This window comes from Actinophytocola sp. KF-1 (assembly GCF_054661535.1).
In genome coordinates this window covers 1-53,669 of sequence record NZ_BAAFVK010000021.1, presented here as the reverse complement: position 1 = coordinate 53,669, position 53,669 = coordinate 1, and the positions used below count along the sequence as shown (strand labels likewise).

The window sequence follows — 53,669 nt, the reverse complement described above, 5'->3', positions numbered from 1 at the left end:
AGGACGTGCTCGAGGGGACGGACGAGCCCGTCGAGCGTTGGGAACGCACCAGGTTCCACCGCAAGCGCGACGTCCTCGTCGCCGCGGTCATCGGCGTGGCGGCGCTGGTCGGCGGGCTGCTGTTGTGGCAGTCCAGCGACATCCGCGCCACCACGTCCGAGACCGCCGACAGCCCCATGTCGTCGCCCCCTCGGCCGACAACCTTCCCGCCGTCGCTCGCCGAGGTGTGGCGGGCGAAGTCACCCGCGACACCGGAGCCGGTCACGGTCGGCCCGGCCGTGGTGACCGGTAACGGCGGCGAGGTCGCGGGCCACGACCCGATGACCGGCGAGGTCCGCTGGCGCTACTCGCGGGACCTGCCGCTGTGCACGGTGTCGTCGGCGTGGCAGCTGGCGCTGGCCGTGTACGCGAAGACCGGCAACCTGCTGCCCGACGACGACCCGCGCAAGGCGGGTGGCTGCAGCGAGGTGACCGCGCTGTGGCCGGAGACCGGTCAGCGCGGCCGCCCCGCCCGCCCCGACGAGCAGCGCGACCACCCGTACCTGGGCACCCGCAACTCCGACGCCGAGCTGGGCACCCGGCTGCTGTCGGACGGCACGTACGTCACCACCACGGGGTCGAGCCTGCTGACGACGTGGCGGTCGGACCTCGTGCAGACCATGGAGTACGGCCGGGTCGGCGCCGTCCAGAACCCGGACAAGCAACCGAGGAACGGCTGCGAGTACGGCACCGTCTCGGTGGTCACCGGCAAGATCGCGGTGATCGAGCGCTGCCCGACCGACCCCGGCGACCGGCTGACCGTGTACAAGGCGACCGGCGAGGACGACTCCGAGAAGCCGGTGGTCGTGGCGAGCGTGGTCGTCGGCAGGGGCGCCAAGGTCGTCGCGATGAGCGAGCAGTGCCGTCTGGACGCCGAACACCCGGACGAGGTGCAGCAGTGCACCGCGGTGGCGCTGCCGGACCCCGACCGCCTCGTGGTGCTGAACGAGAAGGGCGAGCAGGTCGCCGACCACCCACTCGAACTGGCGGCGGACGACCTGCGTGGCGACCCGCCCGGCCACACCATGTCGGTCAACCGCGTGACCGGTGCCGTCTACTGGTACACGGGCTCCCGCACGATCGCCCTGTCGATGGACGACCTGCGCCCGCTGTGGACGGTCGAGCACGCGCTGGGCCCCGGCACGGCGTTCGCCGGCAAGATCCTGGTCCCGGTGACCGGCGCCATCGCGGTCCTGAACCCGGCGACCGGCGAACAGGTCGAGACGACCCCGGTCGAACGCGGCACCTACCGCGGCGAGATCACCATGTCCGCCCTGGGCCCGATGGTCTTCGAACAACGCGGCGACACCCTGGTCGCGCTCCGCTGAGTTGTCCACAGCCGCCCAGGTTGTCCACAGTTCCGCGCGAGCCCCTGGAATTGTCGGTGGGTACCGGTAGACTGGCATGGCGGGTGGCCCCCGGGATCGGGTGGGGGTTACCATCGCGCGCGCGAGCGGCGGGAGCCAACCCCGGGATGCCGCCCCCCCCGGCATGAGGACGCCGACCCGGCATGCCAGGCGCACAGCGCCCGAACCCCGCGAAGCGGGGCCGAAGCCCCATCACCCCGTGAGGGGTGCCTGCCATCCCGTCGACCTGGCGAAGCCCGATCACACCGGGTCAAGGGGGCCCGAAACCCAACCCAACCCCGCACCCAAGCCGCCGGGCCCCCTTGACGCGGTGTGATAGCCCGGCGGGAGGTCGACGGGATGGCAGGCACCCACGGACACCAGTCCTTGCCAACCCAGCCCCGTGCCCGACCCGCCGCCATCCCGGAGACCAGCCCGTCCGGCGAGGACCCCCCGGAGGGAAACCCACCACACGGCCACAAACCCTGCCGGGAACAGACGGCAGCCGCGCGTTTTGGCAGTGTGAGCGAAGTCCAGGTTCGGCTCCACGCGTCCGCGAGGGGTGTTGAGGCACACTCGACACGTGAACATTCCGTCGCAGTTGAGCCCGCACGGGGCGGATCGGGTGGATCTGCAGGGTCGGTACGGCCGCCTCGCCGCCTTGCGCAGGCGTGCGGTCGACGCGACGGATCCCAAGCCGACCGCCCTCCTGCTCCCCGGCTACACCGGGTCCAAAGAGGACTTCGCGCCGCTGCTCGACCCCATCGCCGCCGCGGGGTTCGAGGCCGTCGCCATCGACCTGCCCGGGCAGAACGAGTCCGCCGGGCCCGACGACGAGGACGCCTACCTGCCCGCCGCGCTCGGTGGCGTCATCGCCGAGCTGATCGGCAAGCTCGCCGCCGAGGGTGGTCCCGTCGTGCTCCTCGGTCACTCGTTCGGTGGGCTGGTCGCGCGCGCGGCCGTGCTGGCGGGCGCGCCCGTCGCCGGCCTGACGCTCATGGCCAGCGGCCCGTCCGAGCTGCCGGAGGGGCTGCGCCGCCAGACGCTGGACGTCGGCGAGCCCGCCATGCGCACGCACGGCATCGAGGCCGCCTACAAGATGCGGGAACAGCTCGACGCCATGTCCCCGCCCCAGCCCGGCCACACCCCGGCGCTGAAGGCGTTCCTGCGCGACCGGTTCCTGCGGTCCCGCCCCGCGGCCCTGCTCGGCAAGGCCCGCGCGTTGCGCACCGAGCCCGACCTCGTCAGCTCGCTGGCCCGCGTGCTCCACACGTCCGGCACGCCGTGCCTGGTGTGCTGTGGCGAGTTCGACGACGCGTGGCCGGTGTCGACGCAACGCGACATGGCCGACCGGCTCGACGCGGACTTCGCGGTGATCCCGGCGGCCCGCCACTCGCCGAACACGGAGAACCCGGAGGAGCTGCTGGCCACGCTGCTGCCGACCTGGCGTTCCTGGCTTTCCGCGTAGGACTGTCGATCCGCGCCACCGCCGTTCGTGTAGGGGACGAAAACCGATCCCCGAGGAGGACACGATGGCGGAGCTGGTTGTGTTCGAGCACGTGACGCTCGACGGTGTGATGCAAGCGCCGGGCAGGCCGGACGAGGACACCCGTGACGGGTTCACGGCGGGCGGCTGGGCCGCGCCGTACATGGACGCCGTCGCGATGGAGCAGGCCGGGAAGAGCATGGCCACCTCGGCCGCGATGCTGTTCGGCAGGCGCACCTACCAGGACTTCTACGGCTACTGGCCGAAGCAGACCGACGGCAACCCCTTCACCGCGGCGCTGAACGCGGCACCCAAGTACGTGGTGTCGAGGACGCTCACCGACCTGCCGTGGCAGAACTCGACGCTGCTGCCGTCCCTCGACGGGCTGCCCGCGCTGAAGGCACGGCTGACCGGCGACCTCGTGGTGCTGGGCAGCGGTGAGCTGGTCGCGTCACTGGGCGACCACGTCGACCGCTACGTCCTGTCGATCCACCCGCTCGCGCTCGGCCACGGCCGCAGGCTGCGGCTCCCGGCCGGCGCGTTCGAGCTGGCGGAGTCGGTCACCACCGGCACCGGCGTGTTCATCGGGACGTACGTTCGCACCACTTCTTGAGCGACGCCGCCTCGGTGTCGACGGCCTGCCGGACGAGCTTGCCCGCGAGCAGGCTCGCCAGCGGCGCCAGCGGCCCGGCCATGCGGAACGTGAGCAGCACGGTGGTGCGCCCGTGCTCCTCGGTCACCACGTGGTCGGCGGACATGCGCAACCCGCGGCCCGAGCTGGTCCAGGTGAACGAACGGCCCTCGGTCAGCTCGGTGACCGTCCACGTCCGCTCTGGCTGCTTGGGCTGGCGGACGGTGGCGCTGGCGCCGCTGCGCAGGTCGTCGCCGTCGAGGCGGATCTCCGTCATGGTCGGCGTCCACTCCGGCCACTTCTCGACGTCCTTGACGGTGCGCCAGACGAGGTCGGCGGGCGCGTCGACGGTGGTGGTCACCTCGTGTCTCATGGCCTGACTGTACCATTTGGTACATGTCGCGAGCGGACCTTCTCGACCGCGTGATCACCCACCTCGCGGACGCCGGTGTCGGCGACCGCAGCCTGCGCCGGATCGCGGCGGGCGCCGGGACGAGCCACCGCATGCTGATCTACCACTTCGGCACGCGGGACGCGCTGCTCGTCGAGGTCGTGCGCGCGGTGGAGGAGCGGACGCGGGCGGCACTCGCGTCGTTGCGGGCGCGGTCGCCGCGGGAGCAGGTGCTCGAGTTCTGGCAGCGGTTGAGCGACCCGGCGCTGGCCCCGTACGAGCGGTTGTTCTTCGAGCTGTACGGGGCGGCGCTGGCCGGTCAGGAGTCGTTCGCGCCGGTGCTGGACGGGATCGTCACGTCGTGGCTGGCGGACGAGTCGCGGTTCGCGGGCCTGTCTCTGCCGCGGGCGCGGATGGCGCTGGCGTTCACGAGGGGCGCGCTGCTGGACCTGCTGGCGACCGGCGACCGCGACGGCGTGGACGCGTCAGTGCGTGAGTTCGTCGACCTGGTGTGGCCGGACTAGGCCCACCAGAACAACCACAGCGCGGCCCCGGACACGGCGACCACACCCAGCACGGACGCGGCCGCGGCCCACCCCGTGAGCCGGTCGGCGAACCGCTGGACGAACACCGCGAGCACGGCGGCGGCGATGTGCCCGAAGACGGTCAGGGCACCGGGGCCCGGCATGTCGCGGATGAACGCGAGCACCTGGAACACGACGACGACCACGGCGAGCACGGACATGCCCACCGCGAGCGCGCCGGACAGCTCACGCCACGGCCCGCCGCGGTGCCGGGGCGCCGATGAGAACCGTGGTGCCACGGGCAGCTCCGCCGTGGTCGCGTTCGAGTAGTCCACAGGACCTCCACACGTCCGGGCGACTCTAACTCACGGCGTCAACATCGCCCAGGGTTCCGCCGCGGGGCCCGCCGCCTGCCCTTCCGGGCAGCTGCGCCGGAAGTCGCACCATGAGCACTGGCGGCCGACCCTTGCGGGGAACAAGACGTCCGGATCACCGCCCGCGTTGAGCGTATCCGTGGCGAGGTGGAACTCCTCGGCGGCCTCCTCGGCCCGGGTGCGGTGCCGGGTGAGCGACTCCTCGGTGTGTTCCCAGGCCGCGACCGTGCCGGTGGGCAGGTGGTGCAGTTCCACGCGGGTGCACGGTTTGCGCAGGGTGCGCCGCGCGGCGAGCACGTACAGGGCGAGCGCCTGCGACCCGCGCGCGTCGTCGGTGGTCAGCGCCGACCGCCCGGTCTTGTAGTCGACGATGACCACCTCGCCGTCCCGCTCGTCGATCCGGTCGACCCGCCCCTCGGCGACGATCGTGCCGACGGGCGCGGACACCCAGCGCTCCAGCCCGATCGGCTCGATCGAGACGTCGATCTCCGCCACGTAGTCGGCGACCCAGCCGGCCGCGCGGGTGCGGTACTCGGCGGCCTGGGCCGGCCCGGCGAACCCCTCGTCGCTCCAGTGCTGCCCGACGAGCGCGGCGGCGGCCTCGGGCGTCCGCTTGGCGACGGGCAGGTCGAAGAAGGCGCGCAACGCGTTGTGCACCACGGCACCCAGCGTGCTGTGGGCCCACGCGCCACCGCGCGGCGGCGTGGGCCGGTCGAGGTAGGCCATGCGGAAGCGGCGCGGGCAGTCCACCCAGGTCGCGAGCCGGGACGGGGTGACCTTGATGAGCTTGCGCGGCATGGCGTCGAACCCGAGTTGCACGGGTGTCACGGTAGAGGACCCCACCGACAGAAATGTCCGGGGAGCGATCCCCGGACCTCCGGCGGAACTACGCGCCGCTCACAAAGCCCTGCACGGCGTCGGCGACGAGCTGCACCGCGATGGCGGCGAGGAGCAGACCGGCGATCTTCGCGAGCAGCGTGATCCCGCTGTCCTTGAAGACCCGGATCAACAGCCCGGAGAACCGCAGGCACAGGAAGAGGATCAGGTGCACGGCGACGATGGCCAGCGCCAACGCGATGTAGGACCCGGCCTGCCCGTCCGCGTGCCGCACGAACACGATCGTCGCGGCGATGGCACCGGGCCCGGCGAGCAGGGGCGTGCCGAGCGGCACGAGCGCGACGTTGACGTCGTCGACTTCCTGCGGCTGCGTGGTGTCCCGGCCGGTGAGCAGGTCGAGCGCGATCAGCAGGAGGAGCAGCCCGCCCGCGCCCTGGATGGCGGGGATGCCGATGCCGAGGTAGGAGAGGATCGCCTCGCCGCCGACGGCGAAGAGGCTGATCACGCCGAGCGAGACGAGCACCGCCTGCCGCGCGGCCCGCGCACGCGCGGCCCGCGCCTTCCTGCCGACGAGGCTGAGGAAAACGGGCACGGTGCCGGGCGGGTCCATGATCACGACAAGGGTGATCGTCGCCTCGGCGAACAGACGGGCATCGAACAGCACCGTGTCAGCCTGCCATGCCACAGAGGACACTCGCCCACCGTGCCCGGTCGGCATTGACCCAGGTCACGCCTCCGGCCAGAGCCGCGAGAGCGGCGGCAGCCACGCCGCGCCCACCCTGCCGAAGGCGCCGCTCGGGCGTGTGGCGGCTTGGCCTCCGGCCCCCGGTGCCATTCTTCCAGCGGGGACCGACATTCCCGGGCGCCCGCGACGCGGGGCTGTGGACAACCTGCGCCGGGTCACGGTGGTGAAGGGGTCCTTCCTCGCGCCGAAGGCAGGACCACCCGGCGGCAAGGGCGGCGAAGCCGCCCGGCACCGCAGCACCCTTGACTCGTGCGCCACCCGCGCAATCCGCCGCCGCCACCGAACGCCACGGCATCCGCGGCCGGCAGCACCCGCAAACGCTCCCGAACCCCAGCAGCCCAGCCAAGGCCACCAAGATCAACCCCGGCCTCCGGCCCCCGAACTCCAGCGTACCGGCGACCACCGACAAGATCAGCCGCCGAGCGCCGGGTTGTCCACAGGTCCGCGGCCTCCGGCCCCCGACATCCAGCTTAGAGCCGACCACCGACAAGACCGGCCACCGAACCGGCCCCCTGTGGACAACTCACCCGCCGACGACGGGCACCCCGGTGGCGCGCCGGGCGATCTCCGCCAGCATCTCCGGCGGGGTGACCTCCTGCCCGATCCGGATCACCTTGTTCGTCCCGTGGTAGTCGCTGGACCCGGTGGTGATCAACCCCAGCTCGTCGGCAAGGGCACGCAAGCGCTTGCGGGCCTCCGGGTCGTGATCAGGGTGGTCGACCTCGACGCCGCCCAGCCCGACCCCGGCCAGCTCCTTGATCACCTCACCGGTCACCGTGGGCCCCCGGTGCGTGGCGAAGGCATGCGCGAGCACGGTCACCCCACCGGCCCGCTCGATCATCTCGATCGACTCGAAGATCGGGGTCCGGGAGCTGGGCAGGTAGTACCGCCCGCGATCGTTGAGGAACCGCGCGAACGCCTCGTCCACCGACGACACGACGCCGGCCTTCATCAACGCCATCGCGAGGTGTGGCCGGCCGGCGGTGGCCGTCTCCGGCACCGACTCGAGCAACGACTCGGCGGAAATGGGGAAACCGTCCGCCGCCATGAGGTCCGCGATGCGGGCGAGCCGCTCCCGGCGCTCGGCGCGGGCCCGCGCGTACTCGCGGACGACGGCCTCCGCCTCCGGGTCGAACAGGTACGCCAGCAGGTGCACGGTGCAGTGCCCACCGCGGCCGTCCGGCGACACGCACGACAGCTCGGCACCCCGGACGAGGCGAAGGCCGGGTGGGAGCGCGGAAACCGCCTCGTCCCACCCGGCCGTCGTGTCGTGGTCCGTGATGGCCAGTGCGGTCAACCCGGCGGCGGCCGCGTTCGCGACGAGCTGAGCCGGGGTGTCGGTGCCGTCGGACGCCGTCGAGTGGGTGTGCAGATCGATCGTCACACCCCTATTGAACGCTCTAGCCGACCATCGGCTTGCGCCTGGCCAGTCGCTGCGCCTTGATCATCGAGAACCGGGCCTTCTGCGCTTCCTTGTCACCGAAGACCAGCTCGGAGATCGCGTCGTACACCTGCTCCGCCTTCGGCAGGTACTCCAGGCGGTTCAGCGCCTGGATCTGACCGGCCGACTCGACGATCATCGTCCCGTAGCCGAGGATGCGGCCCATGAGCGGCCGTTCGTAGGTGAGGTCGGTGACCTTGCCGATCGGCATCATCAGCACCTTGGTGGTGATGATGCCGGTCGTCATCATCATGCGCTTGTCGGTCACCACGATCCGCTCCACCCACCAGGAGATCACCTTGTAGGCGAAGCGGAGCACCACGAACAACGCCGCGTACCACAGGATGTTCTGAACGAGCCACATCGACGGCGGTAGCAGGTAGGACACCATCACCGCGACCGCGAGCAACGCGACCGTCTCGAAGATGTCCCAGGCGAGGCATGCCCAGTGCAGGCGCACCCGGATGACCCGGCGTTCAGAGTCAAGCAGGTACTCGTCTGAATCCCGTGGGGCGAACATGGTTCGACGGTACTCGGATCAGGTCTGGAACACCGAGCGCACGAACGTGATCACCGCTTCGGCGGCATCCTTCAGCGTGTTCAGGATGGTCGTCACAAGTGCTGCCGACTGGACGGGTTGGGTCACGAGGAAGAACACCAACAACGCCGCGCCAGACAGAATCAGGACCTTTTTGGCTTTCACCGGGTGTTACTCCGTGTCCATGGGTGGGTGGGTTGCTGCCTTGCGTTCTTGAAAACCGTTGTACAGCACTGTGCGGCCGAACGGGAGGCTAGTACTGCTCTTGGGGCAAGGGTCGGGTAACTCGCTGTCCAACGGCTACGCTCGGTGGTCATGAACGCCTCCGACGAACCGATGATCCGGTGTGTCGGTGCGGTCGTGCACGACCCGGACGGGCGGTTGCTGCTGGTCCGGCGGGCCAACGACCCCGGCCGAGGGCAGTGGTCGCTACCCGGTGGCCGCGTGGAGCCCGGGGAGAGCGACGCGTCCGCCGTCGCCCGCGAAATCCACGAGGAGACCGGCCTCCAGGTGCGGGCCGGATCCTTGGTCGGGAGCGTATCGCGACCCGCTCCACAGGGCGTCTACGTGATCTTCGATTACGCCGCCGAGGTCGTCGGCGGCGACCTTTCCGCAGGTGACGACGCCTCCGACGTGGCATGGGTGGACCTCGTCACATTCACCGACCTCGACCGGCGCGGCCTGCTGGTCGATCAGCTGGCGGCCACGCTCACCGCCTGGCAGGTGCTGCCCCGCCGGTGACGCCGGTCACACCAGCCAGTGCATCCGCTCGCCGTGCCAGGACGTCTGGGCGAGCGGCGTCGTCCGCTCCTCCCCGTCCGCCCAGCTCGTGCACGCGAGGATCGCCTGGCCGGTGTCCAGATCCGGACGATCGGAGATCAGCCCGACGGAGTACGCCTCCAGGCTCACCCAGTAGGCCGGTCGTGCGGCGGCCAACTCAGTGACCGCAGACCGGAACGCGGTCACCCGTTCGGCCGAGAGCGGTCGCAGTGCGTCGCTGGTCAGTACGACCACCGGGAGTTCGAGCGGGATCCGGCCCGCCGCGTCCGCGAGATCGGCGACCATGTCGCCCGCGACCATCGTCGGCGGCTTCTTCCTGCGTGCCGTCGCCGCGGCCCCCAGCTGCCGCAGCCGGTCCGGCTGGTCCGGCCACACGCAGGCCTCGAGCCACGCGTACTCGTCCTCGTCCTCCAGATCGACCGGATCGGTGTCGAGACCGACCCGCGCCGACACCAGCAGGCGCTTGGGGATCGCCGGGCCCTTCTGCCCCGGCTCGGACTTGAGCGCGCAGTGCAGCCCCAGTGCCGCGCGGCCGGGGCCTGCCACGATCTGGCCTGCCTGCTCCGACTGGTACCGGTACGAGTACAGGTCCATGCCCAGCAGCAGGCCCGCGCACGCGCTCACCTCGAGCAGCCCGACCGGCCCGCCGCCCGCCAGGCGCGCCGCGTACGCGACGGCCGGGTAGAACAGCGCGGCCCTGCCGACCTCGTTGCTGCGCGGCACGCGGCTCGCGACCAGCACCCTGATCCGGTCCGCCCGGTCGAGCACGAACGTCCGGAACATCGGCCACAGGCTCGCGTCCGGCCCGTACGCGCCGCCGAGCGCCGGGTAGTAGTTCGTCAGCTCGTGGAACGGCTCGGCCTGCAGCACCCGCTGGACCGCCGCGAGCAACAGTGCCGGATCGGGTGACGTCGCGTCCGTGAGCAGACCCGCGACGTCGTCGTCATCGGCGATGTGTGCGGCCAGATGGCTGTAGAGCGGCGAAACTTCCGCCGCTTCGTCGGCGAACCGCCGCAACCGATCCTGTACAGCCTCCAGCGCGGCGCTCATGCCCCCTAGTTTGCCGCAGGCTCCGGCCGGCCGGGCTGTTCGCCTCCCCGGGCCTCGCCGTAGGAGCGCTTCGGGACCATCACCTTGCGCCGGAAGACGCACACGACGGTGCCGTCCTGCTTGTAGCCGCGGGTCTCCACGTACACCACGCCGCGGTCGTCCTTCGACTTCGACGGCGTCTTGTCGAGCACCTCGGTCTCGCCGTAGATGGTGTCGCCGTGGAAGGTCGGCTTGACGTGCCGGAGGGACTCGATCTCCAGGTTCGCTATGGCCTTGCCGGAGACGTCGGGCACGGACATGCCGAGCAGCAGCGAGTAGATGTAGTTGCCGACCACCACGTTCTTGCCGAAGTCGGTGGTGTTCTCGGCGTAGTTCGCGTCCATGTGGAGCGGGTGGTGGTTCATCGTGAGCAGGCAGAACAGGTGGTCGTCGTACTCGGTCACGGTCTTGCCGGGCCAGTGCTTGTAGACAGCGCCGACCTCGAACTCCTCGTAGTACCGACCGAACTGCACGGCGAACCTCCTTGTCATGACCGGACGCAGGCAGTCTGACAGGTGGAGTACCCTCGACAACTGGTGTGTGAGTGAGCCCGCACCGCTTCGACCCGAGGAGGTGAGGACGCGTGAGCGACCCGCATAACCATTCCGGCGTGCCGAGTGCCAGTAGCACCCGCGTCCTCGCTGGAAGGGTCACCCGCTAAGGCAGCAGGTTCCCCGCTGGATCCGGCCGGACGCTCCGGCGCCTTTCGAAGGCGCGTGCCGTCCTGTCTGCCAGCTGGAGGTCACCATGCCCGCCATTCCCTCGCTCGGGAACCTGAGGGGCCGGAACAACCGGCGCCCCCAGCACCCCGCACCCGCGAACGAGCAGGCGCACGTCGTCGACTGCGGTGTGTACGTCGACGGTGAGCGCCTCCCCGGCACGTGGTCGCCGGTCGACGCGATCACCGAGGTCCGCCGCAGGCGCGAGGGCTTCGTGTGGATCGGGCTGTACGAGCCGGGCCAGGAGGAGCTGCAGGGCATCGCCGAGGTGTTCGGGCTGCACGAGCTGGCCGTGGAGGACGCGGTCACCGCGCACCAGCGGCCCAAGCTGGACCGGTACGAAGAGACGCTGTTCATGGTGCTCAAGACGGTCCGGTACATCGAGCACGAGTCGCCGACCACCGCGAACGAGATCGTCGAGACCGGCGAGATCATGGCGTTCCTCGGCAAGCAGTTCATCGTGACCGTGCGGCACGGCAAGCACTCCGGTCTGCAGCAGCTGCGCGAGGAGCTGGAGGGCGCGCCGGAGCGGCTGAAGATCGGCCCGGCCGCGGTGCTGCACGCCATCGCCGACCGGATCGTCGACTCCTACCTCGCGGTCAGCGAGGCGTTCGAGAACGACATCGACGTCATCGAGGCCACGGTGTTCGCGCCCCGCAGCCCGATCGGCGCCGAGCAGATGTACCTGATGAAGCGGGAGATCCTCGAGCTGCGGCGCGCGGTCATGCCGCTGGCGGTGCCGCTGCGCAGGCTCGCCGAGGGCTACACGCCGCTGGTGCCCGAGCAGGTCAGGTCCTACTTCCGCGACGTCGACGACCACCTCACCACCGTGTCCGACCGGGTGGCGAGCTTCGACGAGCTGCTGACCACGCTGGTCGACGCGACCCTCGCGAAGATCTCGCTGCAGCAGAACACGGACATGCGCAAGATCACCGCGTGGGCGGCGATCATCGCGGTGCCGACCATGGGCGTCGGCGTGTACGGCATGAACTTCGACTACATGCCCGAGCTGCACTGGCGGTTCGGCTACCCGCTCGTCATGTGCGTGATCGTGGTGGCCTGTTTCGTGCTCTACCGCATCTTCAGGAAGAACCGATGGCTGTAGCTGGGTCGCACCCAGCTGTCCAGCCCACCCGTCCATGTGTGCCGAGGGAGGTTCCCCGTGTCGAAGCTGCTCACCAACCCGCGTTTCTGGATGGTCACGTTCGTGCTGACGTGGCTCGTCGTGGTCACCGTGCTGATCGCCATGGGCCCCGACGTCGCCCCGGACACCGCAGGCGCGCGCTGACCCAGCGGCCCTGAAACCCCGCGAGTCACGCTCTCACGCATACCGAGTTGCCGGTTTCGTGCACACCAAGATCTGCACGAAACCGGCAACTCGGTGTGTTCGAGAGCGTGACTCGCGGGGTTCGGGGCTCAGTCCTCGTCGGCGCCGATGACCGGGGTGCTGGTTTTCGCCGGCTTGCCGAAGATGTCCTGGGGGTTGCCGACCACGCGGTGGCGGGACTTGTGGTCGCCGTCGCCGCCCATGCCCTGGCCGCCGCCCATCGGCATCATCGGCATCATGGGCATGCCCATGCCGGTGCGGCCGGCGCCCTTCGGGGCCGCGGCCGCCGCCGCGGCGGCCGCCGGGGCGTCGCTCTTCGGGATCTGTTCGCCCGCCACCGTGTTGCCCGCGCCGAGCGGGTTCGGCGTCGAGCCGCCACCGCCCACGCCGCCACCGCCGCCGCCGATACCGCCACCACCACCGCCGGCGCCCGCGCCTGCCTTGTCCGTGCCGGTGTCCGGGAGCTCGCCCGGCGGTGGCACGGTCGGCGACTTCGGCGGGGCAGGCATCGACCAGTTGTCCTCGGGGAAGGTGTGCGCCATCGCGACGCCCTGGAAGGCATCCGACCCGTCGACGCCCTCGCAGAGCTGCACGAAACCCTCGAGCACCTGCCGCACCGCCTCGAAGAGCTCCTTCGTCGGCCTGCGCATCAGGTCCAGGTACTCGCGGGTCCGGTCGTCGCCCTGCACCGGCAGCGCCATGGCCTCCGACGCGGTCTCGGCCGTCTCCGCCATCACCGTCGCGAGCTGCACGACGATCTCGCGGATGCCGTCGGCGGTCTTGTCGAGCACGTCGGCCATCGCGACCATGGCGTCCGCGAGGTCGTTGCCCGCCAGGCCGACCTTCTGCATGTACGCGATGAACGACTGCGCGGCCTCGCCGTCCCAGGCGGCGTCCAGACCACCCAGCGGCTTGGCCAGCGCCTCCGTCACCTGCTCGGTGCCCTCACCGACGACGCGCCACCGCTCGGCCTCGGCGTGCAGGTCGCTCCACCGGCCGACGACGGGCGCGAAGTACTCCTCGACCGGGTCGGCGATGCCGAGGTGGCGCGCCAGCTTCGACAGGTAGTCCAGTTGCGCGGCGATCTGGTTCTCGACGTCCGTGCCGTCCGGCGCCGCGACGACCTCGTAACTCACCGGTCCTCCCGCCGGATCGTCACGCCGCCCTCGTCGTCGGTGTCGACGTACCCGGCGGTGACCTTCTCCAGGCCGTCGGACGCCGACGACAGCGCCTCGACGGCCCTGGCGAGCTGCTCACGCAGGAGCTGCGCGGCCTTCCCGTACGCCTCGGTGGTCTTGACGGTCCGCCCCAGCTGCCCGAACGACTCCTCGCCGAGCGGCTCGATCGCCATCGTCTTCACGCCCTCGGCGAGCGCGTCCGCGCTGTTGCCCGCGAGCTGCGCGTACCCACCGACCCACGTCGCGTCGAACTTGATCCCCGTCACAAGTCCACCCTTCGTCAGGGCTCCGACGATAGGTGACCCGGCGTGGTTCCCACGGGTGCTTGTGCAACGAGGTCCACGCCGGGCGGGAGGACTTTGCGAAGGGAATCAGCCGCCGCCCTGTGCCTCCGCCGTCTTGGACGGGTACTGCCCCGGCCCGAACGGTGTCGAGTCGTAGCTCTGTTCCACGTCCTTGACGCTCAGCGACGCGCCGTCCGGCAGCAACTGGATGATGTTGCGTGGCGCGGGCAGCTGGTTGTCGAGGCCGAGACCGGCGGCCGTCCTCGGGTCGGGCACGCCGTACTTCACGCCGCGGTCGGAGATCAGCGTGATCTGCCCCCGGGTGAAGTCCGCGGGCGAGGTGGCCTGCCGCACGACCGCGCCGCGGCCGGGCGGCATGTAGAAGTGGTCGATCCGCACGCCGTCCGCGTTGGGGCTGGAGATCGCGACGGTCTCCGGCTTGCCCTCGGAGTTCAGCTTGATGCCGGGCAGCTTCTTGCCGATGTGCACCGCGGTGAACTCCTCGGCGTTCTCGCCCTCACCGGAGTAGCTCCACGCGAGGCAGGCGACGGGGAAGTTCTCCGGGTCGAGCACCTCGGTGTCCCGCTCGGGGAAGGTCGTGTCGTCGATCTCGTCCGGCTGGTCGAGGCCCGCGATCCGGTCCGGGTTCACCGCGGTGATGCGGGCGTTGCCGAGGTTCCGGTAGTAGCGGATGAGGTTCGCGGTGGACCGCTTGACCTCCTCGATGCCGTCCTTGAGCACCACGTACGTCCGGGTCACGTCGCCCGCGCGCTCGACCTCGAACACCGAGCCGACCTTGCGCAGCTCCGGGTCGCCGAGGTCGACGTTGGAGTCGGTGTCGCGGCCCTTGATGCCGGGGCTCGCCAGCCGCGCCTTCTCCGGGATCGCGTTGAGCATGCCGGTGGTGATCACCCGCGGCTCGATCCCGGTCAGCTCGAGCGCCTCCCGCACCCGCGCGTCCTCGAGGTCGACCTCGGCGCGCACGGCGCTGGTGTTCGGCAGGTTCGCGGTGCCCGGGGTGCGGTAGACGAGGTAGGTCTTCCCGTTGGGCGCGCGCACGAGCAGCGACTCGTTCTGCTTGAGCATCGGGCCGAGCTCGTCGACCCCGGCGATCACCGTGGTCTCGACCTTGTTCTCCTTGGCCGGGTCGGGGAGGGTGCGGTCGAGCATGTACTGGTCGCACACCGTCCACCGGGACTCGATGCGCTGGTCCGCGCTCGGCAGCAGGTCCGGCCCGTCGGCGATGCCTGCCTTGCGGCCCTTGGGGATGTCCCGCAGCTCGTTGTCGTCGACCACGGTCGGCGCGACCACCTGCGGCGTCGGACCGCCGCCCTGCTGGCCCGCGCCCGGCGCCGCGGACGACTTCTCCTGCTGCGCCATGAGCAGCAGCCGCGCGGACGCCATGTTGAACACCGGGATCAGCTTCTTGTCCGGCTTGGCGAGCAGCACGTAGACCTGTCCGGACGGCTTGCCGATGACGATGCCGTCCTCGTCAGGCGCCTTCGGCTTCGGCGAGAGGATCCCCCAGATGAGGAAGCCCAGCAGGCCGAGTGCGGCGAGGCACACACCGACCACGGTCGCACGGCTGTGCGTCCGCATCGGGTCGTGCAGCATCACCGCGTCCTTGCGGACCAGCGCCGACTGCATCCTGCGCAGCACGAACCGATACGCCTGAACCTGTGACTTGGTAGTCGGTGTAGATGGCATTTCCGCCTCTGCAGCTCCCCGATCGCGGTACGGTTCCGCAGGATAGCCCTACCGGCGTCGGTTGCACGGCGGTTCCAGACCTTCGGCAGAATCGGGTCCGGCCGGGGCACACAGGTGACGAGGGGAAAGATCGAGCGGATGTCGGTGAGCACTCCTCCACGGCGCGGGAACGGCGGCACGCCTCCTCCGGCCCAGCCGCCGAGACCCGCGGGGTCCGGGGCCCCCGCCGGTCGGCACGGAGGACAGGGTGCCCCCGCGCGTCCGACGGGTCCCGGTGTGCCGCCCGCGCCAGGGCGGCCGACGCCGCCGCCCGGCATGCCCGCACGGCCGAACGGTCCCGGCGTCCCCGCCAGGCCGGCCGGTCCTGGCATGCCCGGCGCCCCGAGCAGGCCCGCGACTCCGCCGCCCGGCGCCACTCCGCCGGCCGGCCCCGCGACACCCCCGCCAGGCATCCCCGGCGGCCCCGCCACTCCACCGCCCGGCGTCCCGGGTCGCCCCGGCGGCTCCGGCCCCGGCGGACCGGGTGGTCCAGGCGGTCCCGGTGGGCCCGGCGGTGGCGGCGGCGGTTCCGGGCCCGGCGGCCCCGGTGGTCCTGGTGGCGGCAACGGCGGAGGGGCGGGCGCACGTCCGCCCGCAGGCCCGCCGCGGCCCCCGATGTCCGCACGCCGGCGCACGCGAGGCGCGAGCCTCGGCGCGCTGCCGGTCACGAACCTGGTCGTGCTCGAGATCGCGGTCGCGATCGGGCTCGTCCTGCTCGCGATCGACATCGACCTGGTCTACGTCGCCATCGGCATCGCGTTCGCCGGCCTGCTGATCGCCGCCATCCGGTGGCGCGGCCGCTGGTTCACGCAGTGGATCGGCCTGACGCTGCGCTACGCGTTCCGCTCGCACGCGCGGCTGTCCAAGCCGACCAAGCCGGTCAGCATCGAGGGCATCGAGGACTCCGACGCCACCCCGGTCACCGGCCCGGACGACCCGCGCGTCGCACTGCTGCGGCTCGCGGTGCCGGACCTGGTCGTGGCGCACGGCACCGACCACGAACGCAGGCCGCTGGGCCTCGCCTGGCACGACGGCACGTGGACCGCGGTCCTGCTCGTCGACCCGGCCCCCGGCCTGGTCACGCAGCTCGGCGGGGCGCCGAACCTGCCGCTGGGCGCGCTCGCGCCGTGCCTCGAGGACCGCGGTGTGGTGCTCGACGCCATCCAGGTCATCTGGCACTGCTACCCCGGCAGCGCGGCACTCCCCCCGACCTCCCCTGCCCTCGCGTCCTACATGGAGCTGCTCGGCCCGCTGCCCGCGGCCGCGCGCCGCACCACGTGGGTCGCGGTGCGGCTCGACCCGCGGCGCTGCCCGGCGGCGGTCCGCGAGCGCGGCGGCGGCGTGCTCGGCGCGCACCGCGCGCTGATCGGTGCGCTGTCCCGCGTGCGCAACGCGCTCGAGTCGCGTGGCGTGCCGACCCGCCCGCTCGACCCGGACGAGCTGCTCAAGGCGGGCATCTCGTCCGCGGAGCTGACCGGGGCGCTGCACGTGCCGCCGCAGAACCCGAACGCGCCGCAGCAGCCGCCGCAGACGCCGAGGGCCCGGCTCACCGAGCGGTGGACCGGCGTGACGGTGGCCGGCATCGGCCACGCCAGCTACGCGATCACCGGCTGGTCCCGCGGCAAGCCCGCCACCAGCCTGAACGCGCTGACCGGCGTGCGTGCGCTGTCGTCGACGGTGACCGTGTCGATCTCGCCGGGCGCCGAGGACAACCAGGTCGGTGTGCGCGGGCTGGTGCGTGTCAGCGCCCGCACCCCCGACGAGCTGGAGTACGCCGACGAGCGCCTGTCCACGATCTCCGACCGGCTCGGCATCACCCTGACCCCGCTGCGCGGGCTGCAGGTGGCCGGGCTCGCCGCCACGCTGCCGTTGGGAGGCCGCGCGTGAGTGAGTCCTCCAGGCTCCTCGACATCCAGACGGGCAACGGGCTGACGCAGGAGTTCCTGATGTCGCCCACCATGCTCGACGCGATCAGCCCGACCGGTGACCGCGGCGGCATGATGCTCGGCTCCACCCTGCAGGGCGAGCCGATGACGATCTCCGCGCTGCGGCCAGCGCCGACCAGGCTCGTGCTGGTCGGTGGCCTGTACCTGGCACGGCAGGTCGCGCTGCGTGCCATGGCCGTCGGCGCGTGGGTGGTCGTCGCGACCGGGCGGCCCGCGTCGTGGCAGGTGCTGCAGAAGGCGGCGGGCACCGGCCCGGACGGGCGGCCGGCGCCGCTCGTGCAGATCCGCCGCCTCTCCCCGGTCGAGCTGCCGCGCCCGTCGGAGGACGGTCCGCTGCTCGTGGTGCACGACGGTGGCCCGACGCCGCAGGAGCTGTTCCCGCCGAGGGCGGCGTGGCAGACCACCGTGTACGTGCTGCCCTACATGCACCCGCAGGCCGGGGCGACCGCGAACGCGGCCGATCTGGTGCTGCTGCAGCGGCTGCCGGTCGGCCAGGCGCAGCTCGCGGCACGCGTGTGGCGGCTGCCGCCGCCGATGGTGCACGAGCTGACCACCCTCGCCGACGACGAGGTGGTCGCGCTCGGCCACATGCTGTGGAAGCGCATGCGGCTGATCACCAACACGAAGGAGCAGCAGATCCTGGGCCCGGTGCGGCGCGGCGACTGACGCCCGTCGTCTCCGTCCTTTCGGGACGCGGCACCCGGGCCAACTTCCGGGCCCGTTCGGCCGAACCTGTTCCCAGGACCCGGCCAAGTGTTCACAAGTACCTACTTGCGTTTCTTGTTCGAGTGATCATTCCCGGCGAATGTTGACCTTGAACACGCGCGTGGACCTCATCGAGGGCTGAGGACGCGCGTGCCCTGCAACAAGGAGAAACACACATGAGTAGGTCTCATGCCGCCTCGTTGAGGCGGCTGGTGGCGGGCGGTGCCGCGGCTGCGGCGGCCGTCGGGCTCGCCGTCGGGGCGACCACACCGGCATCCGCCGAACCCGGGGTGACGATCCTCGGCGCCGACTCGGCCACCGCGGTCGACGGCAGTTACCTCGTCGTGTACAAGGACGGCGCGACCGGCGAGGCGGCGGACGTCGCCGCGTCGCTCGGCGGGCGGGTCACGCACCTGTACGAGGCGCTGAACGGCTTCGCCGCGTCGATCAGCGAGGCGCAGGCGAAGGACCTGGCCGCCGACCCGGACGTGGCGTTCGTGCAGCAGAACCAGACGCTGCGGATCACCGAGGACCAGGCGAACCCGCCGTCGTGGGGCCTGGACCGGATCGACCAGGCAGGCCTGCCGCTCGACGCGAAGTACTCGTACGCGACGACGGCGTCGAACGTGCACGCGTACATCATCGACACCGGCATGGACCTCGACCACCCCGACTACGGCGGCCGCGCGACGTCCGGCTTCGACGCGGTCGACGGCGGGTCCGCCGACGACTGCAACGGCCACGGCACGCACGTCGGCGGCACGGTCGGCGGCACCGCGCACGGCGTGGCCAAGGAGGTGCGGCTGGTCGCGGTCCGCGTGCTGGACTGCAACGGCTCCGGCACCACCGCGCAGGTCGTCGCCGGCATCGACTGGGTGACACAGAACGCGGTCAAGCCGGCCGTCGCGAACATGAGCCTCGGCGGCGGCGCGGACACCGCGCTGGACGAGGCCGTGCAGCGGTCGATCGCGGCCGGTGTCACGTACGCGATCGCGTCCGGCAACTCCAACGCCGACGCGTGCGGCTTCTCCCCGGCCCGCGTGCCGGAGGCGATCACGGTGAACGCGTCCACGGACGGCGACGCGCGTGCCTCGTTCTCCAACTACGGCACCTGCACCGACATCTTCGCGCCCGGCCAGGACATCACGTCGGCGTGGCTCGACGGTGGCACCAACACGATCAGCGGCACGTCGATGGCGACCCCGCACGTGGCCGGTGCGGCTGCCCTGTACCTGGCCGCCAACCCGGACGCGACCCCGGCCGCCGTGCGGGACGCCCTGGTCGCGGCCGGTGGCGCCGACAAGATCGGTGACCCGGGCACAGGCTCGCCGAATGTGTTGCTGCACACCGGCACCGGCGGTGGCACCGACCCCGAGCCGCCGACGGGTTGCGAGGCGGCCGCCAGCACGACCCGCGTCACCATCCCGGACGCAGGCGCCGCGGTGACGAGCGCGATCGAGATCGCGGGCTGCGAGGGCAACGCCGCGGCCGCCACGAAGGTGCGCGTCCAGATCACGCACACCTACCGCGGTGACCTCGCGGTGACGCTGACCGCCCCGGACGGGACCGTCCACACCCTGAAGCCCGCCGACCCGTTCGACGGCGGCGACAACGTGGACGAGACCTTCACGGTCGACGCGTCGGCGTCGGCGGCGAACGGTGTGTGGACGCTCAGCGTGCAGGACATGTACGGCGCTGACACGGGCGCACTGACGGGTTGGACCCTGGACGTCTGATCCGGCAGTTGCTCGCGGCGCTCCCCGCCTGCCCGGTGGGGAGCGCCGTTCCACGTCCGGACGCCGCTGACGTGGCGCGGCGACAACTGGTGGGCGCGCCTCCGGCCGCCGATTTCCAGCCTAGCGACGGGCACCGACATTCCCGCGCCGCGGACGGCCCGCACGGGGTGGTTGTCCACAGGTGAGCGGGTTGTCCACAGCTCGCGTCGATCCCCGCCCGGATCGCCGATTCATGTCGGTGGCATGCCGTAGCGTGGTTCGAGGGGGCCGGAGGCCAGCCAGGCACCGCCCGAGCCCGGCCATACCGGGCGCGACCCCAGCGGCGCGGTTCGGCGGCGCGGTTCGGCGGCTGCCCAGCGGCGCGGTTCGGCGGCTGCCCAGCGGCGCGGTTCGGCGGCGCGGTTCGGCGGCGCGGTTCGGCGGCGCGGCCCAGCGGCTCAGCGGCGTGGGTCCAGCGGCGTGGTTCAGCGCGGCGTCCACAAACGCGACCCCAACGGCGCGCCCCAACCGAGCGCAACCCAAACTGCGCGACCCCATACGAGCACGACCCCAATCGAGCGCACCCCAAACGGCGCGACCACCACATGGGCGCGAGTCCACCCCAACGGGCGCCAGCCCACTACACAAGGACTGCTGCCTGCCATCCCGTCGACCTGGCGAAGCCCGATCACGCCGTGTCAAGGGGGCCCGGAAGCCCAACGCAACCCCGTGCCCAAACCGCCCGGGCCCCCTTGACGCGGTGTGATAGCCCTCCGGGAGGTCGACGGGATGGCAGGCAGACCACTCAACAGCAGTCCTTGCCAAACCAGCCCCGTGCAAGACCCGCCGCCATCCCGGAGACCAGCCCGTCCGGCGAGGACCCCCCCGGAGGGAAAACCCACAACAAGGCCAACCACAAAACCGACCCGAGCAACCCAGCGCGCTACGACTGATCCGAGGCGCGCAAATGCGGAGTCTGCTCAGCGAGCATGTCGAGCTGCGCACGCACCCGCACAAAATCCGAATCGTCCCGCAGCTCCAAGGCGATCGCCGCCGCGCGTTCGGTGGTCTCGTCGAACGAGCGCTCCGCCGCGCGCAGCCGGTCGAGCACGCGCACCGCGGTCCCGTCCAGTTCGCCGTCCCCGTCATCGAGGCTCTCCCCGAGCCGCGCCAGGCGCAGCGACTCGGCCAGCTCCTCGTCCAGCGTCTCGCCGATGCCGGCGAGCCAGTCGCGGCCCGCGCCCGCCGGCAGCGTCGCCACGACCTGGTGATACGCCGCGACCGAGCGCGCGCACGTCTCATAGGAGCGGGCCCAGCGTCCCGACGGTCGCAAGCCGTGCCCGGGTACGCGTGCCGCCTGCCGCTCGGCCTCCGTCGGGTTCCGCAGCCACATCCGGGCCGCGAACTGGGCGGGCAACCCGAGCAGCGCCCCGATCACCGCGCCGATCGGCACCATCACGATCAGGCCGCCCACGAAGTTGGCCGCGGCGCTGTTGTCCGCGCCCCGCGGACCCGGGTTCGCCGCGTACAGCACCGCGACGCCGACCATCACGACGGCGCCCAGCATCGCGAACACGAACCACCCCGCGCGGGCGAGCGCATGAGTGATCGGCCCGCCTCGCACGGCCATCCGCGCGCGCCAGTCGTCCCGGGTGTCGCCCACCGCGCCACTGTACGTCCACAGCGGCACGCGCAGGTCAGAGATGTTCGCGCAGGGCCCTGGTCTGTTCCGCGCGTGCGGCCAGCTGGTCCGGCGGCGGGTAGTCGACGCCGGTCAACGTCAACCCGTGGGCCGGGGCGACGGTGATCGTGCTCGGGCGGGTCTCCGCCTTCAGCAGCGACGCGGGCCATTCCACCGGCTTGCGGCCCTCGCCGACGGCGAGCAGCGCGCCCACCAGGCTGCGCACCATCGAGTGGCAGAACGCGTCCGCCGACACGAACGCCGTCACCACGTCGCCCTCGCGCTGCCACGACAAGCGCTGCAGGTCGCGGATCGTCGTGGCGCCCTCGCGGCGGCGGCAGAACGCCACGAAGTCGTTGAGGCCCAGCAGGTACGCCGACGCCTCGTTCATCGCGTCCACGTCCAGGTGCCTCGGCCACGTCACGGTGTCGTTGCGGCGCAACGGGTCCGCCGCCCACTGGACGTCGCACAGGCGGTAGGCGTAGTGCCTGCGGACCGCGGAGAAGCGCGCGTCGAAACCCGGCGGCGCCACCGCGATCGAGTGCACGCGCACGTCCGCGGGCAGGGCGCGCGCCAGCCGGTTCAGCGCCGGCGCGGACGGCAGGTCGGTGTGCGCGACCTGGCCGGACGCGTGCACCCCGGCGTCCGTGCGGCCCGCGACCGTCAGGCGGACGTCGTGGCGCAGGATCATCGACAGCGTGTCCTCGACGACCGCGCACACCGTGCGGCGGCCCGGCTGCCGGGCCCAGCCGGAGAAGTCCGTGCCGTCGTAGGCGATGCCGAGCATGAACCGGACGAGCCCGCCACCCACGGGGGTGACGGGCTCGTCGGTGACGAAACCGGTCAGGACTCGTCGTCCTGCTGCTGCGACGCCGGCTTGCTGAAGCCGGCGGCCTCGGCGTCCTCGGCGGTGGCGAACCACACGTCGGCGACGGTCCGGTCGTAGTGCGACGTCTCCGGCTCGTGGTACAGCATCGAGGAGGTCTTGCCCTTGATGGCGAAGCCCTCGGGCTGCGAACCGTCCTCCAGCGGGGCGTGGCTGCCCGCGCCGTAGGGGTGCTCGTCGTCGGACGCGCTCTCCTCGACCTCGACGTCGGAGGCCGGGGCCTCGGTCGCGGTCGTGTCGTCGGCCTTCGTCTCCTCGGCGGGAGCGGCGGCCTTCTCGTCCTTGGCGAACTTCGTCTTGCGCGCGGCCTCGGCCTCCGCGGTGACGGTCTTCTCCTGCACCAGCTCGATGATCGCCATCGGGGCGTTGTCGCCCTTGCGCGGGATCGTCTTCAGGATGCGGGTGTAGCCGCCGTTGCGGTCGGCGAAGAACGGGCCGATCTCCGTGACGAGACGGTGCACGACCTCCTTGTCGCGGATGACACGCATGATCATCCGACGGTTGTGGAGGTCACCCCGCTTCGCCTTGGTGATCAGGCGCTCCGCGTAGGGCCGCAGCTTGCGGGCCTTGGCCTGGGTGGTGGTGATCCGGCCGTGCTGGAACAGCGATGTGGCGAGGTTTGCCAGCATCAGCCGCTCGTGGGCCGGCGAGCCGCCCAGGCGGGCGCCCTTGGTTGGCGTGGGCATTACAACTGCTCCGTCTCCGCGTAGTCCTGGCCATCGTCGTGGCTGCCGTCCGCAACCCCGCTGTCCGCCGACGACCAGCCTTCGCTCGCGTAGTCCGATGCGGCGGTGGTCGGGTCGAACCCGGGCGGGCTGTCCTTCAGCGCGAGGCCGAGGCCGACGAGCTTCATCTTGACCTCGTCGATCGACTTCGCACCGAAGTTGCGGATGTCCAGCAGGTCGGCCTCACTGCGCGAGACGAGCTCACCCACGGTGTGGATGCCCTCGCGCTTGAGGCAGTTGTACGAACGCACGGTGAGGTCGAGGTCCTCGATCGGCATCGCGTAGGCGGCGATGGTGTCCGCCTCCTGCGGCGACGGACCGATCTCGATCCCCTCGGCGTCCACGTTCAGCTCGCGGGCGAGGCCGAACAGCTCGACCAGCGTCTTGCCGGCCGACGCGACGGCGTCCCGCGGGGTGATCGACGGCTTCGTCTCGACGTCCAGGATCAGCCGGTCGAAGTCGGTGCGCTGCTCGACACGCGTCGCCTCGACCTTGTAGGTGACCCGCAGCACCGGCGAGTAGATCGAGTCGACCGGGATGCGGCCGATCTCGGCGCCTGCCTGCTTATTCTGCACCGCGGGCACGTAGCCGCGGCCGCGCTCGACGACGAGCTCGATCTCCAGCTTGCCCTTGCCGTTCAGCGTGGCGATGTGGAGGTCGGGGTTGTGCACGGTGACACCGGCCGGCGGCACGATGTCGCCCGCGGTGACCTCACCCGGGCCCTGCTTGCGCAGGTACATCGTGACGGGCTCGTCCTCCTCGGAGCTGACGACCAGCTCCTTGAGGTTGAGGATGATGTCGGTGACGTCTTCCTTCACGCCCGGCACGGTGGTGAACTCGTGCAGCACACCGTCTATGCGGATGCTCGTGACGGACGCGCCCGGGATCGACGACAGCAGCGTCCGGCGAAGCGAGTTGCCGAGCGTGTAGCCGAAGCCCGGCTCCAGCGGTTCGATGGTGAACCGGGAGCGCGTCTCGTTGACCGGCTCCTCGCTGAGCGAGGGCCGCTGAGAAATCAGCACTTTCTTTCTTCCTTTACCTCAGGGGCGACCGCTATTTGACGCCCACCGGAGATGTGACCCGGCGGCGGCTCGTGGTCGAGCCGCCGCCGGGTGAGGATCACTTCGAGTAGAACTCGACGATCAGCTGCTCCTGCACGGGCACGTCGATCTGCGCGCGCTCGGGCAGCTGGTGCACGAGGATCCGGAGGTTGGACTGCACGACCTGCAGCCAGCCCGGGATCGGCCGGTCGCCGAAGGACTCCTTGGCGGCGACGAACGGCAGCGTGTTCAGCGACTTCGGCTTCACGTCGATGATGTCGAACTTCGACACCTGGAAGCTCGGGACGTTGACCTTCTTGCCGTTCACGATGAAGTGGCCGTGCGAGACGAGCTGGCGGGCCTGGCGGCGCGTGCGGGCGAGACCCGCGCGGTACACCACGTTGTCCAGGCGCGACTCGAGCAGCTGCAGCAGCGCCTCACCGGTCTTGCCCTTGGTGCGCGCGGCCTGCTCGTAGTAGCGGCGGAACTGGCGCTCCAGCACGCCGTAGGTGTAGCGAGCCTTCTGCTTCTCCTGCAGCTGCAGGAGGTACTCGCTCTCCTTGATGCGGCCGCGGCCGTGCTGGCCCGGCGGGTACGGACGACGCTCGAACGAGCGGTCTCCGCCGACCAGGTCGACCTTGAAGCGGCGGGACTTGCGGGTAACAGGTCCGGTGTAACGAGCCATGGTTTCTCAGTCCCCCCTTAGACCCGGCGCCGCTTGGGCGGGCGGCACCCGTTGTGCGGCTGCGGCGTGACGTCCTGGATGGTGCCGACCTCGAGGCCCGCTGCCTGCAGCGAGCGGATCGCGGTCTCCCGGCCGGAGCCGGGGCCCTTCACGAAGACGTCGACCTTGCGCATGCCGTGCTCGGCCGCCTTGCGGGCCGCGTTCTCCGCGGCCATCTGCGCGGCGAACGGGGTGGACTTGCGCGAGCCCTTGAAGCCGACGTGGCCGCTGGACGCCCAGCTGATCACGTTGCCGTTCGGGTCGGTGATGGAGACGATCGTGTTGTTGAACGTGCTCTTGATGTGCGCGTGGCCGTGCGAGACGTTCTTCTTTTCCTTGCGCCGGACCTTCTTGACCCCGGCGCCCTGACGGGACTTGGGTGGCATGTCTGCTGGGTGCTCCTGTTAACGCGAAGTCTGGGTGGTGGCGGAGGCGTCGGACTCGGTGTTCGAGTCGCGGTCCGCGTGACGGATGACCGTGCCGTAGTCCCGGTACAGGTCGCGAAGTGCCTGCGGGCGGGCCTTGGGGGCCACCTGCAGAGCCACGAACTGACGGTTGCGTCGCCGCTGCGGGACGACCGATACGACCGTGCTCACTTCTTCCCAGCCTTCTTCTTGCCGGCGACCGTCTTCTTGGGGCCCTTGCGGGTACGCGCGTTGGTCTTCGTGCGCTGGCCGCGGACCGGCAGGCCCCGGCGCCAGCGAAGACCCTCGTAGCAACCGATTTCGATCTTCCGGCGGATGTCCGCGTTCACCTCGCGGCGCAGGTCACCCTCGACCTTGTAGTTCGCCTCGATGTGCTCACGCAGCTTCGAGACGTCCTCGTCGGACAGGTCCTTGGCGCGCAGGTCCGGGCTGATCCCGGTCGCGGTCAGCAGCTCCTTGGAGCGGGTACGGCCGATGCCGTAGATGTAGGTCAGCGCGATCTCCATCCGCTTCTCGCGGGGGAGGTCGACGCCAGCAACGCGTGCCATATCTCCTCTTGAAGGTTCTTCCAGGTCTTCTCCCCCACCGTCCCGTGCTGGCGGGCCCCGGCCTGGTCCGGGGGTGAACCGGGCCCGTGTGGCCCGGCAGGTGTGGGGAGGTCCTCTTTACGGGTGTGCCGTGATCAGCCCTGGCGCTGCTTGTGGCGCAGGTTCTCGCAGATCACCATGACCCGCCCGTGACGGCGGATCACCTTGCACTTGTCACAGATCTTCTTGACGCTCGGCTGGACCTTCACGTCCCTGTCTCTCTATCGGTGGCTCTACTTGTAGCGGTAGACGATTCGGCCGCGGGACAGGTCGTAGGGCGACAGCTCCACGACCACTCGGTCCTCCGGCAGGATGCGGATGTAGTGCTGCCGCATCTTGCCGCTGATGTGTGCGAGGACCTTGTGTCCGTTCTCCAACTCGACACGGAACATCGCGTTGGGGAGCGGCTCCACCACACGGCCTTCGACCTCGATGGCCCCGTCCTTCTTGCCCATGTCCTCCGCGTTTCGTTTTGGGTCTACGCAGCCCGCCGCGCGTGTATCCAACAGGTGCACACGCATGACGGAGACGGCGCAACGAGTGCGCCACCGAACCAGTGTACGCGTGTGTTCGACGGGACGGCAGCCAGGGGGTTAGGCGGACGTGAAGTTGGGGTGCACGCCGATCGTAACCCCGGGCTCGTACCCCTCAGGGGTGGTTTCCCCGGGTGACGCCCGTCGCCCTCGGTGACCGGCCGCAAGCGGACATCCACCCCCGGGACCAGTCCCCACCTGGGCATTCTAGCTTCGCCGACCGCACGGAAGGACGGACACCGATGGTGGAGACAGTGCTCGTGGTGATCGCGGCTGCCATCGTGCTCCTCGCGGCCGTGGCGGCGCTGCGTCCGCACCGCAGGAGGGTCCGGGCCGCGCGGGTCGACCGGCTGTACCAGGCAGCGGTCACCGGCGACCGGGACCGGCTGAGGCAGGCACGCTCCGTCGACCTGACCGACACCGACGGCAACACCGCGCTCCACCTGGCGTACTACCACGGGCGGCAGGAGGCGATCGAGGCCCTGGTGGCGTTCGGCGCCGACGAGCACCTGCGCAACGCCGAGCGCCTGCTGCCCGCCGAGATGCGCGAGGTCGCCGCCATCGAGGACCTGCTGACCGCGGGTGCCGACTGCCTGGACACGACGGGCGAGTGGCTGGACGGCGCACGCGGCCGGGAGGTGTACGACCAGCTCAGGAACCGCAGGCCGCGCATCTTCAACCCCGCGCTCGTCCGCCGCGTGCTGGCAAGCGAGCGGCAGCCACAGCTGCTGTACCTGGCGATCAAGCTCGGCGTCGTCGGTTCGGAGAGGAAGCTCGCCGAGATCCTCCACGGCTACGGCACCGTGACGATGGCCACCGACTACCTGAACTGCGGCTCCGCCGTGCTGCGGGCGGCGGCCGAGGTCTGGGCGCGGCGCCGCGGGTACACCATCCTGCACACCGGCCACGGCCGTTCGGTGTCCTGGGGCCGGTTCTGACCGGCTAGGTATTTGGTCGGGACGTTGGCAGCGGTGGGTGGATGGTGAGGTGGGAGACCCTCCGGGTGGGGTGTGGCTTGCCTGGACCCACGCCAGCGGTCGGCGGTGTGGGCCGGACTGGACCGGTGCCGAGGTGGGCGTGCCCCACCAGGACGGTGTCGCGGGTGCTGGCCCGTCACCAGGTGCCGCGGCTGGCCGCTCTCGATGCGAACGGCAAGGTCGAACGCCTCAACCGCACCTCATGACCGGATACGGCTAGGGGGCCGTGAGGACCCAGGGGCCGTCGTCGGTGATGGCGACCGTGTGCTCCCAGTGGGCGGCGCGCGAGCCGTCGGCGGTGACGACGGTCCAGCCGTCGTCCAGTTCCTGTGTGACCTCGGTGCCCATGGTCAGCATCGGCTCGATGGCGATCGCCATGCCGACGCGCAGGCGCGGGCCCTTGCCGGGTTTGCCGTAGTTGGGCAGGAACGGCTCCATGTGCATGGCGCGGCCGATGCCGTGGCCGCCGTACTCGCGGACGATGCCGTACGTGGTGCCCGTGGCGCGCTCGGTGGCGTGCACCGACTCCTCGATGGCGTGCGAGATGTCGGTGAGCCGCCCGTCCGGGCGGACCGCCTTGATGCCGGCCTCCATGGCCACCCGGGTGGCGTCCGACAGCGCGAGGTCCGCCGCCGACACCTCGCCGACCGGGATGGTGACCGCCGAGTCGCCGTGCCAGCCGTCGAGGATGGCGCCGCAGTCCACGGAGATCAGGTCGCCGTCCGCGAGGACCTGGTCCTTCGACGGGATGCCGTGCACGATCTGGTTGTTCACCGACGCGCAGATCGTGGCCGGGTAGTCGTGGTAGCCGAGGAACGACGGGACGGCGCCCGCGTCGCGGATGACCTGGAACGCGATCTCGTCCAGCTCCCCGGTGCTCACCCCGGCCCGGACCGCGGCCGTGACGGCGGACAGGGCCTTCGCGACCACGAGACCGGCGGCCCGCATGGCCTCCAGCTCTGCTGGGGTCTTCAGCTCGATCATGCTGTCACGCCGCCGCAACAGCGTGCCGAACAAACCACGGGTCACGTCCGGTCGCGCAGCGCGGCAAGCACCCGGTCGGTGATCTCGTCGACCTCGCCGACGCCGTCGACGGTGACGAGCACGTCCCGGTAGTAGTCGAGCAGCGGCGCGGTCTCCGACCGGTACACGTGCTGCCGGTGCCGGATGACGTCCTCGTTGTCGTCGTTGCGGCCGCGCGCCAGCAGCCGCTTGACCACGACGTCCTCGTCGACCTGCAGCTGCACGACCGCGTCGAGCTTCTGGTCGGCGTCCGCGAGCACCTTGGCCAGCACGTCGGCCTGGCCGATGTTGCGCGGGAAGCCGTCCAGCAGGAAGCCGTTCTCCGTGTCGGACTGCTCGAGCCGCTCGATCAGCATCTGGTTGGTGACCTCGTCCGGGACGAGGCCACCGCTGTCGAGGATGTGCTTGACCTGCTTGCCCAGCTCGGTCTCCTCGGCGATGTTCTTGCGGAACAGGTCGCCGGTGGAGATGTGCGGGATGGCCAGCTTCTCGCTCAGCGCGGTCGCCTGAGTGCCTTTGCCCGCACCAGGCGGACCGACGAGAACGAGACGTGTCACTTGAGGAACCCTTCGTAGTTGCGCTGCATGAGCTGGCTTTCGATCTGCTTGACGGTGTCGAGACCCACGCCAACCATGATCAAGACAGCAGTACCACCGAAGGGGAAGTTCTGGTTCTGGCCGTCACCGGTGATGTCCAGGAAGAAGTTGGGCAGCACCGCGATGATGCCGAGGTAGATCGACCCGGGGAGGGTGATCCTGCTCAGCACGAACTGCAGGTACTCGGCGGTCGGCCGACCAGGGCGGATGCCGGGGATGAAGCCGCCGTACTTCTTCATGTCCTCCGCCCGCTCCTGCGGGTTGAACTGGATGGAGATGTAGAAGTACGTGAAGAAGATGATCATCGCGAAGTAGACCGAGATGTGCACCCAGTCGGACTGCTTCGTGAGGTGCTCGGACACGAACCGCGTCCACCAGTTGTTGCTGTTGCCCGCGAGCCGCGTGATCAGGTCCGGCAGGTACAGCAGCGAGGACGCGAAGATGATCGGGATGACGCCTGCCTGGTTGACCTTCATCGGCAGGTAGGTCGAGGTGCCGCCGTACATTCGGCGGCCGACCATGCGCTTCGCGTACTGCACCGGGATGCGGCGCTGGCCCTGCTCGAGGAACACCACGCCGACGATGATCGCGAGACCGAACAGGCACACGATGGTGAACACCAGCGGGCCGTTGTTCTCGAGGATGTTGCCACCCTCGGCCGGGATGCGCGCCGCGATGTTGACGAACATCAGCAGCGACATGCCGTTGCCGACACCGCGCTCGGTGATGAGCTCGCCGAACCACATGATCACGGCGGTGCCCGCGGTCATCGTGATGACGATGATGGCGAGGTCGAAGATGCCGTTGTTCGGGATGATCGGGTCCTGGCAGTCACCGAAGAGGCCACCGCGGTTCGCCATGGCGATGATGCCGGTGGACTGCAGGATCGCGAGACCGATCGTCAGGTACCGCGTGTACTGCGTGAGCTTGCCCTGGCCGGACTGGCCTTCCTTCTTCAGCTGTTCGAACCGCGGGATGACCACGGTCAGCAGCTGGATGATGATGCTCGCGGTGATGTAGGGCATGATCCCGAGCGCGAACACCGACAGCTGCAGGAGCGCACCGCCGCTGAACAGGTTCAGCAGCTGGTAGATGCTCTGGTTGTCGACGTCCTCGATGCACTTCTGCACGTTCGGGTATGACACGCCCGGGGAGGGCAGCATGGCGCCGACCCGATAGATCGCGATGATCATCAGGGTGAAAAGGATCTTGCGGCGCAGATCCGGCGTCGCGAGAGCCGAGCGGAAGGCGCTGAGCACGCAAGGACCTCCTCGGCGTCGCCGGCTCTCTCGCCGGCGATCGGCTTTGCCGGTGGGGTTACCGGCCGGAACACACTCACCCGGCTGCCAGGTGCTGGCAAGCCAGTAACGCTTCGGGAGGCACTCCACCCGAAGCGTGCTCCCGACTTTAACAGGACCCCCGAGGGCTCCTGCACCCCCTGGCCTCTAAGTGATGTGACGCATCCGTTCGGGCTAGTGCTTTCGTAGGCGTGGACTTGCGGAATCGCGTCGGGTGGGATGCACGCATGCGCAAACCTCTGGCAGTCGTGGCCGCCGCCGTCGCGGTCACGGGCATGGCCTCGGCGACCCCCGCGGCCGCCGCCTCCGGCGACGTCACGATCACCGTCATGGAGTCGTCCGACCTGCACGGCAACGCCCTGAACTGGGATTACTTCCGCAACACGGAGTACGCCGACTCGGCGCACAACGACGTCGGGCTCGCCAAGGTGTCGACGCTCGTGAACCGGATCCGCGCCGACCGCGGCCGCGAGAAGACGATGTTGCTCGACTCCGGCGACACCATCCAGGGCACGCCACTGGACTACTACTACGCGAAGGTCGAGCCGATCACGGCGACCGGCGAGACCCATCCCATGGCCCGCGCCATGAACGCCATCGGGTACGACGCCGTGACGCTGGGGAACCACGAGTTCAACTACGGCCTTCCGCTGCTGGCGAAATGGGTCGAGCAGATGAAGGCGCCGGTGCTGGGCGCGAACGCCGTCGACGCGCGCACCGGCATCCCCGCCTACCTGCCGTTCACCATCAAGTCCATGCCCGTGCACGGGAAACGGCCCGTGCGCGTCGGCGTGCTCGGTCTGACCAACCCCGGCATCGCCATCTGGGACAAGGCGCACGTCGAGGGCAAGCTGCGCTTCACCGACCTCGTCGAGGCCGCGAGGTTCTGGGTGCCGGTCATCCGCGGCCTCGGCGCGGACGTGGTGCTCGTGACCGCGCACGCCGGCGACAACGGCATGTCCTCCTACCAGGGCGACATCCCGGTGGAGAACGCGTCGGCGATGGTCGCCGAGCAGGTGCCGGGCATCGACGCGGTGCTGTTCGGGCACGCCCACAACGACGTGCCGGAACGGTTCGTGACCAACAAGGCGACCGGTCAGCAGGTGCTGCTGACCGAGCCCAGCAAGTGGGGGCAGCGGCTGTCGGTGGTGGACTTCGACCTGTCGTGGTCGCGCGGGAAGTGGCGGGTGACGTCGAAGTCGTCGACCACCGTCAACACGAACACCGTGCCGGAGGACCCGAGGATCGTGTCGCTCATGGCCGCGCAGCACGACAAGACCGTCGCGTACGTGAACCAGCCGGTCGCCGAGTCGGTGTCCGAGCTGTCCGCCGCCGAGTCGCGGTACAAGGACACCGCGATCCTCGACTACATCAACGCCGTGCAGACGTCGGTGGTCTCCTCGGCCGTCGGCGCGGACAAGCCGGTGCTGTCGATCGCGGCGCCGTTCTCGCGGACCGCGGTGTTCCCCGCCGGTCAGGTCACGATCCGTGACATCGCCGGGTTGTACATCTACGACAACACGCTCGAGGCCGTGACCCTCACCGGCGCCCAGGTGAAGGACTACCTGGAGTACTCGGCGAAGTACTTCAACCAGACGCCGGCCGGCGCGCCGGTGGACCCGGAGACGCTGACGAACGCGGGCGGGCAGCCGGACTACAACTACGACGTGCTGTCGGGCGTCACCTACGACATCGACATCTCGAAGCCGGTCGGCTCGCGGATCGTCGGCCTGTCGTACGACGGCGCCCCGGTCGACCCGGCGCAGGAGTTCGTGGTGGCGGTGAACAACTACCGGCGGTCCGGCGGTGGCGGCTTCCCGCACGTGTCGACGGCGCCGGTGGTCTACAACGCGCAGGTCGAGATCCGGCAGGCGCTGATCGACTACGCGCAGGCGGCCGGGGTCATCGACGAGGCGGCCTTCTTCGTGCCGAACTGGCGGCTCGTTCGGGAGGGTGTGCCGGTGTTCTAGCGCTCGTTGTCGCGGTGCTCGGCGGCCGGTTCCGGAGGCGACTCCGGGACCGGCCCCGCGGTGGGCGCGACGGCGGCGGGTGGCTCGGCGGGCGCCGCGGAGGCGGGCTGTTCAGCGGCGGGCGGCTCGGCAGCGCCCGGTGACGCCGCGGAGGTGGACGGAGCGGCGGACAGTTCGGCGGTGGTCGGCGCGCCCGGGGCGGGCGGCGGCACCACGGCTGCTGGTGGTGCCGGGGCCGGTGGCGCTGCGGTCGACGGCGCTGCGGCCGACGGCGCTGCGGCCGGTGATGCTGCGGTCGGCGCTGCGGTCGGCGCTGCGGTCGACGGTGCCGGGGTCGACGGTGCCGGGGTCGACGGCGCTGCGGCCGGTGGCGCTGCGGCCGGTGGCGCTGCGGCCGGTGATGCTGCGGTCGGTGCCGGGGTCGACGGTGCCGGGGTCGGTGGTGCCGCGGCCGACGGCGCTGCGGCCGGTGATGCTGCGGTCGGTGCCGGGGTCGACGGTGCCGGGGTCGGTGGTGTCGGGGTCGGTGGTGCCGGGGTCGGTGGTGCCGGGGTCGACGGTGCCATGGGCGGGGGCTGCCGGTGCTGTGGCGGGGCGAAGGCGTGGGGCGGTGCCGCCGGGACGCCGGATGGTGGGCTCGGTGGCATTGGGTGGCCGGTCAGTGGGTCGACCTGCAGGACGCCCGGCTCCGGCTGTTGCGGGTGGGCCGGGATCCGGGCGAGTGCGATGCCGTACGGCGGTGTGGCGACGTCCGGGTTGACCTGGGCCCACGTCGGCTGCCGTACCGGGAGCAGGGCCAGCACCGCCGCGCACAGGCTCAGCAGCGCGCCCACCATGAGCAGCCAGTGCCCCACCAGGTAGGTCGCCTCCGTCTCCAGGCCCGGGGTGAGCGTGCCGAGGAGGAGCACGCTGTCGACGCCGTTGACCACCATCAGCACCGTCGTCCAGACCGTGCCGATGAGGAACGCGCCGCCGATGGCCGTGGTCGTGCCCGCGACCCGCGTCACGCCCTGGCCCGCGGCCGGGGTGGCCGCGTACCAGTTGAGCGCCGCCGCGCACGCCAGCACGATCGCCGCGAAGACCAGGGGGTAGCCGACCCGGGGGACGTCACCGGGCTCCGACGGGCCCTCGATGTCCGCGCTCCACGGGGTGATCGTCACCTCGATGTCCTGCGTGCCGATGCTCAGCGTGCCCGAGTACAGCGGCAGGAACGAGCTGACGATCACCAGCACGACCGCGCAGAACGCCAGCAGCGCGGCCGCCACCCGCGTCGCGTGCCAGCGGGCCGGGCCCGTCGTGGTCTGCGCGAGCGTCGACATCGCCGCCGGGTAGACCGGCAGCGGCTCCCCCATGGTCATGTCAGGAGCGTTGCGCATCGGCAAGCTCGGACACAGCACGGAAACGTCACGATCATGTGCACAGCGTCAGTCGCCGCGGGGCACATCGAGCAGGCGAGAAACGGCAACGGCCGGCAGGAAAACCTGCCGGCCGTTGCCGTGAAAAGCAGAACCTACAGCGTGGTGGCGCTGCCGCCCGCCGCCGAGAGCTTCTCGGCCGCGGACTTCGAGAACGCGTTCGCGGTGACGTCCAGCTTCACCTGCACGTCCCCGTTGCCGAGCACCTTCACCAGCTCGTTCTTGCGCACCAGACCGGCCTTGACCAGGTCCAGCACGCCCACCGTGCCGCCCTCCGGGAACGCGGTGGCGATGTCGCCCACGTTCACCGGCTGGAACTCGGTGCGGAACCGGTTCTTGAAACCACGCAGCTTCGGCAGCCGCATGTGGATGGGCATCTGCCCACCCTCGAAGCGGGCAGGCACGTTCTTCCGCGCCTTGGTGCCCTTGGTGCCGCGGCCGGCGGTCTTGCCGCCCTTGCCGCCTTCACCACGGCCGACCCGCTGCTTCTCCGTCTTGGCGCCGGGCGCCGGACGGAGGTGGTGGATCTTGATGGCCATCAGTCTTCGACCTCCTCGACCGTCACCAGGTGACGGACGGTGTGGATCAGGCCGCGGACCTCCGGGGTGTCCTCACGCACGGTGGACTGGCGGATCTTCCGCAGCCCGAGCGTGCGCAGCGACTCCCGGTGGTTGCGCTTGGTCCCGATGACGCTACGGACCTGGGTCACCTTGAGCTGAGCCATGTCACGCCCCCTGACCAGCCTGCGCACGCGCCCGCAGCATGCCGGCCGGGGCCACGTCCTCGAGCGGCAGACCGCGGCGAGCGGCCACCTCCTCCGGACGCTGCAGACCCTTCAGCGCGGCCACCGTGGCGTGCACGATGTTGATCGCGTTGTCGCTGCCGAGGGACTTCGACAGCACGTCGTGGACACCGGCGCACTCCAGCACGGCACGCACCGGGCCACCGGCGATGACGCCGGTACCGGCGGAAGCCGGACGCAGGAGCACGACGCCGGCGGCACGCTCACCCTGGATCGGGTGCGGGATGGTGCCCGCGATCCTCGGGACCTTGAAGAAGTTCTTCTTCGCCTCTTCAACGCCCTTGGCGATCGCGGCGGGCACCTCCTTGGCCTTGCCGTAGCCGACACCGACCATGCCGTCGCCGTCGCCCACCACGACCAGCGCGGTGAAGCTGAAGCGGCGACCACCCTTCACGACCTTGGCGACCCGGTTGATGGCCACCACGCGCTCGAGGTGCGGGGTCTTGTCCTGGGCCGCCCCGCCACGGCCCCCGTCGCGACGGTCCCTGCGGTCCCGGCGGTCACCGCGGTTGTCGCGGTCACCACCCTGGCCGCCCTGCTGGCCGCCGCCGAATTGCCGTGAACGTCCCGGCATCAGGCGATCCTTCCCGTGTGCATGTACATGATCAGAACTCCAGCCCGGCTTCGCGGGCCGCGTCGGCGAGAGCCGCGATCCGGCCGTGGTAGTCGTTGCCACCGCGGTCGAACACGATCTTGCTGACACCGGCGCTCTTCGCGCGGTCGGCGACCAGCTGGCCGACCTTCGCCGCGCGGGCCTTCTTGTCGCCGTCCAGCGCGCGCACGTCCGCCTCGAGGGTGGACGCCGACGCGATGGTCTTGCCCACCGAGTCGTCGACGAGCTGCGCCACGATGTGCCGCGAGGACTTCGTGATCGACAGGCGCGGCCGCTCGCTCGTGCCGGTGACCTTGCGGCGCACCCGGAAGTGACGACGGGCCTTGGACACGCGACGACGCGTCGAGATGTCCTTGCCCAGCGGCTTGCGGCGCTTGGTAACAGTCGCTTCGCTCATGATCACTTACCCGTCTTTCCGACCTTGCGGCGGATCTTCTCGCCCGCGTACCGCACGCCCTTGCCCTTGTACGGGTCGGGCTTGCGCAGCTTGCGGATGTTCGCGGCGACCTCGCCGACCCGCTGCTTGTCGATCCCCTGCACGGAGAACCGGGTCGGCGCCTCGACCGCGAAGGTGATGCCCTCCGGCGGCGTGACCTTCACCGGGTGGCTGAACCCGAGCGAGAACTCCAGGTCCGAGCCCTTGAGCTGGACGCGGTAACCGACGCCGTGGATCTCGAGCTTCTTCTCGTAGCCCTCGGTCACGCCGACCACCAGGTTGTTCACCAGGGACCGGGTCAGACCGTGCAGCGCGCGGTTGCGGCGCTCGTCGTCGGGGCGCTTGACCTCGAGGACACCCTCGCCGCGCTCCACGACGATCGGCTCGGCGACGGTGTGCGACAGGGTGCCCTTGGGCCCCTTCACGCTGATCTGCTGGCCGTCGATCGTCACGTCCACATTGGCCGGGACGGGGATCGGCAGCTTACCGATGCGAGACATCTACTACTCCCCTTCCCGCTACCAGACGTAGGCGAGGACTTCCCCGCCCATCTTCTGCTTGCCGGCCTGACGGTCCGTCAGCAGGCCGGCGGACGTGGAGATGATCGCCACGCCGAGGCCACCGAGCACCTTGGGCAGGTTGGTCGACTTCGCGTACACCCGCAGACCGGGCTTGGACACCCGGCGCAGACCGGCGATGCTGCGCTCGCGGTTCGGGCCGTACTTGAGCTCGACGACGAGGTTCTTGCCCTTCTCGCCGTCCTCGTCGCGGTAACCCGCGATGTAGCCCTCGCGCTTGAGGATCTCCGCGATGTTGGCCTTGAGCTTGGAGTGCGGCAGCACGACCTCGTCGTGGTACGCCGAGTTGGCGTTGCGCAGACGGGTCAAGAAGTCTGCGATCGGGTCGGTCATCGTCATGGTGACCTGTCAACCTTTCTCGCCATGGTTCCCCGCGGGGCCTTTGGCGGGATGGATATGCCTGGTAGGGATTACCAGCTGGACTTGTTCACGCCGGGGAGCTCGCCGCGGTGGGCCATCTCCCGCAGGCAGACGCGGCAGAGGCCGAACTTGCGGAACACCGAACGGGGGCGACCGCACCGCTGGCACCGGGTGTAACCCCGCACCTTGAACTTCGGCTTCTGCGCGGCCTTGTGAACCAGAGCTTTCTTGGCCATGCGCTCAGTTCTCCTTGAACGGGAAGCCCAGCCGCCGCAGCAGCGCCCGGCCTTCCTCGTTGTTGGTCGCGGTGGTGACGACGGTGATGTCCATACCCCGCGGACGGTCGATCGAGTCCGGGTTGATCTCGTGGAACATCGACTGCTCGTTGAGACCGAACGTGTAGTTGCCGTTGCCGTCGAACTGCTTCGGCGACAGGCCGCGGAAGTCGCGGATACGCGGCAGCGCGATGGTCAGCAGCCGGTCCAGGAACTCCCACATGCGGTCGCCGCGCAGGGTCACCTTCGCGCCGATCGGCATGCCCTCGCGCAGCTTGAACTGCGCGATGGACTTGGTCGCCCGCCGCACCTGCGGCTTCTGACCGGTGATCAGCGAGAGGTCGCGCAGCGCGCCCTCGATCAGCTTGCCGTCACGGGCGGCGTCGCCGACGCCCATGTTCACCACGACCTTGACGACGCGGGGCACCTGCATCGCGTTGTCGTAGGTGAACTCCTCCTTCAGACCGGCCACGATCTCCTCGCGGTACCGGGTCTTCAGGCGCGGAACGATCTTCTCCGCGGTGGTCATCAGATCTCCTTCCCGGTGCGGCGAGAGATCCGGACCTTGCGGCCGTCCTCGTCGAACTTGTAGCCGACCCGGGTGGGCTTGCCGTCGTCGCCGACGATCATCACGTTGCTCACGTCGATCGCCGCCTCCTGGGTGACGATCCCGCCCGACTGGGCGCCGCGCTGCGTCTGGGTGATCCGGGTGTGCTTCTTGATCCGGTTGACGCCCTCGACGAGGACCTTGCCGCGGTCGGGGTAGGCCTGGATGACCTTGCCCTTGGCGCCCTTGTCCTTGCCTGCGATGACGACGACCGTGTCACCCTTCTTGATCTTCATGCTGCCTCCTCGCTGCGCTCGTCGGAAACATGAAGATCCAGATCACTGTGTTCATTGATTCGCAAGCTCATGAGTCAGAGCACCTCCGGAGCCAGCGAGATGATCTTCATGAACTTCTTGTCGCGCAGCTCGCGACCGACCGGACCGAAGATGCGCGTCCCGCGCGGCTCGTTGTCCTGCTTGATCAGCACGGCGGCGTTCTCGTCGAACCGGATGTACGAACCGTCCGGCCGGCGCTTCTCCTTGGTGGTCCGGACGATGACGGCCTTGACGACGTCGCCCTTCTTCACACCAGCGCCGGGGATCGCGTCCTTGACGGTCGCGACGATGATGTCGCCGATGCCCGCGTAGCGACGCGCGGAACCGCCGAGCACACGGATGCAGAGGATCTCCTTCGCACCCGTGTTGTCGGCGACGCGCAGTCGCGATTCCTGCTGGATCACTTTGCCCTCTCCAAGATCTCCACCAGCCGCCAGCGCTTGGTCGCCGAGAGCGGGCGGGTCTCCATCAGCAGCACGCGGTCGCCGACACCCGCCGTGTTCTCCTCGTCGTGCGCCTTGACCTTGGTCGTGGAGCGCATGACCTTGCCGTAGAGCGGGTGCTTCTTGCGGTCCTCGAGCGCGACCACGATCGTCTTGTCCATCTTGTCCGACACGACCAGGCCCTCGCGGACCTTGCGGCGGCCGCGCGGCTTGCTCTGCGTCTCAGTCGTCTCACTCATGCGGCACCCTCACCACTCGGAACCTCGTCGGGGGAGATCGACAGGCCCAGTTCGCGCTCGCGCATCACGGTGTAGATCCGGGCGATGTCGTGCCGGACCGTCCGAAGGCGGCGGTTGTTGTCCATCTGACCGGTCGCCATCTGGAACCGGAGGTTGAACAGCTCCTCCTTGGCCTCGCGGAGGCGGAGGACCAGCTCCTCGTCGTTCAGCTCACGGAGCTCGGACGCCTGCGTACCCGCGGCCATCAGAAGTCACCACCTTCACGCGTGACGATGCGGCACTTCATCGGGAGCTTGTGGATCGCCCTGGTGAGCGCCGCGCGCGCGACCGCCTCGTTCGGGAAGCTCAGCTCGAACATGACCCGGCCCGGCTTGACGTTCGCGATCCAGTACTCCGGCGAACCCTTACCGGAACCCATGCGGGTCTCGGCGGGCTTCTTCGTCAGCGGGCGGTCCGGGAAGATGTTGATCCAGACCTTGCCGCCACGACGGATGTGCCGGTTGATGGCGATACGAGCGGACTCGATCTGCCGGTTGGTCACGTAGGCAGGCTGGAGCGCCTGGATACCAAACTCACCGAAGGTGACCTTGGTGCCGCCCTTCGCAGCGCCGGCCCGCTTCGGGTGGTGCTGCTTGCGGTGCCTGACCTTGCGTGGGATGAGCACTGCTCAGCCCTCCCCGTTGGTCGTCTGGGCCTCGCCGCTCCCGTTCACGGACGGGGTCTGCGGCTCGGCCTGCTCTGCTGGCGCCGATGCCGGCGTGGTCGCCTCGGCGGCGGCACGGCCGGCCTCGGTGCTGGTGGCGGTGGTGCCGGACGAACCGGAACGGCGAGCCCTGGTGGGCCGCTCCCGGCGCGGCGCGCGCTCCTGCGGGGCCTGGCTGCGAGCCTCGACCTCGCGGCGGCCGCCGACGACGTCACCCTTGTAGATCCACACCTTCACGCCGATCCGGCCGAAGGTCGTGCGGGCCTCGAAGAAGCCGTAGTCGATGTCGGCGCGCAGCGTGTGCAGCGGCACCCGGCCCTCGCGGTAGTGCTCGGAGCGGGACATCTCGGCGCCGCCGAGGCGGCCGCCGCACTGCACGCGGATGCCCTTGACCTGCGGGCTGCGCATGGCCGACTGGATGGCCTTGCGCATCGCGCGGCGGAAGGACACGCGGTTGGACAGCTGCTCAGCGGTCACCTGGGCGACCAGCTGGGCGTCGGCCTCGGGGTTCTTGACCTCGAGGATGTTCAGCTGCACCTGCTTGCCCGACAGCTTCTCGAGCTCGCCGCGGATCCGGTCCGCCTCGGCGCCGCGGCGGCCGATGACGATGCCCGGGCGGGCGGTGTGGATGTCGACGCGGACCCGGTCACGGGTGCGCTCGATCTCCACCTTCGAGATACCGGCGCGCTCCATGCCCTTGGACAGCAGACGACGGATCTTCACGTCCTCCGCCACGTACTCCGCGTACTGCTTGTCGGCATACCAGCGGGACTTCCAGTCAGTGGTGATCCCGAGCCGGAAGCCGTGCGGGTTGATCTTCTGACCCACTAGCTGGCACTCCTCTTCGCACTGGACTTACGGCTCTTGGCAGCCGCCTTCTTCGGCTCCGCCTTCGGCCGCGACTCCACCTCGACGGTGATGTGGCTGGTCCGCTTGCGGATCCGGTACGCGCGGCCCTGGGCCCGCGGGCGGAACCGCTTGAGGGTCGGGCCCTCGTCCACGTAGACCTTGCTGACCCACAGCGTGTCGGGGTCGAGGTCCAGGTTGTTCTCGGCGTTGGCCACGGCGCTCGCGAGCACCTTCGCCACCGGCTCGCTCGCCGCCTGCGGCGCGAAGCGGAGCACGGCGAGGGCTTCCTCGGCGCTGCGGCCCCTGATCAGCTCGACCACCCGGCGCACCTTCATCGGCGTGGCGCGGACGTAGCGAGCCCGAGCGATCGCGCGCGGAAGCTCTTCCACCGCGACGTTCTCGTCACTCATCGCTTTACTCCTTCGTCCTTAGCGCCTGCGCGCCTTGCGGTCGTCCTTGACGTGACCCTTGAAGGTCCGCGTCGGGGCGAACTCGCCCAGCTTGTGGCCGACCATCGACTCCGAGATGAAGACCGGCACGTGCTTGCGGCCGTCGTGCACCGCGATCGTGTGGCCCAGCATGTCCGGGATGATCGTCGACCGGCGCGACCACGTCTTGATGACGGTCTTCTTGCCGGACTCGTTGAGCGCGTCCACCTTCTTGAGCAGGTGGTCGTCGACGAACGGGCCCTTCTTCAAACTCCTAGGCATCTGTCACTCCCTCCTGCTCTTAGCGCTTCTTGCCGGTCCGGCGACGGCGGACGATCATCCGGTCGCTGGCCTTGCCCTTGCGGCGGGTACGGCCCTCGGGCTTACCCGCGGGGTTCACCGGGTGGCGACCACCGGAGGTCTTGCCCTCACCACCACCGTGCGGGTGGTCCACCGGGTTCATCGCGACACCGCGGACGGTCGGGCGCTTGCCCTTCCACCGCATGCGGCCCGCCTTGCCCCAGTTGATGTTGGCGTGCTCGGAGTTGCCGACCTCACCGACCGTGGCGCGGCAGCGCACGTCCACGTTGCGGATCTCGCCGGAGGGCATACGCAGCTGGGCGTAGGGGCCTTCCTTGGCGACGAGCTGCACGCGCGAACCGGCCGAGCGGGCGATCTTGGCGCCGCCGCCCGGGCGCAGCTCGATGGCGTGCACCACGGTGCCGACCGGGATGTTGCGCAGCGGCAGGGCGTTGCCCGGCTTGATGTCCGCGCTCGGCCCGTTCTCGATCCGGTCGCCCTGCTTGATCTTGTCCGGGGCGAGGATGTAGCGCTTCTCGCCGTCGGCGTAGTGCAGCAGCGCGATGCGCGCGCTCCGGTTCGGGTCGTACTCGATGTGCGCGACCTTGGCCGGCACGCCGTCCTTGTCGTGGCGCCGGAAGTCGATCAGCCGGTACGCCCGCTTGTGACCGCCACCCTTGTGCCGGGTGGTGATCTTGCCGTGCACGTTGCGGCCACCGCGGCCGTGCAGCGGCCGGATCAGCGACTTCTCCGGCTCCGACCGGGTGATCTCGGCGAAGTCGGAGACGCTGGACCCACGACGCCCAGGCGTCGTCGGCTTGTACTTGCGAATGCCCATCTCTACGCAGTCCCTATGTCTCTACTCGCCGGCTCAGGCCGGTCCGCCGAAGATCTCGATCGGCTTGCTCTCGGCGGAGAGCGTCACGATCGCTCGCTTGGTGTCCTTGCGCTTGCCGTACCCGGTGCGGGTGCGCTTGCGCTTGCCCTGCCGGTTCAGCGTGTTCACGCTCACGACCTGCACGCCGAACACCTTCTCGACCGCGATCTTGATCTCGGTCTTGTTCGCGTGCGGTGCGACGACGAACGTGTACTTGTTCTCCTCGAGGAGCCCGTAGGACTTCTCGGAGATCACCGGCGCGAGCAGCACGTCGCGGGGGTCGGGGATCACTTGCTCTCCTCCTCGGCGACCTCGCTGGAGCGCGCGACAGCCTTGGCGGAGCTGCCCTTGACCGGGCCCTCCAGGAAGGCGCTCAGCGCGGCCTTGGTGAACACCACGTCGTCGTTGACGAGCACGTCGTAGGTGTTGAGCTGGTCCGCCCAGATCCAGTGCACGTAGGACAGGTTCTGGATCGACAGCCGGCCGAGCTCGTCGTCGCGGGTGATCACGACGAGCAGGTTGCGGGCCTCGGACACCGCGGCGAGGGCCTTCTTCGCGGCCTTGGTGGACGGGGTGTCCCCGTCGACCAGCGCGGAGATGACGTGCACCTGGCCTGCGCGGGCCCGGTCGGAGAGGGCGCCACGCAGAGCGGCTGCCTTCATCTTCTTCGGGACGCGCTGGGTGTAGTCGCGCGGCTGCGGGCCGTGGACGGTGCCACCGCCCGCGAACTGCGGCGCACGGGTCGAACCCTGGCGCGCGCGGCCGGTGCCCTTCTGGCGGTACGGCTTCTTACCGCCACCGCTGACGTCACCGCGGGTCTTCGTGGCGTGCGTGCCCTGACGGGCCGCGGCCTGCTGCGCGACGACCACCTGGTGCATCAGCGCGACGTTGGCCTGCACGTCGAAGATGTCCGCGGGCAGGTCGACCGAGCCGTCGGTCGTGCCCTCGGGGGTCTTCACCTCGACGGAAGTCACTTCACATCACCCTTCGCGGCGGTCTTGAGGAACACCACGCCGCCCTTGGGGCCGGGAACGGCACCCTTGAGGAGGATCAGCCCGTCCTCGGCGTCCACGCGGTGGACGGTGAGGTTCTGGGTGGTGACCTTCACGTGGCCCATGCGGCCCGCCATGCGCAGGCCCTTGAACACGCGGCCCGGGGTGGCGCAGCCACCGATGGAGCCGGGCGAACGGTGCTTGCGCTGCGTGCCGTGGGAGGCGCCGAGGCCCTTGAAGCCGTGGCGCTTCATGACACCAGCGGTGCCCTTGCCCTTGGTGGTGCCCGTCGCGTCGATCACGGCGCCGGCCTCGAACACCTCGGCGGTGATCTCCTGGCCGAGCTCGTAGCTGTCGGCGTCGGTGGTGCGCAGCTCGGCGAGGTACCGCCGCGGCGTGACGCCCGCCTTCGCGAAGTGGCCCTTCTCGGGCTTGTTCACCTTGCGGGGCTTGATCTCGCCGAACGCCAGCTGGACCGCGGTGTACCCGTCGTTGTCCTGGGTACGGATCTGGGTCACGACGTTCGGGCCGGCCTTGACGACGGTCACCGGGACGATCCGGTTGTTCTCGTCGAAGACCTGGGTCATCCCGAGCTTCGTGCCCAGGATCCCTTTCATCTGCCGGGAAGACATTAGTACTCAGGCCTCACTGAATGTTGACGTCGACGCTGGCCGGGAGGTCGATGCGCATCAGAGCGTCAACCGTCTTCGGCGTCGGGTCGAGGATGTCGATCAGACGCTTGTGCGTGCGCATCTCGAAGTGCTCCCGCGAGTCCTTGTACTTGTGCGGGGAGCGGATGACGCAGTACACGTTCTTCTCGGTGGGCAGCGGCACCGGACCGACGACCCGAGCACCCGTGCGGGTAACCGTCTCAACGATCTTGCGCGCCGAAGCGTCGATCGCCTCGTGGTCGTAGGCCTTGAGCCGGATGCGGATCTTCTGTCCCGCCATGGTGGCTTGCCGTCCTTGTCTCTTAAGACTCGTGCCGCTCCGGTCCACGCGGTCGGGTGTGTCGCGCCCTACGCACAGACCGGCCCCTTGGACTTTTGCCCTAGGGAATGTGGTCATAAGTGGCTCGGCGGCCGGTGCCGCGAGCCCGCCCGAACACGGCCGATCGCAAGACCGTCCGCGACGAGCAACCTGTCAAGGATGCCACACGCGTTTCGCGGCACCCAAACCGGGGGGCCCCAGGTGCTTGACCTGGGGCCCCAGCCGGGTTAACTACTTGATGATCTTGGTGACGCGACCCGCGCCGACCGTCCGGCCACCCTCACGGATGGCGAACCGGAGACCCTCGTCCATGGCGATCGGCTGGATCAGCTTGACCGTCATGCCCGTGTTGTCGCCCGGCATGACCATCTCGGTGCCCTCGGGGAGGGTCACCACACCGGTCACGTCGGTGGTCCGGAAGTAGAACTGCGGACGGTAGTTGTTGAAGAACGGCGTGTGCCGGCCGCCCTCGTCCTTGCTCAGGATGACGACCTGGGCCTCGAACTCGGTGTGCGGCGTGGTGGTGCCGGGCTTCACGACGACCTGGCCGCGCTCGACGTCCTCACGCTTGATGCCGCGGAGCAGCAGACCCACGTTCTCACCGGCGCGCGCGTCCTCGAGCGTCTTGCGGAACATCTCGATGGCGGTGACGGTGGTCTTCTGGGCCTTCTCGCGGATGCCGACGATCTCGACTTCCTCCATCGGCTTGAGGATGCCGCGCTCGACACGACCGGTGACCACGGTGCCACGACCGGAGATCGTGAACACGTCCTCGACCGGCATCAGGAACGGCTTCTCAGTCTCGCGCTCCGGCTCCGGGATGCTCTCGTCGACGGCGTCGAGCAGCTCGAGCAGCTTGCTGCCCCACTCGGCGTCGCCCTCGAGGGCCTTGAGCGCGGAGACGCGGACGACCGGCAGGTCGTCACCCGGGAACTCGTACTCGGTCAGCAGCTCGCGGACCTCGAGCTCGACGAGCTCCAGGATCTCCTCGTCGTCGACCATGTCGGCCTTGTTCAGCGCCACCACGATGTAGGGCACGCCGACCTGACGGGCGAGGAGCACGTGCTCCTTGGTCTGCGGCATCGGGCCGTCGGTCGCGGCGACCACCAGGATCGCGCCGTCCATCTGGGCGGCACCGGTGATCATGTTCTTGATGTAGTCCGCGTGACCCGGGCAGTCAACGTGCGCGTAGTGCCGCTTCTCGGTCTCGTACTCGATGTGAGCGATCGAGATCGTGATACCGCGCTGCTTCTCCTCCGGCGCCTTGTCGATCTCGTCGAACGGCGTGAAGGGGTTCAGCTCGGGGTACTTGTCGTGCAGAACCTTGGAGATGGCCGCGGTCAGCGTGGTCTTGCCATGGTCGATGTGACCGATGGTCCCGATGTTGACGTGCGGCTTGGTCCGCTCGAACTTCGCCTTCGCCACTTCTCTCGTCCTCCTGGACTTGTTCTCTACGCCGCCACTCTGGTATCAGCGGCAGTCTTTGGGGTCAGTTGTGCGGAACCATAGAGGGAACTACCCAGGCAGCCCGCACCGGATCCAGTTACTCGCCGGTTGCCTTGGCGATGATCTCCTTCGCGACGTTCGCGGGAACCTCGGCGTAGGAGTCGAACTGCATGGAGTAGTTCGCCCGGCCCTGGGTCTTCGACCGGAGGTCGCCGACGTAGCCGAACATCTCCGACAGCGGGACCAGCGCCTTGACGACGCGGGAACCCGCCCGCTCCTCCATGGCCTGGATCTGGCCACGGCGGGAGTTCAGGTCGCCGATGACGTCACCCATGTACGTCTCCGGCGTGGTGACCTCGACGGCCATCATCGGCTCGAGGAGGGTCGGGCTCGCCAGGCGAGCGGCCTCCTTGAGCGCCATGCGGCCGGCCACCTTGAACGCCATTTCCGAGGAGTCGACCTCGTGGTAGGCGCCGTCCAGCAGCGTCAGCTTGACGCCGACCAGCGGGTAGCCCGCGAGCACGCCGTCCTGCATGGCGTCCTGCGCACCGGCGTCGACCGACGGGATGTACTCCCTCGGCACGCGGCCACCGGTGACCTTGTTGTCGAACTCGTACAGCGCGCCGTCCGCGGTGGACATCGGCTCGATCTTGATGATGACCTTCGCGAACTGGCCCGAGCCACCCGTCTGCTTCTTGTGGGTGTACTCGTGCTTCTCGACGGTCTTGCGGATCGTCTCGCGGTAGGCCACCTGCGGCTTGCCGATGTTGGCCTCGACCTTGAACTCGCGGCGCATGCGGTCCACCAGGATGTCCAGGTGGAGCTCGCCCATGCCGGCGATGATCGTCTGACCCGTCTCCTCGTCCAGGTTGACCCGGAAGGTCGGGTCCTCCTCGGCGAGCTTCTGGATCGCGGTCGACAGCTTCTCCTGGTCGGCCTTGGTCTTCGGCTCGATCGCCACCTGGATGACCGGCTCCGGGAACGTCATCGACTCGAGGACGATGGGGTTCGCCGGGTCGCACAGGGTCTCACCGGTGGTGGTGTCCTTCAGACCGATCACCGCGTAGATGTGACCGGCGAGGGCCTCCGTGACCGGGTTCTCCTTGTTGGCGTGCATCTGGAAGATCTTCCCGATGCGCTCCTTGCGGTCCTTGGTCGAGTTGATGACCTGGGCGCCGCTCGCCACCTTGCCCGAGTAGACCCGGATGTAGGTGAGCTTGCCGAAGAACGGGTGCACGGCGATCTTGAACGCCAGCGCCGCGAACGGCTCGTCGGTGGTCGGCTTGCGGAAGGCAGGCGTCTCGCCGTCCTGCAGCGTGCCCTCGACCGGCGGGAGGTCCGTCGGCGCGGGCAGGTAGTCGATCACCGCGTCGAGCATGGGCTGCACGCCCTTGTTCTTGAACGCGGAGCCGCACAGCACCGGGTAGGCCGTGCCGTCACGCACGATCTTGCGGATGCCGTGCTTGATCTCGTCCACGGTCAGCTCTTCGCCGCCGAGGTACTTCTCCATCAGCTCGTCGTCGGTCTCGGCGACCGCCTCGATCAGCTGCTCGCGGTACTCGTTCGCGCGGTCGACGAGGTCGGCCGGGATCTCCTCGACCGTGTAGTCCTCGCCCTTCTTGACCTCACCACGCCACGTGAGCGCGCGCATGTTCACCAGGTCGACGACACCGATGAAGTCGCTCTCCGCGCCGATCGGCAGCTGAATGGGCAGGGGCTTCGCACCGAGACGCTCGGAGATGGTGCGGATGGTGAAGTAGAAGTCCGCACCCAGCTTGTCCATCTTGTTGACGAAGCAGATGCGCGGGACGTCGTACTTCGTGGCCTGCCGCCAGACCTGCTCGGACTGCGGCTCGACGCCTTCCTTGCCGTCGAACACGGCGACCGCGCCGTCGAGCACCCGCAGGTTGCGCTCCACCTCGACGGTGAAGTCGACGTGCCCGGGGGTGTCGATCAGGTTGATCTGGTGGTCCTTCCAGAAGCAGGTCGTCGCGGCCGACGTGATCGTGATGCCGCGCTCCTGCTCCTGCTCCATCCAGTCCATGACGGCGGCGCCGTCGTGCACCTCGCCGATCTTGTAGCTGATGCCTGTGTAGAACAGGATCCGCTCGGTCGTCGTGGTCTTGCCCGCGTCGATGTGGGCCATGATGCCGATGTTGCGCACCTTGGCCAAGTCGGTCAGCACGTCCTGTGCCACGGGTCTCTTCCCCTGTCTTCAATCAGCGTTGGTGCGGCCGTCACAGCTGTTGGCCGCGGGCCGTCACCAGCGGTAGTGGGCGAAGGCCTTGTTCGACTCCGCCATCTTGTGCGTGTCCTCGCGGCGCTTGACGCTCGCCCCGAGGCCGTTGCTCGCGTCGAGCAGCTCGTTCATCAGTCGCTCGGTCATGGTCTTCTCGCGCCGCGCGCGGGAGAACGTCACGAGCCAGCGCAGCGCCAGCGTCGTGGAGCGGCCCGGCTTGACCTCGATCGGCACCTGGTAGGTGGCGCCACCGACGCGGCGGCTCTTCACCTCGATGGTCGGCTTCACGTTGTCCAGCGCACGCTTGAGCGTGACCACCGGGTCGGTGCCGGTCTTCTCGCGGGCGCCCTCGAGCGCCTGGTACACGATCTTCTCCGCGACCGAGCGCTTGCCGTCCTTGAGCACCTTGTTGATCAGCTGCGTGACCAGCGGGGAGCTGTAGACCGGGTCGGAGATCAGCGGCCGCTTGGCGGCGGGTCCCTTGCGAGGCATCAGGCCTTCTCCTTCTTCGCACCGTAGCGGCTGCGGGCCTGCTTGCGGTTCTTCACGCCCTGGGTGTCCAGCGAGCCACGGATGATCTTGTAGCGGACACCAGGCAGGTCCTTCACACGACCGCCACGCACGAGCACCATCGAGTGCTCCTGCAGGTTGTGGCCCTCACCCGGGATGTAGGCCGTGACCTCGATGCCACTGGTCAGCTTGACGCGCGCGACCTTGCGCAGCGCGGAGTTCGGCTTCTTCGGGGTGGTGGTGTACACGCGGGTGCACACGCCACGCCGCTGCGGGCTCCCCTTGAGGGCCGCAGTCTTCTGCTTGGCGACCTTGTCCTGGCGGCCCTTACGGACCAGCTGCTGGATCGTGGGCATGGACCGGCTTTCTCCTGGTGTACTGCTTCTTGCTGTGTGTGGTTGGTGCTCCCGCCGTATCACGAGGTCGGGCGTGTCGCCCTTCCCTCATAACGCCCGGGCAGGATCGAATCATCCTCACGAGGCTCGGAAGGAACTCCGCGGTTACTGCGAGGTGTCCGTTTACACGAACTCGCGCACAGGCACGCGGATCGACCCGACCTGGGTCGGGCGCGAGTACCAAAGATACCTGGCGGTTCTGAGAGGGTCAAAACCGGGGTCGGCCTACTGTGCAACGCCCGTCTTGCTGGGCTTGTTCCCGGTGCGAGCCACCTGCGGTGGCGACCGGCGCGACGATCTTGTGCGCGCCCGTGCCGACTATATACCCCCTGGTCGCGGTATGTGTTCCCGGCCTCGCGGCCGAGGTGGTCGCCGCCGGGTGCTGCCTGGTCGGGGCCGGTGCGCGGGTGGTGACGGGGTTCTTCGTCACGTTCGGGGCGGGGTCAGATCCAGCCCTCGTCGCGGGCGGTGCGGGCGGCCTCCGTGCGGCTGCGGGCCGAGAGCTTGGCCATGGCGGACGAGATGTAGTTGCGGACGGTGCCCGCCGACAGGTGCAGCTCGCGGGCGATGTCACCGGCCGTGGTGGTGTCGTCGACCAGGCGGAGGACGGCCAGCTCGCGCTCGGTGAGCGGGCAGCCCGCCTCCGCGAGCGCCTCCGCCGCGAAGTCCGGGTCCACGTAGCGCAGCCCCGCGTGCACCCTGCGGATCACGTCCGCCAGCAGCGACGCGGGCGCGGTCTTCGCGAGGAAGCCCTTCGCGCCCAGCGACAGCGCACGCCGCAGCACGCCCGGTCGTGCGTGCCTGGTGACCATCACGCAGCGGGCCTGCGAGCCGTCCGCCGCCAGGCGTTCGAGCACCGCGAGGCCGTCGAGGACCGGCATCTCCACGTCGAGCACGACCACGTCCGGGCGGTGTTCGGCGATCGCGCGGAGCGCCTCCGCGCCGTCGGCCACGTCCGCCGCCACGGTCATGTCCGGTTCCAGCCCGAGCAGCGCGGCCACCGCCTGCCTGGTGAGGCGTTCGTCGTCGGCCAGTACCAGGGTGATCACAGCGCCGCCTCCACCGTGAACGTGCCGGGGCGCTCCCCCGGGCCCGCGCGGAACGTCCCGCCCGCCTCCCGCACCCGGCGCGACAGGCCCGCCAGACCGGTGCCCTCGCCGGGGGTTCCGGTCGCCGCCCCGTCGTTGACGACGGTCAGCGTGGACGGCCGCACGGTGATCCAGCAGTGGCGGGTGTCCGCGTGCCGCAACAGGTTCGTCACCGCTTCGCGCAGGACGCGGCCGAGCAGCTCGCTGTGCGGGCCCTCGGTCTCCGCACCGTCCACAGCGCACTCGATGCCCGCCGACGCGAGCAGCGTGCGCGCGCCGGTCAGCTCCGTCTCCAGGCTGGTGGGGCGCTGCCCGCGGGCCAGTTCGCGGACGTCGCGCAGCGCGGCGCGGGCCAGCCGCTGCACCTCGGCCATCTCCGCGTGCGCACGCGGCGGGTCGACGTCGCCGAGGCGGGTCGCCAGCTCCGCCTTCAGCGACACCACCTCCAGCGCGTGGCCGAGGATGTCGTGCAGGTCCTCGGTGAAGCGCAGCCGTTCGCGGGTCGCGCCCAGCTCCGCGGCGTCGCGGCGCGCCTGGTCCAGCTCGATCGCGATGCGCCACTGCCGCAGCGCGACCAGCTCGCCGAACGGCAGCGTGGCCAGCACGACCATGGCGACGACCGCGGTGGCCAGCGGGTTCGTGCCGCTCGGCGGCGGCACGAACGTGGCCAGCAGCGCGACGAGCACGCCGGCGCCCACGGCGAGCCACGCCGTGAGCCGCCACCCGCCCGCAGGCGAGCGGCCGAACTGCAGCTCGGCGACCGGGGCCGCGGGCAGGAAGATCCACAGCACGTTGCCGGGGTCGCCGTAGGTGTAGGCGTAGCCGAACAGCAGGGCCGCCAGCGCGAGCGTCACGGCCGACGGCCGCCACGGCGCCACCGCCGCCGGTGACTCGACGGCCCTGGCCACCCGCCGCCAGTGCACGGGCAGCAGCACCGCGGTACCGGCCAGCAGCGGCGCGAGCCGGTCCCAGTGCAGGCCGTTGCCCGCCGACACCAGCAGCGGCGCGAGCCCGATGATCGGCACCGTGGCGAGCAGCGTCAGCCGGGTGTAGCGGTGCAGCGAGGTGAGCGCATCGCGTTCTGGCACGGGCCGAACGGTAACCGAATGACACCTGTCATACCGGGCATGGACGGCTGTCACGCGGAGTGGTGCGCGCACGCACTACCCCGGCTTTCCCCGGTTCGGCACCGTTCCCGGCATGCGAGCGATAGAGGTGAGCGGCCTGCGCCACGCCTACGGGGACGTGGTGGCGGTCGACGGGATCGACTTCCACGTGGCCGAGGGCGAGGTGTTCGCGCTGCTCGGCACGAACGGCGCGGGGAAGACGACGACACTGGAGATCATCGAGGGCTTCCTGCGGCCCGCGGCGGGCGCGGTGCGGGTGCTGGGGCACGACCCGTACACGGAGCGGACCGCGCTCGCCCCGTCGATGGGCGTGCTGCCGCAGGAGTCCGGGCTGATCGGCGAACTGACGGTGGCGGAGACGATGTCGCTGTGGCAGCGGCTGTCGAGCCGCGCCGACTCCCCCGCCGGGCTGGTGGCGCGGCTGGCGCTCGCGCACCGCGCGGACGTGGCCGTCGACCGGCTGTCGGGCGGTGAGCGGCGGCGGCTCGACGTGGCGCTCGCGGTCTGGGGCAGGCCCCGCCTGCTGGTGCTCGACGAACCGACCACCGGCCTGGATCCCGAGTCGCGCCAACGGGTCTGGGCGCTGGTGGAGGACCTGGCGGCGACCGGCACGACCGTGCTGCTGACGACGCACTACCTGGAGGAGGCGGAGGCGCTCGCCGACCGGGTCGCGATCATGCACGCGGGCCGCGTCAGGGTCGCCGGGACCATGTCGGAGGTGCTGGCGTCGCGGCCGGCGCGGATCACGGCGGCGCTGCCCGCCGGCGCACCGGAGCTGCCCGCGTTAGCGGGCACGGCCGTGGTCACGGGCGGCAAGCTGAGCATGGAAACCGAGGCCCTGCAAGAGGATCTGCTCGCGTTGCTGCTGTGGGCGGACCGGAACGCGGTGCGGCTCGACGGTCTCAACGCGACACAGGCATCGCTGCAGGAGGTCTTCCTGGCATTGGGGGCGTCGTGATCCAGCTGTCCATCGTGGAGTTCCGGTTGCTGCTGCGGCGGCGGATCACGGCGTTCTCGGTCCTGGTCGTGCCGGTCGGGCTGGCGGCGCTCACGCTGTTCGGGCAGCGACCCGACGACCCGGCGCAGTGGGGCAGGTTGCTGTCGACGAACTTCCTGCTGCTGACGATGCTGTCCGCGTACCTGGTGAGCCTCACCGTGTTCACCGCGCGCAGGCAGTCACGGGTGCTGAAGCGGCTGCGCACCTCCGAGCTGTCCGACACGGCGATTCTCGGCGGGGTGCTGGCGCCGGTGCTGGTGGTCGGGCTCGCGCAGGCGGCCGCGTACCTGGTGTTCTGCGTGGTCACCGGGGCGCCGGCGCCGGGGGACCCCGTCGCGGTCGTCGCGGGTGTGGTGCTGGGGGTGGTGGTCGCGACCGCGGCCGGGGCCGCGACGGCCTGTCTCACGAGGACGGTGGAGGCGACCCAGCTGACCGGGACGCCGCTGCTGCTGGCCGCGGTGGCCGGGATGTTCATGACCGCGTCCAGCGAGCCTGCCGTCGCCACCGTGGGCCTCGTCATGCCGATCGCCGGGCCCGCTGACCTGGTGGCACGGGGCTGGGGCACCGGCGTCACCGGGGCGGCGCTGCCCGCGGTGCCGTTGGGCCTGGCGTCGACGGTGCTGTGGCTCGCGGTGTCGGGGGTGGTGTTCCACCGCGCGTTCCGCTGGGAGCCGCGCGCCTAGCGGTGCACGTCGTGCAGGTGGTGGACCGGGTCGTGGATGAAGTACCTGGCGAAGGTGTCCACGGTGAAGTGGGCGCCGTCGCTGCGGGTCCCGGTGCGCTGCCACTGGTCGCCGGTGACGTCGGCGAAGCGGTCGGCGAGGTGGTTGGCGGCCGCGACGAGCTCGTCCGCGACGGTCGCGGGGTCCTGCTCGCCGTAGCGGTCGGCGACGGCGGTCGCGTCCTGGTCCCAGTTCGGGTAGGCGGGGCCGTCCTGGGTGAGCATCAGGTGGAGGCGTTCGGTGTAGACGCGGCACGTGTCGCGCACGTGGGCGGCGTACTCCAGCGGCGACCACGTGTCCGGGTCCGGGCGGGTGCGCACGTCGTCGCGAACGAGGACGGCCCGCCATGCCGCGGCGTTGTCGCGCAGCATGGCGGGCACGTCGTCGTGGTTCAGCGTGCTGGTGTCGAGCCCGCACTCGGGGCACGGACGGTCCAGGACCCAGGTCCAGTCCTTTGTGTCAGGTTCCATGGCGTCAGCATCGACGACGGCCACGGCCCGGCACCAGCGACGTTTCCTTCACGGTTCGTCAAGCGGTGCTTCAGATACCGCAGTTCGGCGCGGACCAGAAGCGGCTCGACCGGTTGGCCGTGTGGATGTGGTCGTTGTGGTCGGGGTAGCCCGGGCCGAGGATCTCGTTGAAGCCGTGGTTGCGGGCCTGCTTGGCGATGGTGCAGAAGCCCTGCGTGCCCGCGCCGAGGTCGGCGGCGTCGCCGTAGAGGTGGCGGCTGGTGGACGAGCCGCCTGCCGCGTTGTTGCAGGCGTAGCTGCGGAAACCGCTGTTCACGACGAGCGGGCGGTCACCGAGCGCGTGGCGCAGGGCCTCGAGCTTCCACATGACGTGACGGGCGTTGAACTTGGCCGTCGCGGCGGACACCGCGCCGCCGGACCAGTCGCTGTTGCAGCGGTTCAGCTCGGCGTAGGTGAAGTGGATCGGGGTGCAGTCGTCGTCCTGCAGTTCGTAGATCTTGCTGTAGGTCTGCGCGCCCGCAACGCCGTCCGCGGACAGGCCGTACGCCTGCTGGAAGCGGATGAGCGCGGAGCGGGTGGCGGGACCGAACGAGCCGTCGAGCGCGAGCACGGCGCCGTAGCCCGGGTAGCCGGAGATCCGGATCTGGAGCTGGCGGACGTCCTCACCGGACGCGCCCTGGGACAGAGTGCGGGTCCAGGTGTAGCAGCCGTCGGCGGCCTGGAAGTCCTGCGAACCGACGGGGGTCGGGTCGGCGGAGGCCGTCGTGGCCATGGTCATGGTCAGGACGCTCGCCACCAGGGCGAGCAGGATCCTTCGCATCATGGGGGAAACACCTTTCGGGGCAGGGGTAAAAGGTGACGTCCCGGAGAGTGTCGGAGGATCTTGATTTGGTCAATGAATCACGACACAAAACAGTATTTCGGTCGAAGCCCACCGACCGGTCGGCCTACAGGAGCAAGTCCCGACGGCCTAAAGGCCGAGGCCGCATTGGACCCGCGTCTACTGTGACTGCGGTCACAGTGGAGCAGCCGTCGTATAGGAACGGATCTTTCCTATAGGGATCTTAGCGTTCTGGTCATGACGAACACGGAGATCCGCCCCTTCCGCATCGAGGTCACCCAGGCCGAGGTGGACGATCTGGCCGAGCGGCTGGACCGCACCCGGCTGCCGCAGCCCGCTCCCGGTG

The 53,669-nt window shown here is 70.0% G+C and carries 69 protein-coding genes (1 of these 69 running past the window's edge); 14 read left to right on the top strand and 55 right to left on the bottom strand.

Features of this window, described 5'->3' with window-relative positions:
- The 3 genes from ACYQ77_RS42130 to ACYQ77_RS42120 form a co-directional block, all read left to right on the top strand.
- A protein-coding gene (locus ACYQ77_RS42130) for an Rv3212 family protein (protein ID WP_459722778.1) crosses the window boundary here: on the top strand, positions 1-1,367 show its 3' portion. The gene continues 13 nt to the left of window position 1, outside the view; 1,367 of the gene's 1,380 nt are visible here — the last part of the coding sequence; its start codon lies beyond the left edge, outside the window; the stop codon is at positions 1,365-1,367.
- A 643-nt stretch (positions 1,368-2,010) separates the two neighbouring features.
- Positions 2,011-2,853: an alpha/beta fold hydrolase gene (locus ACYQ77_RS42125; protein ID WP_459722776.1), complete on the top strand. Its 843-nt coding sequence runs from the start codon at positions 2,011-2,013 to the stop codon at positions 2,851-2,853.
- Positions 2,854-2,917: 64 nt separating this feature from the next.
- A complete protein-coding gene (locus tag ACYQ77_RS42120) occupies positions 2,918-3,484 on the top strand; it encodes a dihydrofolate reductase family protein (RefSeq protein WP_459722774.1) in 567 nt (188 codons plus the stop codon).
- Here the strand turns inward: ACYQ77_RS42120 and ACYQ77_RS42115 are convergent.
- Positions 3,453-3,875: an SRPBCC family protein gene (locus ACYQ77_RS42115; RefSeq protein WP_459722772.1), complete on the bottom strand. Its 423-nt coding sequence runs from the start codon at positions 3,873-3,875 to the stop codon at positions 3,453-3,455. The two genes, ACYQ77_RS42120 and ACYQ77_RS42115, sit on opposite strands and share 32 nt — an antisense overlap.
- Before the next feature lie 23 nt (positions 3,876-3,898).
- Here ACYQ77_RS42115 and ACYQ77_RS42110 point away from each other — a divergent pair, with 23 nt between their 5' ends.
- Positions 3,899-4,417 (top strand): TetR/AcrR family transcriptional regulator, encoded by a 519-nt coding sequence (locus ACYQ77_RS42110; protein ID WP_459722769.1) that lies wholly within the window; start codon positions 3,899-3,901, stop codon positions 4,415-4,417.
- Here ACYQ77_RS42110 and ACYQ77_RS42105 read toward each other — a convergent pair.
- The 6 genes from ACYQ77_RS42105 to ACYQ77_RS42080 all read right to left on the bottom strand — a co-directional run bounded on the left by ACYQ77_RS42105 (position 4,414) and on the right by ACYQ77_RS42080 (position 8,517).
- On the bottom strand, positions 4,414-4,752 hold the full coding sequence (locus tag ACYQ77_RS42105) for a hypothetical protein (protein ID WP_459722767.1): 339 nt from the start codon (positions 4,750-4,752) through the stop codon (positions 4,414-4,416). The genes ACYQ77_RS42110 and ACYQ77_RS42105 overlap by 4 nt on opposite strands.
- A gap of 30 nt (positions 4,753-4,782) precedes the next feature.
- Entirely contained in the window at positions 4,783-5,589 is an 807-nt protein-coding gene (locus ACYQ77_RS42100; RefSeq protein WP_459722913.1) for a RecB family exonuclease, read from the bottom strand.
- Between the two features lie 88 nt (positions 5,590-5,677).
- A complete protein-coding gene (locus ACYQ77_RS42095) occupies positions 5,678-6,346 on the bottom strand; it encodes a MarC family protein (RefSeq protein WP_459722765.1) in 669 nt (222 codons plus the stop codon).
- Between the two features lie 550 nt (positions 6,347-6,896).
- The gene (locus ACYQ77_RS42090; RefSeq protein ID WP_459722763.1) at positions 6,897-7,757 is read right to left on the bottom strand and encodes a PHP domain-containing protein; all 861 of its coding nucleotides are present in this window, start codon (positions 7,755-7,757) and stop codon (positions 6,897-6,899) included.
- Positions 7,758-7,773: 16 nt separating this feature from the next.
- Entirely contained in the window at positions 7,774-8,334 is a 561-nt protein-coding gene (locus ACYQ77_RS42085; RefSeq protein ID WP_396109564.1) for a PH domain-containing protein, read from the bottom strand.
- Between the two features lie 18 nt (positions 8,335-8,352).
- Positions 8,353-8,517, bottom strand: a complete 165-nt coding sequence (locus tag ACYQ77_RS42080; RefSeq protein WP_459722761.1) for a hypothetical protein — start codon at positions 8,515-8,517, stop codon at positions 8,353-8,355.
- A gap of 150 nt (positions 8,518-8,667) precedes the next feature.
- On the opposite strand from ACYQ77_RS42080, the gene ACYQ77_RS42075 reads away from it, so the two are divergent.
- On the top strand, positions 8,668-9,093 hold the full coding sequence (locus ACYQ77_RS42075; protein WP_459722760.1) for an NUDIX hydrolase: 426 nt from the start codon (positions 8,668-8,670) through the stop codon (positions 9,091-9,093).
- A gap of 6 nt (positions 9,094-9,099) precedes the next feature.
- Here the strand turns inward: ACYQ77_RS42075 and ACYQ77_RS42070 are convergent, their stop codons facing one another.
- Both ACYQ77_RS42070 and ACYQ77_RS42065 read right to left on the bottom strand, forming a co-directional pair.
- Positions 9,100-10,182, bottom strand: coding sequence for a DUF2332 domain-containing protein (locus tag ACYQ77_RS42070; RefSeq protein WP_459722758.1), 1,083 nt, complete (start codon positions 10,180-10,182; stop codon positions 9,100-9,102).
- Between the two features lie 5 nt (positions 10,183-10,187).
- Positions 10,188-10,712, bottom strand: a complete 525-nt coding sequence (locus tag ACYQ77_RS42065) for a MaoC family dehydratase (protein ID WP_459722757.1) — start codon at positions 10,710-10,712, stop codon at positions 10,188-10,190.
- 256 nt (positions 10,713-10,968) lie between these two features.
- On the opposite strand from ACYQ77_RS42065, the gene corA reads away from it, so the two are divergent.
- Together corA and ACYQ77_RS42055 are read left to right on the top strand one after the other, a co-directional pair.
- Positions 10,969-12,045 (top strand): magnesium/cobalt transporter CorA, encoded by a 1,077-nt coding sequence (gene corA / locus ACYQ77_RS42060; protein ID WP_459722755.1) that lies wholly within the window; start codon positions 10,969-10,971, stop codon positions 12,043-12,045.
- 57 nt (positions 12,046-12,102) lie between these two features.
- Positions 12,103-12,228, top strand: a complete 126-nt coding sequence (locus ACYQ77_RS42055) for a hypothetical protein (protein ID WP_459722753.1) — start codon at positions 12,103-12,105, stop codon at positions 12,226-12,228.
- A 128-nt stretch (positions 12,229-12,356) separates the two neighbouring features.
- Here ACYQ77_RS42055 and ACYQ77_RS42050 read toward each other — a convergent pair whose 3' ends face one another.
- The 3 genes from ACYQ77_RS42050 to eccB all read right to left on the bottom strand — a co-directional run bounded on the left by ACYQ77_RS42050 (position 12,357) and on the right by eccB (position 15,436).
- Entirely contained in the window at positions 12,357-13,403 is a 1,047-nt protein-coding gene (locus ACYQ77_RS42050; protein WP_459722750.1) for a WXG100 family type VII secretion target, read from the bottom strand.
- Positions 13,400-13,711: a hypothetical protein gene (locus ACYQ77_RS42045; protein WP_459722748.1), complete on the bottom strand. Its 312-nt coding sequence runs from the start codon at positions 13,709-13,711 to the stop codon at positions 13,400-13,402. The genes ACYQ77_RS42050 and ACYQ77_RS42045 overlap by 4 nt, the downstream gene beginning before the upstream one ends.
- Positions 13,712-13,816: 105 nt before the next feature.
- Positions 13,817-15,436 carry a type VII secretion protein EccB gene (eccB, locus tag ACYQ77_RS42040; protein WP_459722745.1) on the bottom strand — a complete coding sequence of 540 codons (1,620 nt, stop codon included), beginning with the start codon at positions 15,434-15,436 and terminating at the stop codon, positions 13,817-13,819.
- Positions 15,437-16,090: 654 nt separating this feature from the next.
- Between eccB and eccE the strand changes: the two genes are divergently transcribed.
- The 3 genes from eccE to ACYQ77_RS42025 all read left to right on the top strand — a co-directional run bounded on the left by eccE (position 16,091) and on the right by ACYQ77_RS42025 (position 19,862).
- Positions 16,091-17,362 carry a type VII secretion protein EccE gene (gene eccE, locus ACYQ77_RS42035; RefSeq protein WP_459722744.1) on the top strand — a complete coding sequence of 424 codons (1,272 nt, stop codon included), beginning with the start codon at positions 16,091-16,093 and terminating at the stop codon, positions 17,360-17,362.
- A gap of 59 nt (positions 17,363-17,421) precedes the next feature.
- On the top strand, positions 17,422-18,087 hold the full coding sequence (locus tag ACYQ77_RS42030; RefSeq protein WP_459722911.1) for a hypothetical protein: 666 nt from the start codon (positions 17,422-17,424) through the stop codon (positions 18,085-18,087).
- Positions 18,088-18,302: 215 nt separating this feature from the next.
- Entirely contained in the window at positions 18,303-19,862 is a 1,560-nt protein-coding gene (locus tag ACYQ77_RS42025; protein WP_459722741.1) for a S8 family peptidase, read from the top strand.
- A 922-nt stretch (positions 19,863-20,784) separates the two neighbouring features.
- Here ACYQ77_RS42025 and ACYQ77_RS42020 read toward each other — a convergent pair.
- The 10 genes from ACYQ77_RS42020 to infA all read right to left on the bottom strand — a co-directional run bounded on the left by ACYQ77_RS42020 (position 20,785) and on the right by infA (position 26,364).
- Positions 20,785-21,504, bottom strand: a complete 720-nt coding sequence (locus ACYQ77_RS42020; protein ID WP_459722740.1) for a hypothetical protein — start codon at positions 21,502-21,504, stop codon at positions 20,785-20,787.
- Between the two features lie 34 nt (positions 21,505-21,538).
- On the bottom strand, positions 21,539-22,309 hold the full coding sequence (truA, locus tag ACYQ77_RS42015; RefSeq protein ID WP_459722909.1) for a tRNA pseudouridine(38-40) synthase TruA: 771 nt from the start codon (positions 22,307-22,309) through the stop codon (positions 21,539-21,541).
- Between the two features lie 56 nt (positions 22,310-22,365).
- Positions 22,366-23,094, bottom strand: a complete 729-nt coding sequence (gene rplQ / locus ACYQ77_RS42010) for a 50S ribosomal protein L17, sunset domain variant (RefSeq protein WP_459722738.1) — start codon at positions 23,092-23,094, stop codon at positions 22,366-22,368.
- Positions 23,094-24,155 carry a DNA-directed RNA polymerase subunit alpha gene (locus ACYQ77_RS42005; protein ID WP_459722735.1) on the bottom strand — a complete coding sequence of 354 codons (1,062 nt, stop codon included), beginning with the start codon at positions 24,153-24,155 and terminating at the stop codon, positions 23,094-23,096. Before ACYQ77_RS42005 ends, rplQ begins: the two co-directional genes overlap by 1 nt.
- A gap of 97 nt (positions 24,156-24,252) precedes the next feature.
- Positions 24,253-24,858, bottom strand: coding sequence for a 30S ribosomal protein S4 (rpsD, locus tag ACYQ77_RS42000; RefSeq protein ID WP_459722733.1), 606 nt, complete (start codon positions 24,856-24,858; stop codon positions 24,253-24,255).
- A gap of 17 nt (positions 24,859-24,875) precedes the next feature.
- The gene (rpsK, locus tag ACYQ77_RS41995) at positions 24,876-25,283 is read right to left on the bottom strand and encodes a 30S ribosomal protein S11 (protein WP_075126556.1); all 408 of its coding nucleotides are present in this window, start codon (positions 25,281-25,283) and stop codon (positions 24,876-24,878) included.
- Between the two features lie 18 nt (positions 25,284-25,301).
- A complete protein-coding gene (locus tag ACYQ77_RS41990) occupies positions 25,302-25,442 on the bottom strand; it encodes a hypothetical protein (protein ID WP_459722730.1) in 141 nt (46 codons plus the stop codon).
- A 47-nt stretch (positions 25,443-25,489) separates the two neighbouring features.
- Positions 25,490-25,870, bottom strand: a complete 381-nt coding sequence (rpsM, locus tag ACYQ77_RS41985) for a 30S ribosomal protein S13 (RefSeq protein ID WP_459722728.1) — start codon at positions 25,868-25,870, stop codon at positions 25,490-25,492.
- Between the two features lie 134 nt (positions 25,871-26,004).
- Positions 26,005-26,118, bottom strand: a complete 114-nt coding sequence (gene rpmJ, locus ACYQ77_RS41980) for a 50S ribosomal protein L36 (protein ID WP_010148647.1) — start codon at positions 26,116-26,118, stop codon at positions 26,005-26,007.
- A gap of 24 nt (positions 26,119-26,142) precedes the next feature.
- Positions 26,143-26,364 (bottom strand): translation initiation factor IF-1, encoded by a 222-nt coding sequence (gene infA / locus ACYQ77_RS41975; RefSeq protein WP_005166804.1) that lies wholly within the window; start codon positions 26,362-26,364, stop codon positions 26,143-26,145.
- A gap of 320 nt (positions 26,365-26,684) precedes the next feature.
- On the opposite strand from infA, the gene ACYQ77_RS41970 reads away from it, so the two are divergent.
- The gene (locus tag ACYQ77_RS41970; protein ID WP_459722725.1) at positions 26,685-27,380 is read left to right on the top strand and encodes a hypothetical protein; all 696 of its coding nucleotides are present in this window, start codon (positions 26,685-26,687) and stop codon (positions 27,378-27,380) included.
- Positions 27,381-27,635: 255 nt separating this feature from the next.
- Here ACYQ77_RS41970 and map read toward each other — a convergent pair whose 3' ends face one another.
- The 3 genes from map to secY are packed head-to-tail and all read right to left on the bottom strand — an operon-like array spanning position 27,636 to position 30,297.
- Entirely contained in the window at positions 27,636-28,403 is a 768-nt protein-coding gene (map, locus tag ACYQ77_RS41965) for a type I methionyl aminopeptidase (protein ID WP_459722723.1), read from the bottom strand.
- A 41-nt stretch (positions 28,404-28,444) separates the two neighbouring features.
- Positions 28,445-28,999, bottom strand: a complete 555-nt coding sequence (locus ACYQ77_RS41960; RefSeq protein WP_459722721.1) for an adenylate kinase — start codon at positions 28,997-28,999, stop codon at positions 28,445-28,447.
- Positions 28,996-30,297 carry a preprotein translocase subunit SecY gene (secY, locus tag ACYQ77_RS41955; RefSeq protein WP_459722719.1) on the bottom strand — a complete coding sequence of 434 codons (1,302 nt, stop codon included), beginning with the start codon at positions 30,295-30,297 and terminating at the stop codon, positions 28,996-28,998. The genes ACYQ77_RS41960 and secY overlap by 4 nt, the downstream gene beginning before the upstream one ends.
- A gap of 266 nt (positions 30,298-30,563) precedes the next feature.
- Between secY and ACYQ77_RS41950 the strand changes: the two genes are divergently transcribed.
- Complete coding sequence (locus tag ACYQ77_RS41950) at positions 30,564-32,306, top strand: bifunctional metallophosphatase/5'-nucleotidase (protein ID WP_459722718.1); 1,743 nt, start codon at positions 30,564-30,566, stop codon at positions 32,304-32,306.
- Here the strand turns inward: ACYQ77_RS41950 and ACYQ77_RS41945 are convergent.
- From ACYQ77_RS41945 to ACYQ77_RS41810, 28 genes are all read right to left on the bottom strand, one after another.
- Positions 32,303-33,664, bottom strand: coding sequence for a hypothetical protein (locus tag ACYQ77_RS41945; protein ID WP_459722716.1), 1,362 nt, complete (start codon positions 33,662-33,664; stop codon positions 32,303-32,305). The genes ACYQ77_RS41950 and ACYQ77_RS41945 overlap by 4 nt on opposite strands.
- A 152-nt stretch (positions 33,665-33,816) precedes the next feature.
- A complete protein-coding gene (rplO, locus tag ACYQ77_RS41940; RefSeq protein WP_459722906.1) occupies positions 33,817-34,263 on the bottom strand; it encodes a 50S ribosomal protein L15 in 447 nt (148 codons plus the stop codon).
- Positions 34,260-34,445, bottom strand: a complete 186-nt coding sequence (gene rpmD, locus ACYQ77_RS41935) for a 50S ribosomal protein L30 (RefSeq protein ID WP_133906305.1) — start codon at positions 34,443-34,445, stop codon at positions 34,260-34,262. Before rpmD ends, rplO begins: the two co-directional genes overlap by 4 nt.
- Position 34,446: 1 nt before the next feature.
- A complete protein-coding gene (gene rpsE / locus ACYQ77_RS41930) occupies positions 34,447-35,097 on the bottom strand; it encodes a 30S ribosomal protein S5 (protein ID WP_459722715.1) in 651 nt (216 codons plus the stop codon).
- 31 nt (positions 35,098-35,128) lie between these two features.
- Positions 35,129-35,533, bottom strand: a complete 405-nt coding sequence (gene rplR, locus ACYQ77_RS41925) for a 50S ribosomal protein L18 (RefSeq protein WP_459722713.1) — start codon at positions 35,531-35,533, stop codon at positions 35,129-35,131.
- 2 nt (positions 35,534-35,535) lie between these two features.
- Positions 35,536-36,072 (bottom strand): 50S ribosomal protein L6, encoded by a 537-nt coding sequence (rplF, locus tag ACYQ77_RS41920; RefSeq protein ID WP_459722712.1) that lies wholly within the window; start codon positions 36,070-36,072, stop codon positions 35,536-35,538.
- An 18-nt stretch (positions 36,073-36,090) separates the two neighbouring features.
- On the bottom strand, positions 36,091-36,489 hold the full coding sequence (gene rpsH / locus ACYQ77_RS41915; protein WP_459722710.1) for a 30S ribosomal protein S8: 399 nt from the start codon (positions 36,487-36,489) through the stop codon (positions 36,091-36,093).
- A gap of 71 nt (positions 36,490-36,560) precedes the next feature.
- Positions 36,561-36,746, bottom strand: a complete 186-nt coding sequence (locus ACYQ77_RS41910; protein WP_330839979.1) for a type Z 30S ribosomal protein S14 — start codon at positions 36,744-36,746, stop codon at positions 36,561-36,563.
- A 4-nt stretch (positions 36,747-36,750) separates the two neighbouring features.
- Positions 36,751-37,314, bottom strand: coding sequence for a 50S ribosomal protein L5 (gene rplE / locus ACYQ77_RS41905; RefSeq protein ID WP_459722707.1), 564 nt, complete (start codon positions 37,312-37,314; stop codon positions 36,751-36,753).
- Positions 37,314-37,628, bottom strand: a complete 315-nt coding sequence (rplX, locus tag ACYQ77_RS41900; RefSeq protein ID WP_459722704.1) for a 50S ribosomal protein L24 — start codon at positions 37,626-37,628, stop codon at positions 37,314-37,316. The genes rplE and rplX overlap by 1 nt, the downstream gene beginning before the upstream one ends.
- A gap of 74 nt (positions 37,629-37,702) precedes the next feature.
- Positions 37,703-38,071, bottom strand: a complete 369-nt coding sequence (rplN, locus tag ACYQ77_RS41895) for a 50S ribosomal protein L14 (protein ID WP_133906298.1) — start codon at positions 38,069-38,071, stop codon at positions 37,703-37,705.
- Positions 38,068-38,349 (bottom strand): 30S ribosomal protein S17, encoded by a 282-nt coding sequence (rpsQ, locus tag ACYQ77_RS41890; protein WP_378055813.1) that lies wholly within the window; start codon positions 38,347-38,349, stop codon positions 38,068-38,070. The genes rplN and rpsQ overlap by 4 nt, the downstream gene beginning before the upstream one ends.
- Positions 38,346-38,594, bottom strand: coding sequence for a 50S ribosomal protein L29 (gene rpmC / locus ACYQ77_RS41885; RefSeq protein ID WP_396109531.1), 249 nt, complete (start codon positions 38,592-38,594; stop codon positions 38,346-38,348). Before rpmC ends, rpsQ begins: the two co-directional genes overlap by 4 nt.
- Positions 38,594-39,013, bottom strand: a complete 420-nt coding sequence (gene rplP / locus ACYQ77_RS41880) for a 50S ribosomal protein L16 (RefSeq protein WP_396109530.1) — start codon at positions 39,011-39,013, stop codon at positions 38,594-38,596. The genes rpmC and rplP overlap by 1 nt, the downstream gene beginning before the upstream one ends.
- Positions 39,014-39,016: 3 nt before the next feature.
- Complete coding sequence (gene rpsC, locus ACYQ77_RS41875; protein WP_459722699.1) at positions 39,017-39,880, bottom strand: 30S ribosomal protein S3; 864 nt, start codon at positions 39,878-39,880, stop codon at positions 39,017-39,019.
- The gene (gene rplV, locus ACYQ77_RS41870; protein ID WP_459722697.1) at positions 39,880-40,311 is read right to left on the bottom strand and encodes a 50S ribosomal protein L22; all 432 of its coding nucleotides are present in this window, start codon (positions 40,309-40,311) and stop codon (positions 39,880-39,882) included. The genes rpsC and rplV overlap by 1 nt, the downstream gene beginning before the upstream one ends.
- 18 nt (positions 40,312-40,329) lie before the next feature.
- Positions 40,330-40,611, bottom strand: a complete 282-nt coding sequence (gene rpsS / locus ACYQ77_RS41865) for a 30S ribosomal protein S19 (RefSeq protein ID WP_075126579.1) — start codon at positions 40,609-40,611, stop codon at positions 40,330-40,332.
- Between the two features lie 19 nt (positions 40,612-40,630).
- Positions 40,631-41,467 carry a 50S ribosomal protein L2 gene (gene rplB / locus ACYQ77_RS41860; RefSeq protein WP_396109527.1) on the bottom strand — a complete coding sequence of 279 codons (837 nt, stop codon included), beginning with the start codon at positions 41,465-41,467 and terminating at the stop codon, positions 40,631-40,633.
- Between the two features lie 33 nt (positions 41,468-41,500).
- Entirely contained in the window at positions 41,501-41,797 is a 297-nt protein-coding gene (rplW, locus tag ACYQ77_RS41855; RefSeq protein WP_330839969.1) for a 50S ribosomal protein L23, read from the bottom strand.
- Entirely contained in the window at positions 41,794-42,480 is a 687-nt protein-coding gene (gene rplD, locus ACYQ77_RS41850; protein ID WP_459722694.1) for a 50S ribosomal protein L4, read from the bottom strand. Before rplD ends, rplW begins: the two co-directional genes overlap by 4 nt.
- Positions 42,477-43,130: a 50S ribosomal protein L3 gene (gene rplC / locus ACYQ77_RS41845; protein ID WP_396109524.1), complete on the bottom strand. Its 654-nt coding sequence runs from the start codon at positions 43,128-43,130 to the stop codon at positions 42,477-42,479. Before rplC ends, rplD begins: the two co-directional genes overlap by 4 nt.
- Positions 43,131-43,143: 13 nt before the next feature.
- Positions 43,144-43,449 carry a 30S ribosomal protein S10 gene (gene rpsJ, locus ACYQ77_RS41840; RefSeq protein ID WP_003938093.1) on the bottom strand — a complete coding sequence of 102 codons (306 nt, stop codon included), beginning with the start codon at positions 43,447-43,449 and terminating at the stop codon, positions 43,144-43,146.
- 270 nt (positions 43,450-43,719) lie between these two features.
- Positions 43,720-44,913: an elongation factor Tu gene (gene tuf, locus ACYQ77_RS41835; RefSeq protein ID WP_459722691.1), complete on the bottom strand. Its 1,194-nt coding sequence runs from the start codon at positions 44,911-44,913 to the stop codon at positions 43,720-43,722.
- Positions 44,914-45,031: 118 nt separating this feature from the next.
- Entirely contained in the window at positions 45,032-47,131 is a 2,100-nt protein-coding gene (fusA, locus tag ACYQ77_RS41830; protein WP_459722690.1) for an elongation factor G, read from the bottom strand.
- A 63-nt stretch (positions 47,132-47,194) separates the two neighbouring features.
- Complete coding sequence (gene rpsG / locus ACYQ77_RS41825; protein ID WP_459722687.1) at positions 47,195-47,665, bottom strand: 30S ribosomal protein S7; 471 nt, start codon at positions 47,663-47,665, stop codon at positions 47,195-47,197.
- Positions 47,665-48,039: a 30S ribosomal protein S12 gene (gene rpsL, locus ACYQ77_RS41820; RefSeq protein WP_133906284.1), complete on the bottom strand. Its 375-nt coding sequence runs from the start codon at positions 48,037-48,039 to the stop codon at positions 47,665-47,667. Before rpsL ends, rpsG begins: the two co-directional genes overlap by 1 nt.
- 482 nt (positions 48,040-48,521) lie before the next feature.
- A complete protein-coding gene (locus ACYQ77_RS41815) occupies positions 48,522-49,127 on the bottom strand; it encodes a response regulator transcription factor (RefSeq protein ID WP_459722684.1) in 606 nt (201 codons plus the stop codon).
- Entirely contained in the window at positions 49,124-50,254 is a 1,131-nt protein-coding gene (locus ACYQ77_RS41810; RefSeq protein ID WP_459722682.1) for a sensor histidine kinase, read from the bottom strand. The genes ACYQ77_RS41815 and ACYQ77_RS41810 overlap by 4 nt, the downstream gene beginning before the upstream one ends.
- Before the next feature lie 112 nt (positions 50,255-50,366).
- Between ACYQ77_RS41810 and ACYQ77_RS41805 the strand changes: the two genes are divergently transcribed.
- Positions 50,367-51,251, top strand: a complete 885-nt coding sequence (locus tag ACYQ77_RS41805) for an ABC transporter ATP-binding protein (RefSeq protein WP_459722679.1) — start codon at positions 50,367-50,369, stop codon at positions 51,249-51,251.
- Positions 51,248-51,973, top strand: coding sequence for an ABC transporter permease (locus tag ACYQ77_RS41800; RefSeq protein WP_459722677.1), 726 nt, complete (start codon positions 51,248-51,250; stop codon positions 51,971-51,973). The genes ACYQ77_RS41805 and ACYQ77_RS41800 overlap by 4 nt, the downstream gene beginning before the upstream one ends.
- Here the strand turns inward: ACYQ77_RS41800 and ACYQ77_RS41795 are convergent.
- Together ACYQ77_RS41795 and ACYQ77_RS41790 are read right to left on the bottom strand one after the other, a co-directional pair.
- Positions 51,970-52,482 carry a DinB family protein gene (locus tag ACYQ77_RS41795; RefSeq protein ID WP_459722674.1) on the bottom strand — a complete coding sequence of 171 codons (513 nt, stop codon included), beginning with the start codon at positions 52,480-52,482 and terminating at the stop codon, positions 51,970-51,972. The two genes, ACYQ77_RS41800 and ACYQ77_RS41795, sit on opposite strands and share 4 nt — an antisense overlap.
- 70 nt (positions 52,483-52,552) lie before the next feature.
- A complete protein-coding gene (locus ACYQ77_RS41790) occupies positions 52,553-53,305 on the bottom strand; it encodes a D-Ala-D-Ala carboxypeptidase family metallohydrolase (RefSeq protein ID WP_459722671.1) in 753 nt (250 codons plus the stop codon).
- Between the last annotated feature and the right edge of the window lie 364 nt (positions 53,306-53,669).

Bases quoted from the DNA above. Each gene is read 5' to 3' on its own strand.
- rpmC (WP_396109531.1), bottom strand. From the start codon at position 38,594: ATGGCCGCGGGTACGCAGGCGTCCGAGCTCCGTGAGCTGAACGACGAG.
- ACYQ77_RS42030 (WP_459722911.1), top strand. From the start codon at position 17,422: ATGTCGCCCACCATGCTCGACGCGATCAGCCCGACCGGTGACCGCGGC.
- rpsS (WP_075126579.1), bottom strand. From the start codon at position 40,611: ATGCCTAGGAGTTTGAAGAAGGGCCCGTTCGTCGACGACCACCTGCTC.
- rplX (WP_459722704.1), bottom strand. From the start codon at position 37,628: ATGAAGATCAAGAAGGGTGACACGGTCGTCGTCATCGCAGGCAAGGAC.
- rpsQ (WP_378055813.1), bottom strand. From the start codon at position 38,349: ATGAGTGAGACGACTGAGACGCAGAGCAAGCCGCGCGGCCGCCGCAAG.
- rpsG (WP_459722687.1), bottom strand. From the start codon at position 47,665: ATGCCTCGCAAGGGACCCGCCGCCAAGCGGCCGCTGATCTCCGACCCG.
- ACYQ77_RS42115 (WP_459722772.1), bottom strand. From the start codon at position 3,875: ATGAGACACGAGGTGACCACCACCGTCGACGCGCCCGCCGACCTCGTC.
- rpsM (WP_459722728.1), bottom strand. From the start codon at position 25,870: ATGGCACGCGTTGCTGGCGTCGACCTCCCCCGCGAGAAGCGGATGGAG.
- ACYQ77_RS41945 (WP_459722716.1), bottom strand. From the start codon at position 33,664: ATGACCATGGGGGAGCCGCTGCCGGTCTACCCGGCGGCGATGTCGACG.
- eccB (WP_459722745.1), bottom strand. From the start codon at position 15,436: ATGCCATCTACACCGACTACCAAGTCACAGGTTCAGGCGTATCGGTTC.
- eccE (WP_459722744.1), top strand. From the start codon at position 16,091: ATGTCCGCACGCCGGCGCACGCGAGGCGCGAGCCTCGGCGCGCTGCCG.
- rpsH (WP_459722710.1), bottom strand. From the start codon at position 36,489: ATGACGATGACCGACCCGATCGCAGACTTCTTGACCCGTCTGCGCAAC.
- ACYQ77_RS41970 (WP_459722725.1), top strand. From the start codon at position 26,685: ATGGTGGAGACAGTGCTCGTGGTGATCGCGGCTGCCATCGTGCTCCTC.
- rplB (WP_396109527.1), bottom strand. From the start codon at position 41,467: ATGGGCATTCGCAAGTACAAGCCGACGACGCCTGGGCGTCGTGGGTCC.
- ACYQ77_RS42095 (WP_459722765.1), bottom strand. From the start codon at position 6,346: ATGCCGACCGGGCACGGTGGGCGAGTGTCCTCTGTGGCATGGCAGGCT.
- rpsD (WP_459722733.1), bottom strand. From the start codon at position 24,858: ATGGCTCGTTACACCGGACCTGTTACCCGCAAGTCCCGCCGCTTCAAG.
- rplV (WP_459722697.1), bottom strand. From the start codon at position 40,311: ATGAGTGACGAGAACGTCGCGGTGGAAGAGCTTCCGCGCGCGATCGCT.
- rplC (WP_396109524.1), bottom strand. From the start codon at position 43,130: ATGTCTTCCCGGCAGATGAAAGGGATCCTGGGCACGAAGCTCGGGATG.
- rpsE (WP_459722715.1), bottom strand. From the start codon at position 35,097: ATGCCGGGACGTTCACGGCAATTCGGCGGCGGCCAGCAGGGCGGCCAG.
- ACYQ77_RS42110 (WP_459722769.1), top strand. From the start codon at position 3,899: ATGTCGCGAGCGGACCTTCTCGACCGCGTGATCACCCACCTCGCGGAC.
- rplF (WP_459722712.1), bottom strand. From the start codon at position 36,072: ATGTCTCGCATCGGTAAGCTGCCGATCCCCGTCCCGGCCAATGTGGAC.
- ACYQ77_RS42070 (WP_459722758.1), bottom strand. From the start codon at position 10,182: ATGAGCGCCGCGCTGGAGGCTGTACAGGATCGGTTGCGGCGGTTCGCC.
- ACYQ77_RS41910 (WP_330839979.1), bottom strand. From the start codon at position 36,746: ATGGCCAAGAAAGCTCTGGTTCACAAGGCCGCGCAGAAGCCGAAGTTC.
- ACYQ77_RS42025 (WP_459722741.1), top strand. From the start codon at position 18,303: ATGAGTAGGTCTCATGCCGCCTCGTTGAGGCGGCTGGTGGCGGGCGGT.
- rpsL (WP_133906284.1), bottom strand. From the start codon at position 48,039: ATGCCCACGATCCAGCAGCTGGTCCGTAAGGGCCGCCAGGACAAGGTC.
- rplQ (WP_459722738.1), bottom strand. From the start codon at position 23,094: ATGCCCACGCCAACCAAGGGCGCCCGCCTGGGCGGCTCGCCGGCCCAC.
- rpsJ (WP_003938093.1), bottom strand. From the start codon at position 43,449: ATGGCGGGACAGAAGATCCGCATCCGGCTCAAGGCCTACGACCACGAG.
- rplR (WP_459722713.1), bottom strand. From the start codon at position 35,533: ATGAGCGAAGCGACTGTTACCAAGCGCCGCAAGCCGCTGGGCAAGGAC.
- ACYQ77_RS41795 (WP_459722674.1), bottom strand. From the start codon at position 52,482: ATGGAACCTGACACAAAGGACTGGACCTGGGTCCTGGACCGTCCGTGC.
- rplE (WP_459722707.1), bottom strand. From the start codon at position 37,314: ATGACCACCGCGGAGAAGATCGTTCCGCGCCTGAAGACCCGGTACCGC.
- infA (WP_005166804.1), bottom strand. From the start codon at position 26,364: ATGGGCAAGAAGGACGGGGCCATCGAGGTCGAAGGCCGTGTGGTGGAG.
- ACYQ77_RS41790 (WP_459722671.1), bottom strand. From the start codon at position 53,305: ATGATGCGAAGGATCCTGCTCGCCCTGGTGGCGAGCGTCCTGACCATG.
- map (WP_459722723.1), bottom strand. From the start codon at position 28,403: ATGATCGAGCTGAAGACCCCAGCAGAGCTGGAGGCCATGCGGGCCGCC.
- rpsK (WP_075126556.1), bottom strand. From the start codon at position 25,283: ATGCCACCCAAGTCCCGTCAGGGCGCCGGGGTCAAGAAGGTCCGGCGC.
- ACYQ77_RS42085 (WP_396109564.1), bottom strand. From the start codon at position 8,334: ATGTTCGCCCCACGGGATTCAGACGAGTACCTGCTTGACTCTGAACGC.
- corA (WP_459722755.1), top strand. From the start codon at position 10,969: ATGCCCGCCATTCCCTCGCTCGGGAACCTGAGGGGCCGGAACAACCGG.
- ACYQ77_RS42065 (WP_459722757.1), bottom strand. From the start codon at position 10,712: ATGACAAGGAGGTTCGCCGTGCAGTTCGGTCGGTACTACGAGGAGTTC.
- ACYQ77_RS42120 (WP_459722774.1), top strand. From the start codon at position 2,918: ATGGCGGAGCTGGTTGTGTTCGAGCACGTGACGCTCGACGGTGTGATG.
- ACYQ77_RS41950 (WP_459722718.1), top strand. From the start codon at position 30,564: ATGCGCAAACCTCTGGCAGTCGTGGCCGCCGCCGTCGCGGTCACGGGC.
- ACYQ77_RS42075 (WP_459722760.1), top strand. From the start codon at position 8,668: ATGAACGCCTCCGACGAACCGATGATCCGGTGTGTCGGTGCGGTCGTG.
- ACYQ77_RS41805 (WP_459722679.1), top strand. From the start codon at position 50,367: ATGCGAGCGATAGAGGTGAGCGGCCTGCGCCACGCCTACGGGGACGTG.
- ACYQ77_RS42100 (WP_459722913.1), bottom strand. From the start codon at position 5,589: ATGCCGCGCAAGCTCATCAAGGTCACCCCGTCCCGGCTCGCGACCTGG.
- truA (WP_459722909.1), bottom strand. From the start codon at position 22,309: ATGCTCGGCATCGCCTACGACGGCACGGACTTCTCCGGCTGGGCCCGG.
- rpmD (WP_133906305.1), bottom strand. From the start codon at position 34,445: ATGGCTCAGCTCAAGGTGACCCAGGTCCGTAGCGTCATCGGGACCAAG.